Source organism: Saccharopolyspora soli (genome assembly GCF_022678645.1).
Taxonomy (GTDB): domain Bacteria; phylum Actinomycetota; class Actinomycetes; order Mycobacteriales; family Pseudonocardiaceae; genus Saccharopolyspora; species Saccharopolyspora soli.
On record NZ_JALBWV010000054.1, the window covers coordinates 1 to 55,904 of the forward strand.

Genomic DNA, 55,904 nt, shown 5'->3' on the forward strand with positions numbered 1-55,904 from the left:
CACCCCGCGACATCTCCGACCACGCCTACGTGTACGGCACCTACACCATCACCCCCGCCCACCAACCACATCACTGACCGAAAAGAGCCACAGCGTGGACCCCATCGACTCTCACCCGGCCACCTACCCAGAGAACCGGGCCAGAAACGGATCCGCCTCGACGTCACCAGGACGCACGATCCGTCTGATCTCCTTCGGCTACCGGCACGGCCCACCACCACGAGCAGACCGCACCGAAGACCTCCGAGAGCAGCTACGCGACCCCGCCGCAGCCGACGACATCCTCCACCTCACCGGCCGCGAACCCCGCGTCCAACACATCGTGCTCAACACGCCCGGAGCAGTCGAACTGCTGGACAACCTCGTGGCCTACGCCAGACTGCCCGCGCCACACCCCCGCGTCATCGCACTCGGCTGCGCCGGCGGCAAGCACCGCGCCCCCAGCCTCACCGAGGAACTGGCCCGCAGACTCCGGAAACACGGCCACGTCGTGGAAATCGAACACCTCCATATCGACGAACCGATCGCTGACAACCTGGCAGGAACACCATGAACCCGCGTCCCCACACCGTGTGTGACGCGACCGGTCACCAATCGTCTCGTCCACCGCGACGTGTGGACCGCCGTCTGCCTTGGCTATTGGTGGTGTGTCTGGTCGTCGCCGTGCTGTCGACCGCTGTTATCACGGCCAGCCAGATCGCGCCCATGCTGCCGGGCAAGCCCGGCTACACGAGCGTGCCGAACGCATGCGAGTCCGTCAGCGACACGTCCCTGCAGCGGGCCTTCGGCGACCGCCTGCCAACGGTGACCGAGCGGGATCACGACGCCAGCGAGCGGCAGCAGAATTCTCAGTGCGTCTGGCGAACCGAGGGCAGCATCAGTCAGATCGGCACCGGCAGATTCGGCCGACTCGACACCCATTTAACGACGATGTTCGACGAAGACGGCTACCCCAACGTCGCTACCGTCGACGACGCGCTGCGGCGTCTGGCCCACCAGCCACACGCAACGCACCGCGCCGTGCTCGGTGCACACGCCGTGGTGGCCCACGACGACCAGAAGGTTCGGCTCACCGCCTTCCGCGCCAACCTGATCGTCGCCGTCACCTACTCCGCCGTGCACGTAGACCTGGGCAACGTTCAGGAAACCCCACTGCCCGCCACGGAACTCGACGCCGTGGCCCATCAGATCGCGGCAGACGTCCTCGCCACGGCAGGCCAGCCGCACGCGTGACCAGTCCCGCACCTGGGCATGGGCCGCAGCACCAACACGACCTCGCCGCGGTAGCGGACACCGCACCCGAACACGATCCCGACCCCGCTCCTCCCTCATCCACGTTCGTCCGCTCCCAGCCAGCCACCAACCCGAGTCCGACAGGGTCCTATGGGACGAACTCGCGGCCCTCCCTCGGCGACACTCCCGATTCCTGAGCTCCCCCTCTACGCCAAGGCGGCGCTTGTTCACCGAACGTCCGGTCCAATGAATCAGAACACGATCATCACGGTCATGAGTCACTACGTTCACTACGAGACGAAAGAACAGGGACGCTGGCCGGGCCTGGTCGACATCATCCGCGCTGTCGGCCCGGACGTGCTGCTCGTGCACGAGGTCGACTGGCTGGCCGACCCCGACGAACCTCCGCACGCCGAAACCCAACTGGACATGCACCTGGCCGTCACCCCATCGAAGCACCCCAACACCGCCGCCGCGGGGAACCCCACCATCGTGTCTCTTGTGGACGGTGACACGAAGCATTCGCTTGATCTCCACCACGGCTACTGCGCCCCACACCACGAACCGTCGCCGCCGCGCTCGCGCTCCTCAACACAACGACCTGCCAATAGTCCGGTAAAAGCACCAGCCTCATCGAACGACTGGCGCTCGAACTCCGGGAACGAGACCACACCGTCCACATCGAACACTGCCCCAGCGACAAACCGAGAGTGACAACCCCATGACCAACGACGCCGCCAGCGTCGGATCCGCAGAGCATGACCACGGCACCGCACCCGAGGCCACCCAACGACTACCACGAACTCCTGCTGGAACTCGTCGAACCGGCGGATCCCGTAAAACGCCTCACGCAGCACCAGCGGCGCCCACCAGTCCCCCAGCAGATCCATGGTCCGCGCGATCGAACACGGCCACCGCGCGAAGGATGTCCTCTTCATGGACCTATCGTAACCGAGTCTTACAACGAGACCCAGCAGGTTACAGCCTTGACTGCTCGCGTGGTCCCCGACGCTCGATCCGTGGGCAACTCAGGCGGCACTCGGCTGGTCATCCGGATGTGGTGGTCGGGGGTGTCGAACTGCCCCGACCACCACAGGTCGCAGGCCGAGCACCGATTTCATCACCGGTTCGTACGGAGGAAATCGGCCGCCCGTTCGGCGATCGAATAGACCGTCGCGTTGGTGTTGGCCGACGGGATGGAGGGCATGACGGAGGCGTCGGCCACACGCAGTCCCTCCACCCCGTGGACGCGCAGACGGGTGTCCACGACTGCGGAGTCGTCGTCGCCGATCCGGCACGTGCCCACCGGGTGGAAGTAGGTCAGCAGACTGCGCCGGATGTAGTCGCGCGCTTCGTCCTCGGTGCTCACATCGGGTCCAGGCAGCACTTCTTCGCCTCGCCATTCCTTGAAGGCGTTGGCCTGTCCCATTTCACGGGCAAACCGCAGCCCGGCGGCCATGACATCCACGTCGTGCGAGTCCTCGTAGTACCGGGGATCGATCCGCGGGCGCGTAGCGGGATCACTCGACCGCAGCCGGAGTGTGCCTCGGCTACGTGGGCGCATCGCGGAGAACACGACGGCGTAGAGCCCGTCCGGTCCGGGCAGGGCCGGCCCGTACAGCGGGATGTCGGAGAACAGGAACTGGAGGTCGGGTCCGTCGAGTCCGGGCTCGCTGCGGAGCAGGCCGATCACGCCGCTGTGATTGTGCTCCATCGGCGGCATCGGTCGCGTCGGACGATAAGCGATCTGCGACAAGGAATGGTCCTGCAGATTCAACCCGACCCCGGGCAGATCGCGGACCGGGTCGATGCCCATTTCCCTCAGGTGTTCCTGTGGTCCCACACCTGACAGCAGGAGAAGCTGCGCGGATCCGACCGTGCCTGAACTCAGCACCACTTCATGTCGACACGAGGCAGTGAACGCATCACCGCCGATGCTGTACTCGACCCCGGTGGCGCGGCCGTTCCGGATGACGATCCGGTGCGCGAGCGCGCCGGTGATCACGGTGAGGTTGGGGCGGTCCATGGCGGGCAGGAGGTACGCGTCCGCCGCGCTCTGCCTCTTCCCGTCGACGATGTTGAGGTCGGAGCGTCCGAAGCCTTCTTCTGCCCCGCCGCTGATGTCGGTCGCCGCCCGGTGCCCAACCTCGACCGCGGCGGCCAGGCCGGCTTCCATGATCGGGTGCAGCGGATCGGCGGGCCCGGGAGTCAGCGGTCCGCCGATGCCCCGAAGGGAAGGGTTCCGGTCCGGCAGGTTTTCACTACGCTGGAAATACGGGAGCAGGTCGTCGAATCCCCATCCCTTCACTCCGGCCGAAGCCCAGGCGTCGTAGCTGGAGCGATGTCCTCGCAGGAAGAACATCGCGTTGATCGAGGAGGAACCGCCCAGGGTACGTCCGTGCGGGAAGGGCAGCGACATCCCGTTGGCGTGCTGGACCTCTGTGGTGTCGGCCCAGTCCGCTTCGGTGCCGAACAGCATCGGCCATGCAGGCGGGACCGCCGAGATTTCCGGAGTCTTCTGCTGACCCGCTTCCAGGAGAAGCACGTGCAGGCTCGGATCTTCCGACAGCCGCGCGACCAGGACGCAGCCGGCCGTTCCCGCGCCCACAACAATGAAATCATATTCACTCATACTGGTTTGTCCTTATCGGATGCTGGACGAGTCGTGGGCCGCGCTCAACGGGAGGTTCCCCTGTGGACGGCATCCAGGATGACTCGCGTGATGGTGTCGGGATGCGTGACGAGTGAGAGGTGTCCGGAGTTCACTTCCGTCGTTCGGGCCTTCATTCTGGCGGCGACGAAGCGTTGCAGCTCCGGTGACGTTGTGCGGTCGTCGGTGGTGATGACGTAGCTGCTTGGTTTGGTCTGCCAGGCGGCGACGGTGGTCCTGGTGGTGAAGAGGTCTTGTGCGACCCTCCCCTGGACGGCGTAGAGGACCCGAGCTCTGGCGGTGGACACACCGTTGGCGAAGTCGTTGAGGAACGCGGCTTCGGTCAGGCGACCGTAGCCCTCGTCATAGACCAGTCCCGCATTTGCGGGGGCGCTGGGGAACCGCGACGCGAGCGCCGGGTAGTCCTCGCCTGCCATCGGCGCTCGCGCGGAGAGGTAGACCAGCGAGTCGACGTTCGGGTGGTCGCCCGCCTGGCTGATCACTGACCCGCCATAGGAGTGTGCCACCAGGACGGTCGGCCCGGGTTGCCGGTCGAGCACGCGTCGAGTTGCGGCGACGTCGTCATCCAGCGAGGTCAACGGATTCTGCACCGAAGTGACGGCCACGCCGAGCGCCTGTAGCCGCAGGATGACATCCGACCAGCACGAGCCGTCGGCATAGGCGCCGTGCACAAGAACGACGGAACGGCCTGACGCCTTGCTTGCTGGAGCGGCCGTGGCAGGGTCGGTGGTAGCCAAGGTGAGTCCTGCCGCGCTCAGGACCGCGATGCCCGCGAAGGACCGGCGGCTCACCGTGCACGGTGGTGTCGCCGTATGCGGGTGTGTCATTGCCCAAGCTCCTTTGTCATGCGCCCATACCCGAGGTTCGCTCCGTCAAGTCCCACAGTGAGCGGCGGGCATGCGCATCCGTCGGATGTCCACTGCTGCGCGGGGCGGCATGCTCGAACGGACAGTCATTCGACAGTCCGGGAACTCGGCCTCGACTCACGTCTCGATCGGCCGAGTGGTGACCGGTAGCACTGCCAGTGCGTTGATGAGCAAGCCCGGCTCCGCCGCCGACTGCCAATCGGAGTTCCGGGAGCTGGGTGAGCAGGCTGGTCAGGGCGATGCGCGCCTCCAGCCGAGCCAGCGGCGCGCCGACACACAGATGGATGCCGTGGCCGAAGGCGAGATGCTTGTTGGGTGAGCGTGTGAGGTCGAGCGTGCCGGGCTCGGACCAGGACGTGGCGTCCCGGTTGGCGGCCAGCAGGCCAACCACCACCGTGTCGCCCGATTCGATGGTCACATCGCCGATGTCGAACGTCTCCACGGCGACGCGGAGCGTGGTGGTCTGTAGTGGACCGTTGATGCGCAACAGTTCCTCGACCGCGGTGGGCACCAGACCGGGGCCGGAACGCTGTTCCTGCCAGCGTTCGCGTTGGGTCAGCAGCTGGTGGATGCCGTTGCCGATGAGGTTCACCGTGGTCTCGTGACCGGCCACCAGGAGCAGGTAGACCATCGAGGTGAGTTCGTCCTCGGTGAGCTGATCGTGGCCGTCGCGCGCCACGACGAGTGCCGAGATCAGGTCATCGCCCGGTTGTTCGCGCTTGACCGCGATCAGTTCGCGAAGGTATTGGACGAACGCGGTGACGGCCTCGGCATAAGCCTTGGCTCCGATCAGGGAGGCATTGACGTCGGCCCAGGACCACTCGCGGAATTTTGCCCGCCCGCCGCGGGGGACACCGAGCAGCTCGCAGATGACCGCGATCGGCAGCGGACAGGCGAACTCCGCGATGAGATCGAATCCCGGACCCTGCACGCGCTGCACGAGTGGGGCGAGCAGTTCGTCGGTCAACTGCTGGATTCGTGGTGCGAGCGCCTCGACCCGTCTGCGGGTGAACGCGGCGGCCACCAGCCTGCGCAGCCGGCGGTGCTCGGGCCCGTCGACGTTGAGCAGGTGGTTGTTGACAGCGGAGTTCAGCACCGGGTCCAGTTGGTCGGCGAATGGCGGCCCGATCTCGGCCAGTCGCGGGTCGAGAAGAGCCGCGCGTGCTTCCTGGTAGCGGGTGACCAGCCATGCGGTTTCGCCGTGTGGCAGAACCACTCGGTGTACCGGCCCGGTCCGGCTCAGCTCGTCGTAACGGCGATGCCGCTCGGACACGTCGTTCGCCAGAAAGAATGGCGCCGGCACGCCACTACCAAACACGTGGTCAACCTCCAGAAACACCTGGGCTCTCTGCGCCGAGGTGCCCACTATCCACATCGGACCCGGCCAGCGTGCCGCAGTCCGGCACCCGACGGCGTGGGCTTTCATCCATTGAAAGAAATCCGGCACGGTACCGGCCGCGGAGATAGCGTGACGGCCCTGGTGATTGAGGGTTCAATGAATGTGGGCGGAGCGTGAGCCGGTGGGCTACGGCGACCCTTTCGCATCCGGCACTGCCGGTGCTCTGGTGGGACGCGCCGCGCAGGTAACACGGATCTGCGACTTTCTGACCGCGACCGACCGGGGCGGGGCACTCCTGCTCTCGGGGCAGGCCGGAGTGGGCAAGACGGTCCTGCTCGACGCCGTGGCGCAGGCCCTGTCCTCGACCGGAACACGAGTCCTGCGTGCGGCCGGCGTCGAGTTCGAAGCCGACGTGAGTTACTCCGGGCTGAACCAGTTGCTCTTCCCCCTCTCCGACGCGTTCGATGAACTGGACGGCGCGCACCGCGATGCCCTGCGGACCGCGCTCGGTTTCGACGGCGGACCACCGCCTGACCGGCTCGTGGTGTCCAGCGCGACGTTGACGCTGCTGCGCCGGGTCGCCACCGACGCCCCGCTGCTCCTCGTCATCGACGACCTGCCCTGGGTGGATCGGGCCAGTGCCACGGTGCTGGGCTTCGTGGCACGCAGGCTGGGCGGCGGTCGTGTCGGTTTCCTCGGTGCCCTGCGCTCGGGCAGCAACACCTTCTTCAACCACGGCGGGCTGCCCGAATACGAGGTGCCGTCGCTGGACAGTGAGTCGTCGCGGACACTGCTCGACGGGCGCTTTCCCAACCTCGCCGAGCGGGTGCGTCAGCGGCTTCTCGCCGTGGCCGAGGGGAACCCGCTCGCGCTGCTCGAACTGCCGACGGCACTGAGTCGGCAGCAGCGGGTGGCGCTGGAGAACCTTCCGGTGGTGCTGCCGCTCAGCCAGCGACTGCAAGCCCTGTTCGTCTCCCGGGTCGCCAGTCTGCCCGCCGCCACGCGCCGCCTGCTGCTGCTCGCGACGATGGACGGAACCGGTGACCTCTGCGTGCTGCAGGCGTCGGCGCGGCAAGCAGGCTACGACGCCGATCTCGACGATCTCGCCCCTGCCGAGCAGGACCGGTTGGTCAGTGTCGACGAAGGTACCCGGCGGCTCGTCTTCCGCCATCCGCTGATCCGTTCGGCCGTTGTGGAGGCCTGCACCAGCGCCGAACGGCGCGCGGCCCATCGCGCGCTGGCTCAGGTCCTGGCGGACGAGCCCGAGCGCCGGGCCTGGCACCTGGGTGAAGCTTCCGTTGAGCCGGACGAGCAGGTGGCCGATCTGCTGGAGCAGGTCGCGCACCGTATCGCCGCGCGCGGAGACGCCATCGGAGCAGTGGCATCGCTGGTCCGAGCCGCCGATCTGAGCCCCCTCGGCACGGACCGGGCGCGGCGGCTGGCCGAGGCCGCGTACATCGGCGCCGACGCGACCGGCGAACTACGCGGGGCCTCCGCCCTACTGGACAGTGCTCGCCGGGCCGACCCCGAGCTGACCGGCTCCCTGCACTCGGCGGCGACCGCCGTCTACCTGATCATCAACGGTGACGGCGACATCGACACCGCCCACCGGCTGCTGGTGGACGCCATCGAGTCCGGCAACCACGGTTATGACGCCAGCGACAACAGCCTCATCGACGCGGTCCACCTGCTGCTGCTCCTGTGCTTCTTCGGCGGCAGGGCGGAGCTGTGGGCGCCGTTCTACACGACTGTTGGCCGCTTGCGACCGGAGCCGCCCACCCTGCTGGCCGTCGCCGGCAAAACCTTCTCCGATCCGGCCCGTACCGGAGTCTCCGCGCTGGAACAGTTGCAGTCCATCCTCGGCGAACTTCCCGACGAGACCGACCCCGGGCGGATCGTGCGGATCGGCACCGCGTCGCTCTACCCCGACCGGCTGGCTGACGTCCGGGGTCCCTCCTGGAAAGTGGTTCTCCAGGGACGGGACGGCGGCCCCGCCCGCAGACACATCGGCGCGCTCATGCACCTGTGCCTGGACGACTATCTGACCGGCAGGTGGGACGAGTGCGTCGAGCTGGCCGACGAAGGGCTCCAGCTGTGCGATGACTCCGGCTACGAGTTCTTCACCTGGTATTTCTGGTACTGCCGAGCTGTCGTCGCCGCGGCCCGTGGGGACGACGACACGGTCGAGCGCCGCACCGATCAGATCATCCGCTGGGCGACGCCCCGGGGAGTCGAGACAGCTCTGCACTACGCCCGGCAGGCACGCACCATCGCCGATCTCGGGCGGGGCGAATTCGACAGCGCCTACCAGCACGCGACGGCGATCAGCCCCGCCGGCGCGCTCGCCTCACACGTGCCGCATGCCCTGTGGGTGATGCTGGACCTCGTCGAAGCCGCGATCCGCACCAATCGCCACGCTGAGGCAGCCGCTCATGTGCGCGCCATCCAGGAGGCCGGCATCGCGGCGCTTTCCCCACGGCTCGCCCTGCTCGCCGGCGGCGCGGAGGCGCTGTGCGTCACCGACGACGAGGATGCGATACGACTGTTCGACACGACACTGGCGAAGCCGGGCCTTGAGCGGTGGCCCTTCGACCTGGCCAGGGTGCGGCTGCTCCACGGCGAAAGGCTGCGCCGGGCAGGGGCGAATGCGGATTCCAGAGGGCCGCTGAGTCTGGCCTACGATGCGTTCACCGTGCTCGACGCCCTTCCGTGGACGGAGCGCGCGTCCCGGGAGCTACGAGCCACCGGATGGACCCCGCCGAAGACCGCCGCTGCGGACGGCACGGTACTCACAGCGCAGGAGCGGGAGATCGCGGAACTGGCCGGATCCGGCCTGACCAACAAACAGATCGCCGCGCGCCTCTATCTCTCGCACCGGACCGTCGGCGCGCACCTGTACCAGATCTTTCCCAAGCTCGGAATCACCTCCCGGGCCGCGCTCCGCGACGCACTCGTGGCCTTGGACCAATCGCCGGTCACCCGTCCGCCGGCAAGCGGCCGAGGTTGACCCGCGGTGGGCGGCTACCTTTCGGGCTGTCCACCAGTTCCGCGATGACCCTGGCTGCCCTGGCGATCTCCGTGTCGGCGACGGCGCCCGCCGCGAGGGCCACGTCCACCCGGTCCGCCAGGCCGGGGTACCGCTTCTCGTAGGCGTGGGCAGTCTCCACGTCGTCGGGGCGAATCAACTGGGGGTGCTGACCGGAATCGTCCAGGAGCGAGCCGGAAACCACGATCGAGGTCTCGATTCCGAAGCCGGTCAACTCTTTCGCGTAGCTCGCCGCGAGATGGTCGATCACCGTGACCGCTTCGGAGTGCAGGGCGAGATAGGGGCTCACCTCACCGTGCCGCCCCAAGGGCACGACCCAGACCAGGAGCCCGTCCTGGCGTGCGCGCATCAGCGGTAACACAGCTCGGTTCACCCGCTGGGCAGACAGCACGTGGGCGTCGTAGATCCGCGCCAACTGGTAGGGCGTGAAGGACTCGACAGGCCCCCTCGGCACCGATCCCACGGTGTGGATCACTACGTCGATCTGGCCCGCTTCCCTTGTGGCATCGCTTATCGCGGCGGAGACCGAGCGTTGATCGGCAACGTCGAGCGCGAGTGGACGCAGCCGTGCGTCCTCGCGTGCACGCCCATCCAGGATGCCGGAGGGCGGACCTGATGTTGACCCGAAGCCTGCGTAGGCGGTGTGCCCGGCGAGCGCCAGCGCCTGCGCGACGGCTGCCCCGAGGCGGCCAGCCGCGCTGGTGACGAGAACGGTCTTCGGCATCATGCTCCTCGGTGGATCTCCGACAGGCACGACCCGCGCCTGACCCAGTGCAGTGTCGGCGTTGAGCGGTCCTCTTGCCTGAGTCAAACGACTGGTTGTACGACTGCGGCGCACACTGTGGTGATGGACTGTCAAACGACTGTCCTGTGTGGTCAGCCGACGCGGGTTTCCGATGGCCAATCGACCGATGCGGACGTGGCCGGTTCGAGGAGACGCTGGCGAAGCGCCGCGGGATGCGGCGAGATGTTCCTCCGCACGATCGCGAATCGCGCGTGCCCTACCCGAGTGGACATCCTGTCCGCCCGCGACAGCCAGTCTCCAGGGAGCAAACCATGTTTCACCGCAGAACCTTACCGATAGCCATCACCGCGACCGCGGTCGTCCTCGCCGCCAGTGTGACCACACTCGCGTCGGCGACGCCCGCCCACCACACCACCCCGGCAACCACGGCCCCGACGACCTCAGCTCCCAAGCCGACGATCGTCCTCGTCAACGGAGCCTGGTCCGACTCGGCCAGTTGGAGCGGCGTCGTCAAACGCCTGCAGGACGCGGGGTATCCGGTCGCCGCCCCACCCACCGAACTGCGCAGCCTCTCCGGTGATTCGGCGTACCTCGCCTCCTACCTCAGGACCATCCAGGGCCCCATCGTCCTGGTCGGCCAGTCATACGGCGGATCCGTCATCACCAACGCCGCCACGGGCAACGGCAGTGTCCGGGCCCTGGTCTACATTTCGGCCTTCGCACCGGACGTAGGGGAGAGTGCCGCCGCCCTCACCGCGAAGTTCCCCGGTACCCACATCACCGACGACCCCAACGCACCCGTCCCCACCGCGCTTTCCCCAGTGCCCTTCACCCAAGCCGACGGCAGCACCGGAATCGACCTGTACGCCAACGCAGACCAGTACCGGGACGTGTTCCTGAGCAATCGTCTGGACAACGCGGACTCCTCGGAACTCGCCGCCACCCAGAGCCCCGTCACAGCGGCTGCCCTCGGCGATCCATCCGGCCAGCCTGCCTGGAAAACCATCCCGTCGTGGTATCTCGTCTCCGACGACGACCACCTGATTCCGCCTGCGGCAGAGCGTTTCATGGCCACGCGCGCCCACGCCCGCACCATCGACGCCGACACACCCCACGCCGCACAGGTGACCAATCCCGGGATCGTCACCAGTCTGATCGAACAAGCCGCCACAACGACCCGCTGACAACGAATATCAAATCCCGCGCCGCCGGGCGTCCCGAGAACTCGGGACGCCCGGCGGCGTCATCGGGCAGTGTAGAATTCAACTGTCGAATTCGTTGGGGCCCGAGGAGAAGGGGAAAAGGATATGCCTAACACGCCTGGCATGTCCGTTACCGGCAAGGTCCTTGCGTTGCTCGGTGCGTTCTCTCACGAAACCCGGGCACTGACGCTCACCGAACTGTCGAGGCGGACGGGGCTGTCGTTGCCCACTGTTCACCGTCGTGCTGCCGAACTGGTTCAGTGGGGAGCACTGGAACGCGGACTCGACGGCCGCTACCGGATTGGCCTGCGGCTGTGGGAGGTTGCCTCTCTCGCGCCGCGCGGATCCACCCTGCGCGATGCCGCGCTGCCGGTGCTACAGGACCTCTATGACAGCAAGAAAGAACAACACATCCATCTCTCGGTGCGGGACCACCTGGAAATTGTCTTCCTGGAGCGGCTGAGCACACCCAACGCCCCGCAGGCCGAAACCCGGGCCGGTGGCCGGTTCGGCGCCTTCGCCACCGGAGCCGGATTGGTGCTGCTCGCTCATGCACCTGTTGAAGTGCAAGAGGAATATCTGAGTACGCGGCTATACCGGTATACCGCGAATACCGTCACCGACCCTGCCCGGATCCGCTCCGTTCTGACCGGGATCCGCAGGAACGGGTATTCCACCAGCGACAGAATGCTGAGGTCGGATATCCAGTGCGTCGGTGCGCCGGTCTACGGAGTGGACGGTTCGGTGGTGGCCGCTGTGTCCGTGTGTTTCCAGGCAGGCAGCCAGCCCTTCCGGGCGGCCGCTCGTTCTGTTCAAGCAGCCGCCCGGCGCGTTTCCCACGCGCTCCGCTGACGAAACCTTCGCGCCCGCTGGATCAGGCGTTGAGGAATTCCAGCGCCTGCCGCACGAACAGTTCATGGTGGTGGAAGATGCCACCGTGGCCGGAGTCCGGGTAGATGCTCAGTCCGGCGTTGGGCAGCAGTCGTGCGAGGTGGAACGAGCTGATCGTCGGCACCATGATGTCGTTGTCGCCGTTGACGACGAGAACGGGCTTGTCCACGTTTCCCAGACCGGCCGGCGAAGTACCCTGCTCCCATTTCGCGGCTGCGGCCAACTGGGCGCCGATAGTCTCGTTCGACACGGGCGTGTCCCGGTCCTGCGTGCGCTCGTCCAGGCGGGCGAGGAAGGCGGCCGCGGCGGCCTGGCCGGCAGGCGACGGTGAGAAGAACAGCGAATGCTTGGGATGCTTGCCTTCGGCTTCCGCCTTCGCGAAGGCGTCTTGCAGGACTGCGCCCCACGCGGCGGCACCTTCGTCGCCTGCGGGAGCGGTGCCAGCCAGAATGCACCGGCGAACCACGTCGGGCCGCCGCTGCGCGATCACCTGGGCGACCATACCGCCCAGCGAGAAGCCCATCAGGTCGACCGTGCTCAGGCCCCGAGCGGCCAGGAAGGCGATCGCGTCGTCGGCCATGGCCTCGATACTGTCCGGGGTCGTGCCGCCGGAACTGCCGACCCCACGAAGATCCACCATGATGACCCGCCGCTCCGTCGCGAAGCCGTCGATCACGGCCGGGTCCCAGTCATCGAGCACCGCGGTGATGTGGTTCAGCAACAGTATTGGAAGGCCGGTGGCCGGGCCCACTTCGCGGTAGGCGAAGGGAATCCCGTCCACCTGAACGGTCTTGGTGGTGGCTTCCTTGTTGGTAGCAGACATTTTCTGCCCTTCTGTGACGGCGTCTGGTTTCAGCCAGTGTCGGGCGCATCGGGATCGGCCCGCATCAGTCAAATGCCTGTGCGGGCGACTGGTCGATTCCCGAAACTGGGCTGCCTGGATCGTCTGCGCGATCAGGGTGGCGACGGTCATCGGGCCGACGCCACCAGGGACCGGTCATCCAGCCCTCTAGCCTCGTCTCGAATACTGCGGTGGCCTTGTCCAGACGCCGCACCTCGGACGCCCGCACCAGATGCGCGGCCCCCAGACCAACCCGTCAGCCGATCCGAACCTCGGGTTACGCCGGATACAACCTCGTTGCATGGTGGACTATTCGGACGGCTGGCTCCAGCGTAGTCGTCACCCTTCCACCGATAATCGTCCACTTTGACTGGTCGGCCGAAGTCCGGGGAACTGATCGTTTTTCCCGCACTGATACAGATCCCGACGTGGTGGATGTTGCCGGGTGTGCCGTAGAAAACGAGATCACCGGGTGCCAACGGCCCGTCCTTCGGCACCCGCGGGCCGGCGTTGCACTGCTCTTGCACAGTTCTGGGGAGGTTCATCCCGGCTGCCTGGCAGGCGGCCATCGTCAGGCCTGAGGAGTCGAAGCCGCCGTGACCGTGGAGTGTTCCCGAGGGACGTGTCATGGATGCTGTCGAGATGGTGGGTCAGGTGAGAATCGGGACCTGCCAGGCGTCGTAGCCGTAGACGTCCTCGCTACTCAGACCGGAGCTCGTGCCGCGGAGGAAGTCGTTGGCGCGGGAGCCGCCCTGCACCGCGCTCGTACGAGGACGGCGCACCTCGCAGGAGACCCAGTAGTGCACAAGGTGCCGGTCGCCGCCCCACCACTTCGCCGACACCAGCGGGGTGTCGGCAACGCGGTCGCCTGGGACGATCCCGCGGTAGGCGACCAGACCGGAAAACACCGCCTCCCGTCGCCCGAAGAGGGTTTCCCGGACTGTCGAATGAATGCCGTCCGCACCAACCACAACGTCTGCCGTGGCACTGCTGCCATCACCAAAGTGGACCTTCAGTCGGTCCCCGACCTGATCGAAGCCCACTGCGCGGTGCCCAAGATGGATGTCCCCGACAGCGCTGAGCAGCACATCGTGCAGGTCCCCACGATGTACATGCAGGTATGGCGCTCCGAACCTGTCCTCCACCTCGTCATCCAGCGGCAGACGGAGCGACATTTCGCCGTCCGTGGCGTCGAAGCTGCATCAGGACTCGGGACGACAAGCGATCGTCGAAATCTTCTCCAGCAGACCCAGCCCGCGCAGTGCCGCGGTCGCATTGGGCGCTAGTTGTAAGCCCGCGCCCACCCTGGCGAGTGCTGGAACCTCCTCGTGCACCTCGACCTGCGCACCGATCCCCCGGAACGCAACAGCGGTGGCTAACCCCCCGATGCCGGCGCCTACCACCACGACGCGCATGGGAGCGTCCCTTCTGATCATGCGAACCTCCCAACCAGCGAGGCATGAGGAAACTCGGTCAGGGCTCGTTCTGCCTGTCGGCGACCAGCACGTGCAGCAGGCTCGATGAGATCCGCGTCGACAAGGGCGACTCCGCCGTTCTCGAAGACGCCACCCAGGTCGCCACGATCCGGCGTAATGACCCGGACCACGCAGCCCAGCCCCCTGAGGAGTTCGACCTCCCTGGTCAGGGCATCGGTGAAGAGCGGGGCGAGAACGAGAACCCCTGCCTCGTCGGTGCCGATCCGGCTGGCGGCAACATCCGCATTCGTCATTGAGCGAACGCCTCCATCGACGTAAAGCCGATGGGCTATTTTCACGGGTGGGGCCACGCCCGGGGCTGCGGTCGATGCGGCGACCGCGGCCCCCAGCGGTATGCCGTCGTTGGCCGACCAGACAGCTATCCTGTTGCTTGGCAATGCGACAGCGGTAATTCGCAGCATTTTCGGCCAGCCACCAGACGGTAGCCAACGCGACCAGAGTTGGTCGGCGGCGTCGAGGTCAACGTGGTCGAAAGTCATTTTACGGCTATTTGCATGCCAGGCTGCTCGGTCCGCTAGAGCAGCGGTCGCCTCGTCAAGGCTTGCTCCTGCGCCGAGCCAGGCGCCAACGACCGAGCCAGCTGAGGTTCCTACGATCTGTGGCACGTCCGTGAGCGAAAGGCCGTCAGCCATCAGGCCGGAAACTGCTCCGCCAAGCCACGCACCGCCAACCGGACCTCCCGCGCCCAGGACCAGTGTGTGCACTGGAAATCCCTTCACGTCGGCACCTCACCATTCAGTGCGTGGTGGTGAACGTCGAGCCGGCTGCCATCGTTTGAGGAAGTATCATCGCTAACGATTTGCGCATCCGAAACGGTCGGCAAACCCAGCGGAGCCCTCGAATAACCCCGATCCCGCCTCGCCCCGGAGGTCGTGCACGGGATCGTGGACAACCATTGGTTTTCCTTCATAGGTGATTTCTCTCTTCCGCCGGTATCTCGGCGCCCACCTGGTCAGCCCGGATTTGCGCCAGGCCCGTGACGCGGGCCGAACTCAGTCGCGCGGCCCCTCGCCGCCGCGCCCATCCGGGTCGTAGTGCAGCTGGTAGCGGCCATATCGCTCCCGACCGATCGCGGCCAGCGCCGCCGGCACCGGGTTCGGGTCCTGAAGGAAAGGCTCTTCCTCGTCGCACGGATGCTGCCAGGTGGCGAACCCGAGCGCGATCTGATTGATAGGATCGTCGAAGTGGATCGAACGGCAGAAGCCGTGGTCCAAATCGAACTTGACCTCGACACCGTTGTCCTCCAAGAGCTCCTTGGCCTTCCGCAGCTCTGCCGTGGAAGGAACGGTGATCGCGAGATGATTGCCAGCGCCCAGCAACGAGTTATCGACCGGCACCTCCGCGTCCTTGAACTCGAAGAACGCGATGGTGTCCCGCTCGCCGATCCGGAAGAAGTAGTGACGACTGCCGCCGAGGTTGCCCGGCACGGCGCCCGGGAACGGGTCCGGGTTCGGCAGCTGAAGGGTCACAACCACCGGGAACCCAAGAAGACCGTTATAAAACTTCACGGTCTCGTCCATGTTGTTCGTGACGAAAGCCATATGGTGGCAGCCGGTCGTTCGGACGCGCATGTCGTCTCCCGTTCATCATCTTCGATGACCCAGACGGTCGCCTCATGGCAACATGGTCACGCTAGTGCTATCTTATTTCTAAGTCAACAAGATTCGAGGGTCGCTCTACGTCCTGGATGCCAGCCCACTCGCGTGATCTTCTTTCGCACCACTGAGCCAAATGCGCGTGAGGTAACTGGGCCGCAGGTACTTTCGTCACGCATAGGTCCGGGGGGTTGCCGTGCAGACCTTTGCCATCGCCGGTTTGACGATCGAGTCGGGCGACACGGTGGTGGTGGGCGCACTGGCGGCCAACCGGGACGCCATGTCGTGGCCCCCAGCCAGAAACGCCCGACTTCACGCGGTCACCCAACAAACATCTCGCGTTGGGCCACGGTGTCCGTCTGTGTGTCGGTGCACCGCTAGCTCTGCGCACCCGACTCCCGGAGCCGCGGTCGGCGGTGACGCCGGCGGAAATCGCGGCAGAGCCGGGTGCTCATCAATGCGTTGGCAGCGTTACCAGTCACCACCCGGCCGATCTTGGCCTGACTCAAGACCGAGTCGGAAAAGTCCCCTGCGCACGGAATTCGGTTGGTGTCTGCTTCGTGTGTTGGCGAAAGAACTTCGTGAACACCGTGGCCCCGGGGAAACCTACCCGCTGGCCGATCGATGCCGCGGTCAGATCGGTGTGAATGAGCAGGCGCTTGGCTTCCAGCAGCACACGCTCGTCGATGAAGCGTTTGGCGCCACAACCCACTGCCGCCTGACTGGCCCTTGTCAGGGTCCGCACGCTGTACCCGAGCTGCGCGGCATAGTCCGCTACGCGGTGCGTATCGGCGAAGCCTTGCTCGACTGCGGCCTGAAAGCGCGCGAACGCATCTCCGCCGATCGGATCTTGATACATACCAGGGACGGCCGCCAGCTGCAGTACGAGAGCCGCCAGCAGGTGCCGCAGCAGCTCCACCTGCATGTCCGATGGTCTCACGGCCCACTGCACATAGGCACCTTCAAGCAGGTCCAACGTCTGCCAGAGGGTGTGCCGTTCGGCGTCGGCCAGTACCGATGGCGGCTGCCAGACGCCTCGGTCGACTCCGGCGTTCTCTGCTGTGGTGCTGTCGAGAAAGCCGGGCAGGAACAGTACGACCCGGCCCTGGGCGGCGGAGAGGTCCGAGTCGTAGCGGTGCAGTTGTCCGGGCCGGGCCCACAGCCAGCTACCGGGGCCTAGTTCGCAATCCGTGAAGTCCAGCGAGCATCGCAGTGTGCCGGACCGTACCGCGATCAGTTTGTGAAACCCAGGACGCTGGAGCTCGTACGGGTCGACGCCATGCCCGGCAGCTCTCGCCACCAGCCCAGGGAAATCGACCACCTCTACACCCGGTGGCGCTCCGACGCCGGCGCGATACGGCAGCTCGGTGATCTCACGCTGTCCGTTTTTCACCACGTTGTGTCTCCAAAAGTCGAGTAGACACCCTTGGCGCATCATAGCCTCGACTTGTTTCGACCGAAAATGTCAAGGAGCCGACAATGCGACTGATCGTGGCCATGACCGGGGCGACCGGCGCCGTGCTCGGCGTACGACTGCTGGAGCGCCTGCGTGCGATGCCGGACGTGGAGACGCATCTGCTGATTTCTCGTTGGGCGCGCTCCACGATCGAATTCGAGACCGGCCTCAGTGTGCGTGAGGTCGGCGCTCTCGCCGATTTTGTGCATCCACCTGACGACCAGGGTGCCGCGATCTCCTCCGGTTCCTTCCGGGTCGACGGCATGGTCGTTGTGCCGTGCTCGATGAAGACCCTGGCCGGTATCCGGGCCGGATACGCCGACTCCCTGATCGGCAGGGCCGCCGATGTCGTACTCAAGGAGCGTCGACAGCTGGTACTGGTGGCCAGGGAGTCACCGCTGAGCGAGATCCACCTGGAAAACATGCTCGCCCTGGCCCGAATGGGCGTGCAGATCGTGCCGCCAATGCCGGCCTTCTATCAGCGTCCCTCCTCCGTGGAGGACATCGTGGAGCACATCGCTGTCCGGGTTCTCGACCAGTTCGATCTGCCCGCGCCGGAGGCTAAGCGCTGGCAGGGCATGCACGCCGCAAGGACTTTGAGCGTCTGACCCCCCAAGGAAATCGATATGCCTTATGACGACCTGCGCAGCTTTCTGCACGCCCTGAACGAAGAGGGTCAGCTCCTGCGTGTCACCGACGAGGTACGGCCCGAACCCGACGTGGCCGCGGCGGCGAACGCCGCAGCCCGGATGGGGGATGCCGCACCTGCTCTGTACTTCGACAACATCACTGGATTCACCGATGCTCGCATCGCCATGAACGTGCACGGCTCATGGGCCAACCACGCGCTGGCCCTCGGACTATCCAAACAGACCGGTGTCGAGGACCAGATCCGGGAATTCGTCCAGCGCTGGGATCAGTTTCCCGTGGCCCCGGAGTGGCGGGCCGATCCGCCGTGGGCGCACAACACCATGACCGGCGCCGATGTCAACCTCTTCGAGGTGCTGCCGTTGGTCCGTCTCAACGACGGCGACGCCGGTTTCTACATCGACAAAGCAGCCGTCGTTTCCAAAGACCCCGACGACCCGGACAACAGCGGCAAGCAAAACGTCGGCATTTACCGGATCCAGGTCAAGGGGCGCGCGAGATTGGCACTGCAACCAGTACCAGTGCACGACATTGCGCTGCACCTGGGCAAGGCCGAGGAACGAGGGGAAGACCTCCCGGTTGCCATCGCCATCGGCAACGAACCGGTGATCTCCATCGTGGCAGCCACGCCGATGCGTTACGACGAGAACGAATACGAACTGGCCGGCGCCCTGCGCGGCGGGCCGGCACCAATCGCCACCGCGCCATTAACCGGGCTTCCGGTCCCGTGGGGCAGCGAGGTCGTGATCGAAGGCGTGGTCGAAGGGCGCCAGCGCGAAATCGAGGGACCGTTCGGTGAATTCACCGGCCACTACTCGGGCGGCAGGCGGATGCCGATGATCCGGGTCGACCGGATCTCCTACCGCACCAAACCGGTGTTCGAGCATCTCTACCTGGGCACGCCCCCGACCGAGATCGATTACCTCATCGCGGCCAACACCTGCGCTCCGCTCTATCGTCAACTCAAGGCCGATTTCCCGGAAGTGCGCGCGGTCAACGCGATGTACACCCACGGGTTGGTGGTGATCGTGTCGACGGCCAAGCGATACGGCGGCTTCGCCCGGTCGGTAGGCCTGCGGGTACTGACCACCCCGCACGGGCTTGGCTACGCGGCCACCGTGATCGTGGTGGACGAGGATGTGGATCCGTTCAATCTGCCGCAGGTGATGTGGGCGCTGTCGACGAAAATGAATCCCGCACACGACCTCGTCGTCGTCCCGCACTCGCCGGTGATGGAACTCGCGCCGCAGGCAGACATACCCGGTGTGGTGGACAAGTTGATCATCGATGCGACCACGCCGGTGTCTCCCGACAACCGGGGCAATTACGGCAACCAGGTGCACGACCTGCCCGAAGCGGCGGAGTGGCTGGCCAGGCTGCGGCAACTCGCCGCGCAATCGTGAGGAGATCATTCCATGCAACGGAAGTGTCCGCGCTGCGCACACGATGTCATCGACCTGCTGTACACCTCACCGGTCGCCGGATCCTGGGAAGTGCTGCAATGCCAACGATGTCTGTACGGCTGGCGCACCAGCGAGCCCGCACGCCGCACCGAGCCCGGCGCCTATCCGGACAGCTTCAAGATGTCGCCGGAGGCGATCCTCAGCGCACCCGAGATTCCGTCGATACCCGCGCTGTGATCGAGGCCATGAATCAACGCCCTTGTCCGAAGGAAGGACCAAGTCGATGAACGCACTGGTATTGGGCGGCGGCGGTCCCGTCGGCGCCTCGTGGACGGCAGCCCTGCTGGATGGGCTGGGAGCCGCCGGACTGCCACTGGGCGAGTCCGATGCAGTGGTGGGCACATCGGCCGGCGCGGTGGTGGGCGCCTGGCTGACGATCCAGCCGGACGGTCTGCCTGAACTACCCAAGCGGATGCGTGCGCGGGCAACCTGGCATGCCGACAACGCCCGATCCGGCCGGGGCGACAAGAGTCTTCTGCAACGGATGGCGGCAGGATCCGGGCGGGACAGCGATTCCGCACGGAGCATCGCTCAGTCCGCGATAGCGGCGATACCGCCGGTGTCGGCGGATGAGGCGGAGGCGTTGTGGAAGGCGGCTCTGCCCGATGGAGCCTGGCCGCGCCAGCTGCGGGCGGTGGCGGTGAACGCCGACACCGGGCTCGCGCACGCGTGGTCGGCGCAGGACGGCATTTCGCTGGCTGTCGCCGTGTCGTGTTCGACAGCGGCGCCGGGTGCCGCGCCACCGGTCGCGGTAGCCGACTCGGTCTGGGTCGACGGCGGCGTGCGCTCCGGCACGAACGCCGATCTGCTCATCGACTTCGACGGCCACGAGTCCGGGCCGGACAAGGTACTCATCGTGGCGCCCATGCCCTCCGACGATCTCGCGCGCGAGCAGGCGATCCTCCACGAACGCGGATACCGCGTCCGCGTCGTCACCGCGGCCCCCTTCTACACGGCGCCTACCGACCTGCTCGATCCGCATTTCGTCGACGTGGCGGCAACGGCCGGAGCAAGCCAGGCACGCGACATCGCCGCCGACCTTCGGACGTGGTGGAGCGACTGACAGGCCGGTTGTCCCGACACACGTGATCTGGTGGCGGCACGCCGAGTGTGCTGCGCCCGGGGCCGAACGGGCCGCACCGGACGTCGACCTGATCGGCGTCGGTGGCAACGCGGCGCACGGGCACCGGTTACATGTTCACGGTTGAGCCTGCTGCTGTCGAAACGAGCCAAGGCCGAGGAACGCGACGCCGCACACCGCAGGTGAGTAGCGCCGAGGCCCGGCGAGCTGGTCCAGAAAGCTCGCCGGGAAGGCCAGCGCGGACAACGCAATCCAGGCCGTCGCCCCAAGGGAACCAGCGGTGATCGCGGACGGTTTCGCGGCGATGTCCTGGCGGGTAACGGCCGGCCCATTGTTGTCAGGGCCATGACGTGAGAACGCCCTCAGCTCTGGCACCCAGGACATCGGGCAGGCAAATCACGGAAATGCGGGCTCGCCGCGGTAATTGACTCCATAGCGGTGGAATTGCCCGGTCGGTGTCCCGGTGCTATCGCCCAGCCGCCTCACGTCCGGTGCTGAAGGATACTTCGCCGCTCTCACCGGGGGCGAGGACGAAGTCGTGCCGGAGGTCCCAATAGGGTTCAGCACGGTCGGCGGCCGCCAGCCGGCGGGGATCGTCGATCCGCTCGTAATGCACCACGAGCGACGATTTCACACCGAATACCGCGTCTGTCCACAGGTATTCGTCATCATCCGTGTAAAGCTCGGTAACGATCGTCCGGTATCCGTCGGCGGTGGCAATGACATGGAAATGCGCCGGCCGCATGTTGTGGCGGTTCGTAACCCTCAACAGGTCACCGACCGGCCCATCCGCAGGAATGGGATAGCTGACCGGCTTGACAGTCCAGAGGTCGTACGCTCCGGTTTCGTCCGTGCGGAACCGGCCTCGGAGGTTGTAGTCCGGCTGCAGGGGATCGACGTTCTCGTACAAGCCATTGGCGTTGGTGCCCCACACATCGAGCTCGGCGCCCGCAATCGGCTCGCCGCGCAAGTTGAGCACCTGGCCGTGGATGTGCGCGGGTTCACCGTCCTCAGAGCCGCCACGGGAAATGTTCGCCCCGTTGGGCTCCAACGGGGATCCGGCGCGGTAGAACGGGCCCAACACGCTGGTCTCGAGTGCACCATCAGGCACCTCGGCGGCGATCGTGTCGACGACCATGGTCATACCCAACACGTCGGACAGCAGGATCAGCTCGTGCCGAGCCTCGTCGCTGATCTCGCCGCATCGTCGCAGGAAGTCGGCTGCCCCGAGCAGTTCGTCCGGTTGCAGGCGGACTTCTCGAGCGAAATCGTGCGCGTGCCGGATGAGCGAGGTGAGCACGACCCTTGCACGGTCGGCGCCGGTGCCCTGGATCGCTGCGAGCACCTCCGCGGTGATCTGCTCGCTCGTCGTCGAGGTCCCGTGTTCATGGTCCGCCATCGTCGTACTCCTTGTCTTTTCCAGCCAATTGGTTCAGCACCGTGGGTGTAATCCACGACGACAAAGCGAATCGCACAACGCCGTAGCGATCCACGGGTTCAGCAGGCGTCCGACCGGAGGGAACCCCATCTCCGCGAAGCCTCCGTGCGATACAGGGAGATCTTGCCCGGATCCCGGCTGCGGGGCGACAGCCGCAACCCCAACAAGTCGGACATACGGACATTGCCCAACGTCCCGCCACGGATATCTGTGAAATGGTTCCGCGACCGGAATTTCGGTTTACGCCCCCGAGAGACGTGCTCACCACCGAGCCGGATCCGCTCGCCGGCCCCGCTCGATATCCGGCCTCGCCGGCCAGGCCGACGCCGCGGTCAAACAACCATCGCCCACAGTCCCTCAACGCACACCGGTTGGCACGCCCACCCGGGGCGTCAACCACTGACCAACCTGGCCTACTAGAGATTCGGCGTCCTCCAGTCGGGTGTGGCCACCGACGTACATGTCCGGCCGCACGAGGATCGCCCGGTTTTCACCACGACCGATCGCATACCGCTTCACGAGCTCCCCGAGCTGGTCCGGGATGGTGTGATCCTCATCGAAGGCCGCCGTCGTCGGCTCGTCAATGACCAGAATGGACGACACGCGGTCCCCAAAGGCGGCGCGCATGTGTTCGGCGACCCGCTCAGCGCGTTCGACGTCCTCAGCGACGCCCTTTCGCGGCACCAGCACCAACGTGAACCCGCAGTGGCGGAACAGGTCGAAAAGTCGCTTCCGCGGCTCGATGACCAGCTGCGCATCCGGAGCGCGGTCACCGGCCTGTGGCCCCGCGACCGCGGGAACGTCCGGGGCGGGGACGACATCGCGGTAGTGGTGCGAAAGCCCCGAGATCAGCTCGACGGTCCGCTGCTGCCAGCCAGGTTCGCGAGTGAGCGCGATGCGGTCTTCAAGCCCTTGACCGAAGGCCATCACGATGTCGTGGGTGGACTTGGCACCCGCGGTGATTTGCTCGCCGATCGGCCGGCGCTCCGCCTCGTAGGAATCCAGCAGCGTCTCGGGCGCGGCCCCGTCAACGACGGCGGCCAGCTTCCAGCCGAGATTGAAAGCGTCCTGCATGCACCCGTTCATGCCCTGACCGCCCGCCGGGGAGTGCACGTGCGAGGAGTCGCCGCAGAGCAGGACCCGACCGGCGCGGTAGCTGCCGGCCACGCTGTTGAGGATCTCCCATTGGGTCGCCCACCGCGGTTCGCCGATCCGCATGCCGATCCCGATCTTGTCGGCCACCGCCTGGAACGACGCACGAGGGTCGTCCGCCCGGGTCATCGCGCCCGCGTCGCTGAGGTAAACCCGCCAGAGCTTGCCGGGCAGCTTGGTCACCAACATGAACAGTGATTCGCCGATGAAGTAGTTCACCCACGAATCGTCATGGGGGAAATCTTCCACCTCGACGTCCATCATCGCCATGACACCCACTTTGTCTCCGACGAAGTCGATGCCGGCCCGGTCCCGGACCCGGCTGTGCGCACCATCGCTGCCGATCACCCACGCGGACCGGTGCGGGGAGACCTCCCCTGATGCCTTGTCGAGTACCGAGAGCGTGACGCCGTCGGCATCCTGCTCCAGGTCGGTGAACTCCTGGCCGTATTCCGGGCGAATCCCGTAATGGGCACACAAATGCTCGCGCAGGACCTGTTCGAAGTCGTTCTGGTTGATCTTGTAGTAGAAGGGGTAACGTGTCGGGAGCCCGCGAAAATCCGTGCGGGGCTTCTCTTCGTCACTCATCCCGGGAAAGTGGTACACGTTGCCAGGGCACGGTAACGCGACTTCCTCGATGCGGTGCGCAACGCCGATGTGCTCGAACATCTCCATAGTCCGGGCGTGCAATGTGAAAGCCCGGGTCGTATGCGAGGGACCAGGCCGTTTGTCGATTAGCCGCAGGGGTACGCTGCGCCTGGCCAGCTCGTGCGCGGCGATGAGCCCCACCGGGCCCGCTCCGACGATGGCCACACCATTGTGGTCCAGCATGGGATTCCTTTCCGAGTAGGAGATAACGACACTCAGCCCGGTTCGGCCGCGAAGCCGGGCCGGGAGGCGATAAGACAACTGTTCGCGCGATTCCTGCCGAGCTGTGCGGCCATCTCGACCGCGCCGGGCGTGACGGTCGGGTCACGATCGACCTCGATCAGCTCGCCGAGCTCACCCGGGTCAGTTGTGACGACCTCGACCACGCAGCCGAGCTGGCGCAGTATCGCCATCTCGCGGCCGAGCGTCGACGGTACGGTGACCCAGTTGGAGCCGTGCCCGAACGCTGCGATGCGCACGGCCGGCGGCCAGACTCCTGCCGGAAACCAGGCGAACCGGGATCTCACCCGCACACCGCAGCAACGAGCAGCGTATTCAGCCATCAGGGCGGCAAAACCGTCGAGCCCGACCTCCGTGCCCAGGCACGCGGCCAGGGCAGCACCGGCACCCGTCCCGACGGTCTGCCGAACTCCGGCCGGCCGAAATCCGCCGTCGAGAAGACCGCGCACCAGACCGCCGAGCCAGACTCCGGCCACTGGCCCACCCCACCGAGGACCCGCGAGTGCACGTTCACTGGCCCACCGAGGGTGGAAGGTCGTCGAGAGAACGCCCGAGCAACGCCTCGACCGCAGCCGCCTCGACCGGGACCGGGTTGGGCGAGCCCGCGACCTGGCCGGCCACCTCATGCGCGTCTTCCTCTGTCGCTCCAAGTCTGGACAAGCTCGTGGACAGACCGGACCGCCTCGCCAGTTCCCACAGGCCCAGCGCCGGGTCGGAGCCCAGGAACGGCTCCAGGCGGGCGACCCATTCGGGACCCGCCGGGGCATTCAACGCCACCACGTGCGGGAGGATCACCGCGTGGGTTTCGGCGTGCGGCAAGTTCAGCTTCCCGCCGAGAAGGTGGCAGATCCTGTGCTGCAGACCGGTACCGGTTCGTCCTAATGCCGTCCCGGCCAGGAACGCCGCGTACTGAAGCCCGGATCGCGCTTCGAGGTCGGCCGGGTCGCTCGCCAACTCCGGCAGACTGGTCGTGACAATGCGGACCGCGTCCGCCGCCAGCGCCGAGGTCAGCGGGTCGCCGTCGGGAGACCAGAGGGCGGCCAAGCAGTGCGCCAAGGCGTTGAACGCGCTCGGCCCGGTGAGCGCCGGTGGAAGCCCGACAGTCAGTTCGGGGTCGTAGATCACGACGCGCGGGCGTACCCGCTCGTCGACCCCCGTGCGTTTGTGGTGGGCGCTCGTCGTGCCGAACACCGGCGTCAGCTCCGACCCGGCGTAAGTCGTGGGAACAGCGACGATCGGCAGGCCGGTGTCCAGGGCGATCGCCTTGGCCAGGCCAGTAGCCGATCCTCCGCCCAAGCTCACCAGGCCGTCCACGCCATCGGCGGCTGCTCTCTTGCCGGCACGCTCGGCCAGCTCGAGCGGCACGTGCTGGGCCACCTCGTCCCAGCAGCTCGTCAGCCGGTCACCGAGCACGTCGACGAGTGTTCGCGCGCCCGGGGTGTTGCCGTCGGCGATCAGCATGACCTTCGAGAGACCGAGGCGATCGACCTCGTTACCCACTTCAGCCCGGCGCCCGGGGCCAAACACGACCCTGACCGGGCGCGCCTCATACTCGAACGGGTGGCTGTGAGTCGATGAAGTCATTGCATGGCCTCCTTCAGCAACAAGCGCAAAGAGTCGACGGCCACGTGACCATCCAGGTCAGGCCTGCCGGCCAACCGCGCGACGAGGGCCTCAGCATCGAAGGGCGGACACACGGAGCCGAGGTCGACCGGCAGGCCGAGGGAGGCGGCGAACTCCCGGGTTGTTTCCGCCGCCGGGACCCGGCCCGCGAGATCGGTTCCGGCAGCCACATGTGGTGCCAGACAAGCGATCAGCGATCCATGGTCGATGCGGTGGGTCGCGCCGAGATCCTCGGCGACGAGCTGCGCCGGGCCGGGCCCGGCAGCCTCCAGCGCCGCCCCGGCGAGCGCGGCGCCTTCGAGCGCACGTTCACGCAACTCGCGATCGACGGGGTTACGCACCAACAGCGGCAGTGTTTCCCACAGCACGCGCAGTGCTGTGCTCGCTGCCTCCGCCGGAACCGACACTGTGCCGGCCAGGATCTCCAGGCATGCTCCCACGGCAGCCATGCCGCTGGACACGAGCACGCGCACGGGCGTCGCATCGAGCAGTTCCGGATCGCGGACCACCGCGCGCGCGGCACATCGCTGCGACTGCCCGCTCTCCTTGCCCCTTCCCGTCGTGACGAAGTAGCGCGAGGTCATCTCCGCGCCGGATAACGTCACCGGTAAGGCGATCCACGGCAGTCCCAGTGCCAGCGCGACGATCTTGGCGTACCCGGCGGCTGATCCACCGCCGATGGCGATCACCGAGTCGGCGTGCACTTCCTGAGCAGACGCGACCGCGAGGTTCACTTCCCACGACGGCACGTGGGCCACCGTGTCGGTGAAGCTGCCCGTCGATCGCCCGCCGAGCAGATTCCTCACTCGCTCGGCGGGCGCAGCGCATCCTGGACCGACCACCAGCAGTGCCTTCTGCGCACCGAGGCGATCGACGATCTCCGGAAGCTGCTCCAGCGAATTGCCACCTGTCAAAAGGTGTGCGGACGGGAGAGCTTGGTTCTCCTCCGTGGTTCCGCTCATGCGGAGTTCCTCGCTTCCCCGGCACCGCGAGGCGCCGTGGTCGGTCCGGGCACGCCGGCGGGCTCGGTCAGTCCGGCGAGTCAGTCGCGCGGGCCTTCGCCGCCGTGACCGTCCGGGTTGTAGTGCAGCTGGTAACGGTCATAGCGCTCCTGACCGATGGCGGCCAGCGCCGCCGGGACCGGCTCCGGATCCTGCAGGAACGGCTCCTCCTCATCGCACGCGTGCTGCCACGTCGCGAACTCGAGCGCGATCTGGTTCACGGGGTCCTCGAAGTAGATCGAGTGACAGAACCCGTGGTCCAGCTCGCTCTTGATCTTCACGCCGTTGTCCTCGAGGTGCTGCTTCGCCTTTTGCAGCTCAGCCTCGGAGGGAACCGTGATCGCCAGGTGGTTGCCCGCACCCAGCAACGAGTTGTCCGCCGGCACCTCCACATCCTTGAACTCGAAGAACGCGATCGTGTCCTGCTCACTGATCCGGAAGAAATAGTGACGGCTCCCGCCGAGGTTGCCGGGCACCGCACCCGGGAACGGATCCGGGTCCGGCAGCGAGAGAGTTACCACCACCGGAAACCCGAGGAGGCCGTTATAAAACTTGACCGTTTCCTCCATGTTGTTCGTGACGAAAGCCATGTGATGACAGCCGGACGTCCGAATTCCCATGTCATACCTCCTGATCAAGGGTGTCGGGCCAGCTCCAACGCTGACCTATGACGGGCTTCACACTACGGAGAAGATATTTCTGCGTCAATAAATCTGGATCAGGAGTCCCTGATGTTTCGATTCAGGCCTGCCGCACGGCCTGACACCTGAGTTCCGCCCGCGGTACGCCGCCTGCTGCGATGTGACGTAACCTCAAAATGACCGAGTTTCGTCACAAGGAGGTTCCCGTGCCGACGACGACCTGCCGCGTCTGCGACAAACCCATCGTCGCGCCCAACACGGGACGGCCGCCCCGATACTGCTCCGCCGCTTGCCGACAACACGCCTACCGGGTCCGGAAGCGTGCCCCCAGGCTTCAGCCCGAGCGTCAGCGGCCGGCGCCATGCGCGGCCGCCACCCCCCCGGACATCGAGGAGAAGGACGTGCCGCATCTGACCCGGCGGGAACTGCTGGCGTGGCGCGGAGTGCTGGAAGTCCAGACGACGATCCTGCCGACACTGGAGCGAGAGCTGCGCGAGAACACGGGCCTTACCTTGAGCGAGTTCGATGTGCTCTACCAGCTTTGGCGGACGCCAGAGCGGCAGTGCCGCATGGTCGATCTGGCCCGCGCGGTCCTGGTCACGCCCGGCGGCGTCACCCGCATAGTCACCCGCCTCGAGGAGCGAGGGCTGGTCCGGCGACTCACGACCGCCGGCCGCCAAGCCGTGACGACTCAGCTCACCGCACAGGGTCAACGAGAGCTCGACGCGGCGATGGACGTTCATTTCCAAGGCGTGCGCCGCATGTTCGTGCAGCACCTCCAAAGAGAAGACATAGACCGGATGTTGCCGCTCTGGGCGCACATCCGCCAATCCACTCCGCCCTCGACGTGCGATGGCCCCGGGGGTCCGGATACGGCTACTGAAGCGGGCGCCTGACGGTTTCACGGCGACGGATTCGGCGCCCATGGCGACCCCGCCGGCTCCCCCACCGCCGCGAAGGTTCTGCCCGCTCATCCGGAGGGTTCACTCGCCCGCCAGAACGTGGCTCCGCCGGATCGGGCGAGCGACACCGATCCGGCGAGTGGATCTCTCGTCAGGATCGGAGGAACTCCAGCGCCTGCACCACAAAGAGGCCTCGGTGCTGGAAGCTCGGTCCGTGGCCGGAATCGGAATGGATGATCAACTGGCGAGCCGGAAGGAGTAGATCGTAGGTATTGTCGGGTCATTGTCGCCGTCGACGCGCCGGACCTCTGCGGAGTTCACCGCCGCTCCCCAGCCCGTGCCCACCGCGCAACCAAGTAGGCAGACGCTTTGCAGCGGGACGTCGTCGGGCACTTTCACCGCGGAGTCCGCCGACACCGTCGTGGTCTCCACGAAGGTCGAGATCCCACACATTTGCCCGACCGGGCCGCCGCCATCAGACAGTGCGAGCCGGAAATCGGTTGGGTCGCCCCATCGGGACCCGGCGAGCAGGCCTGCGCCGAGATCGCAGAGGTTTTGCATCCCGGAGGCGCACCACCGGCAGTACCCACACGAGGGCAGGAAGGAGAACACGACGTGGTCGCCCTCGTTGATGCCCTTGTGGTTGCGCCCGGCCTTCGTGACGATGCCCGCGCCCTCGTGCCCGCCGGCGAACGGATACATCCCCACCGGCACGTCCCCGGTGGCCACATGATCATCCGAGTGGCAGAGACCCGACGCGACCATCCGGACCTGAATCTCACCCTCGCGCGGGTCGTCGACCTCCAAGTCGACTGTCTCGTACTTGCCCGGCGACTTCATCAGAATGGAACCACGAGTATGCACGATGTCCTCCTCGACGCTCAGCAGTAGATGGACTTGAGCTGCTGATACGGGGCCAGGCCCTCGGGTCCGAGCTCCCGCCCGATGCCGCTGGCCTTCACCCCGCCGAAGGGTGCAACCGGGTCCGGCAGGTACCGATTGACGCCGACGCTGCCTGTCTGCAGCCGGTCCGCCACCGCGATCCCGCGCTCGGGGTCGCTGGTCCAGACGGTGCCGGCGAGGCCGTAGTCGGACTCGTTGGCGATCCGGACGGCCTCGTCATCGTCCGAGTAAGGGATGACGGTGAGGACCGGCCCGAAGATTTCTTCCTGGCAGACCGTGGCGTTGTTGTCGAGGCCGGCGAACACCGTGGGCGCCACGAAGTAGCCCGGTCGGTCGAGCTGCTCGCCGCCGACGGTGACCCGGCCACCCTCTGCTTTGCCCTTGGCGATGTAGTCGGTGACTCGGTCGAACTGGGCCTGGTTGGACAGCGGGCCGATCTGGGTTTCCGGGGAGAGCGAGTCGCCAACGTTCATCGACCCGGCGAAGGTCGACATGAGGCCGACGATCTCGTCGTACCGGCTGCGGGGGGCGAGGATGCGGGTGGCGAGGAAACAGGTCTGGCCGTTGTTGGCCAAAGTGGACACGAACAGGTCCGCGCCGATCTTTGCGAGGTCGAGCTCCGCGTCGTCGAGGATGATCGTGGCGGACTTGCCACCCAGTTCCAGAGTGACCGGGCGCAGTAGCCGCCCGCAGGTCTCGGCGATCTGCCGGCCCGCTGCGGTGGAGCCGGTGAAGCTCACCTTGTCGACCCCGGGGTGCGCCACGAGGTGGGCACCCACTTCGCGACCGCCCGGGATGATGTTGAGGACGCCGGTGGGCAGCCCGGCTTCCATCGCTGCCTCCGCGACCAGGGCGCTGTCGAGGACGGTCTGCGGCGATGGCTTCGTCACCACCGTGCATCCCGCGGCCAACGCCGGCGCGATCTTGAACATGGACAGCGTCTGCGGGAAGTTCCAGGGCGCGATGGCCGCAACGACCCCGACCGGTGCTCGGCGGACGTCGATTTGTCCGCCCAGCATCCCCTGTCGCACGTCCGGACCGGCGTTCTCGACCAGGTCCGCGTAGTAGCGCAGCAGCAGCCCGGGGAACACAGCCTCGAGTTGCCCGGCGACGGCGATGGGCATGCCGTTCTGGGCGGACACGGTCTGCGCGATGGTGTCCTTGCGTGCCTCGATGGCGTCTGCGAACCGGCGGAGGACCTTCGCGCGCTCCGCCGCCGGTACCCGGCTCCAGCCTGCCGGACCGTCGAAGGCCTCGCGGGCGGCGGCGACGGCCTCGTCGATGTCAGCTTCCGTGCCGTCGGGCGTGGAGCCGACCGGCTCGCCGGTATTCGGTGAGATGACGGTGATGGTGCCGGTACCGGCCGGTGCGACCCACCGACCGCCGATGAACAGCTGATCCTGCGTTTGGTTCACGTGAGCGACCCCTTCGTCGAACGTGTCGACTACCGTCGCAGACGGGGCCGAACGCAACTGTGCGCGTCACGCACAGTCCGGGAGGGACTCAGCGGGTGGGTTCGATCCGCAAAACGCGAAGTCGGCGGTAGAGCGCGGTGCGGCTGATGCCCAGCCGTTCGGCGGCATGCACCTTGTTGCCCGCGCAGTCCCGCAGCGCACGGACGATCGCGTCTCGTTCCGCCTGCCAGAGTGTCCCCTCGACCGGTCCGGACTCCGGGCGGCGCCGGCCCGGGGGCAGGTCGGCTTCCGTCACGTCACCGCTCCCGCGTCGGGCGGCGACGTAGTCGATCACTCCGTCCAGCTCGGCGAGGTTTCCGGGCCATTCCGCCGCGGCGAGCACCCGCAGCGCGCCGAGGGTGAACCGCGCGCGCCCGCCGGTGGCCTCCCGGAGCCGCGCCTCCGCCAGCGCCGGGATGCGATAGCGCTCGGCGCGCAGTGGTGTCAGTGTGAGCCGGACCGGGCACAGCGCCCACAACGAAGCCCGTTCGAGATCCGCCGCGGGCCCGCAGGTCATGATCACCCGCGAGGTGCCCCGCAGCCGGGCTAGCCGCGGGACCAGCCGAACGGGCAGCATGTCCGCGTGCTCCAACAGCACAGTGCCGGGCGCTTCTGCGAACGCGGTGTCGAGCTCTGCCGGGGTGGCCTCGGCCCCGTCGATGAGGACGGCCCCACCGTTCCCCGCGAGCGCGGCGGCCACCGTGCTGCGTCCGGTACCCGCCTCGCCCGCGACCAGCACGGACGAGTCCCGGTACCGTTCCAGCTCGGGGCGCAGCGGCCGGTGCCAGTCCGCGGAGTCGGCCGGCACCGGTCGACGCGCTCGTGGGATCGGGGCAGGTCGCTCCGCTGGCTGCACAGCCAACAAGACGCCACCGTCGAGCCGGTCCATCCGCACGACGATCGAGCCGCCGGTCACCAGCTCCACCGAGCGCTGTTCCGCGCGTCCAACCATGTCCTCGGACAATGCCCGCAGGGCCGCCTGGTCTGCCGGTCGGAGCAGGTCTGCAGCGGCACGGTTGGCCAGCGTGACCTCCGCACCGAAGGCGACCAGCGGCCCGGCGGAGCGACGATTCGTCGCCTCGAAGGCACGCAGCAGGCGGTGATTGGGGCCGTTCGCGTCGTCTCGCAGGCGCTCGTCGATGTCCCTGGCGAGTCGATCGACGTACGGTCGTAACAGGGAGCCCGCGTCCAGGATCGAGCAAGTCAGGTCCAAGACGCCGACGATGCGGCCAGTGGTCGGGCTACGCAGCGGGGCGCCATAACAGGCGAAGTCACGAAAGGACGCCAGGTAGTGCTCTGCGCCTGCCACGGCGACCGGCCTGCCCTCTTCGAGTGTGGTGGCGATCGAGTTGGTTCCGGTGGTGTCCTCGCTGAAGGTCGCGCCCAGTACGGCCCCAAGGCGCTCCATGCGCCCGGCCAACGACGGAATGCCGAAACGCAGGTCGGTCAGCCGACCGCGGTGGTCGGCGAGGACGAGCGCGAAGGCGGTGTCGCGGAGCTTGTCGGCGGCGTCATCGAGTACCGGGGTGGCAGCCCGCAGCAGGGCGCCATCGGAATCGACGTCTACAGGCACGGGTTCCGCCGGCGCTGCCGGCGAGAGACCGACGGCCTGGACACGCTGCCACGACCGGGCGATCTCAGGTCGCAGCGGTGCGACTCGCTCGATATTCATAACGACCTCGCTCGTTACCTGTACAACGACTATCTAGTGACGATAGTGCTTCCGGCCGATTCGATCCCGACGAACACGAAAGCGTCCATCGCGACAAGAGCCTGAGGGGAAGGACGCGGACGAGGTCCAGGCGGCCGATACCCGGACGGACCGTCGTTCGCACCATCGAGGGCAACTGCCAGGTCGCGGGCCATCAGGTCGCTCACCCACACGGACCCGGTTTCGCACCCCGGGAAAGGTCGTTGCGCAGCAGGTCGACGATCATCAGGTTCACAGAAAGGGCCGTCTGGTCCAGCGCCCGCGCAAGAATGTGATCGACAATGCCCGCCACCGAATCCGGTGATCATGCAAGACGAGCGGCGACGGAACCACCACTGCGTCCACGGCTTCAGCGCCTCGGATGCCGGCGAGGGTCTTCTTCGCACCGCACGGCACCACAACCATCCCGTTGACGGAAACTAGCCGGACGAAATGGCCGCACCCTGCTCGTGGCTTCGGTTGTCACTTGCATGTGCCGCAAGGTAGCGCGCAGCGCACACCGCTCGCCGACACAGCACGATCGATCGGGCCGAGTCAGGCACTGTCGGCACCGTCCACCGGAGTGTCGGCAAGCGGGCATCGGGGGCGCGGCGGGGGCGGCTCGTAATCTCCCAGCGCCAGTAGCACCTCGCGCAGCGCCGATGACGCCGATCGCGCCTGCGCCTCGGTGACGTCCCGGTAAAGCAGTTCCTGCTCGGCCACCCAGGCCCGCATGGTGGCCTCAGCGGTTTCGATGCCGCTGGCTGTGAGCCGGACCCACAGACCGCGCCCGTCGCTCTCATCCCGACGGCGTTCCACCAGTCCGGCACGCAGTAACCGGCCCAGGACGTTGCTCACCCCTCCAGCGGTCAGCATCAGGCGTGCGTGCATATCGGAAGGCCGCAGTTCGTAGGGGCTGCCCGAGCCGCGCAGCACGTTGAGCACGTTGAAGTCCGCCTGAGTGAGGTTCCAGGGTTCCAGGCAGCCGGCCAGGCGATCCTGCAGGATCACTCCGAGCCGCGCGGCTCGCCGAGTCAACTCCACGACTGCCAGGTCGACTTCCGGCATCTCCCGACGCCACCCGGTCGTCATCCCGTCGACGAGGTCCCGTCCCCTGTCGCGCCCTGCCGACTTCCGGCCTGTCCCTGCCATGGCTCTCAGCCTAGCGCCATACATCGTCATCACCGTTCCAAGATAGTTGTCAGAAAAACTTTTCTGTGAAACAGTATGAGGTAGCGACGGCACTCTCGCTAATGACCACTGCGCTCACGTGAGGCTCAAGTACGACGAGACGCCGCCGGCCACTCGAACCGCATGGAGGGGTCGATGAGCCCACGCGAAACAGTTGGCACCACAGCCGAGATCCGCACACTCGTCCGGGACGCCAAGATCGAGATCATCCCGATCAAGGGCTACGAAGCGAAATTCGCCGAGGTCCCGAAGGGCACCACCGTCACGATCACCTGCTCACCGAAGTTCGGCCTGGACCGGACGCTGGCGGCCACCGAGTACGCCGCGGCGGCGGGCTACACCGTGATCCCCCACCTCGCCGCGCGGCAGGTCACCGACGAGGCCGAACTCAAAGAGTTCGTCCGCCGGCTGGAGGCGGCCGCCGTAACCGACCTCTACGTCATCGCTGGAGATGCGGCCGAGACCGCAGGGATCTTCACCTCCTCGGCGGAACTCCTGGACTCGCTCGCCGGGTTCGACCACGGGCTGACCTCCATCGGCGTCGCCTGCTACCCCGAGGGCCACCCCGCAATCCCGGACGACGTGCTCGCAGACGCCTTACGCACCAAGCAGCCGACGGCGCACTACATGGTCAGCCAGCTCTGCTTCGACCCGAAGACCCTCACGCGCTGGCTGCGCGCCACTCGCGAAGGCGGGATCACGCTGCCCCTGCACATCGGCCTGGCCGCTCCCATGCAAGCCCGCAAACTCGCCGAGGTCTCGCTCAAGATCGGCGTCGGCTCCTCGCTGCGCTACCTGTCCAAGCAACACGGTCTCGTCGGAAACCTGTTGCGCGGCAAGGCCTACCGCCCCGAACAGCTGCTGGCCGACATGGGGCCGGCTCTCACCGCGCCGGAAATGAACGTCGAGCGCTTGCACATGTTCTCGTTCAACCAGGTCGGCGCCACCGCGCAATGGCAGCAGCGCCTCGCCGGCCGCCAAGCCTGATACAGGCACCCAACCCCCCAGGCAACGTCGCCGCTGAAAGGACCAACCATGCCCGAGAGTCTCGAGCAGAAGATCCAGCGCATCGGAAACCCGGTCGCGATGATGCGCAACTCTCCCGCAGGACATTACGAATTCCCCATCCCCAACGAGTTCTCCAACTGGGGAGACGAGCAGCGCGCGTGGAACAACACCGCAGTCCTGTTCGACCAGTCGTTCCACATGACAGACGTGTACTTCCGCGGCTCGCGGTTGAAGGAATTCTTCGCCTCGATCGCGGTCAACAGCTTCGCCACATTCGGACCCAACAAGGCCAAGCAACTCGTCACGGTCAGCCCCGACGGATTCGTGATCGGCGACGGCATCCTGTTCGGTCTGGGCGAGGAGGAGTTCAGCCTGGTCGGGCGGCCGTCGGCCCCGAACTACGCCGCATACCGCGCCGAGACCGGGGACTTCGACATCGAGGTCACGCGGGACGTACGCAGCCTTGAGCGCAACGGTCAGCGGCTGATCTTTCGCTACCAGCTGCAGGGCCCGACCGCACTGGACGTGCTGGCCAAGGCGTACGGAAAGGCACTACCGAAAGTCAAGTTTTTCAACATCGGGCATTTCGAGATCGCCGGCGTACGGGTTCGTGCACTCAATCACACGATGTCCCGGCACACCGGCCTGGAGATCACCGGTCCGTCCGAGTTCTCCGCGCAGGTCAAGGAGGCGTTACTCATTGCCGGAGAGGAGTTCGGGCTTCGCGAGGGGGGTGCACTCTCGTACGCCACCACACCGACCGAGAGCGGCTGGATCCCCTCGCCCACCCCTGCGATCTACTCCGGGGACGCTCTGCGGCCGTACCGCGAGTACCTGCTCGGGACAAGCTGGGAAGGCATGGCCTCGCTCGGCGGCAGCTACGTCGCGGACTCCATCGAGGCCTATTACCAGACGCCGTGGGACCTGGGGTACGGCCGGCACGTCAAGTTCGACCACGACTTCACCGGCCGCGAAGCCCTCGAGAAACTGGCCGACCAGCCGCACCGGCAGAAGGTCTGGCTGCGCTGGAACGACGACGACGTAGCCACTGCCATCGCCCGAAGCTACTTCGGCGGCGCAGACCGAACCAAGCGCTTGGGTGTGCCCTCCTCGGTGTACTCGACCTGCCCATTCGACGTCGTACACGTCGACGGACGACAGGTCGGGCTGTCGACCTACAGCGGCTACACCACCAACGTGGGCAGCTGGTCCTCGCTGGCCATGATCGACGAGGCCGACGTACAGGACGGGCGTGAGGTCACCGTCGTCTGGGGTGAACCGGATGACACCGCCAAGCCGATCGTCGAGGCGCACCGGCAGATCGAGATCCGCGCGACGGTCAGCACGACCTCGCTCGCCGAGTAGGAACGGAGTACGCGGTGACCGCTACCAGCGCCGACACCGAGCTCGCAAGCGAAACATTCCACGTAATCGCCGAGGCCGTGGCTTCGGATGCCCCGACCCCCGGCGGCGGCGCCGTCGCCGGGCTAGCGGCGGCACTGGCTGCGGGCCTCGCAGCGATGGTTGCTCGATATTCCGCTGCGGGCGGCCCTTTCGATCCGACCGCAGCAGCCGCCAGGGCGGACGACCTGCGCCGTGCCGCGCAGCGGCTCGCCGACGACGACGCCCACGCTTACCAGCGCTACCTGGACGCCGCTGCGCTGCCCAAGCAGCCTGATACCGCAGGACGAAGGACGGCTATTAACGCCGCGCTCGATACCGCAGCCGACGTCCCCCTCGCCCTCGCCGAGATCGCCGCAGAGATTGCCGGCCTCGGCGAACAGCTCGCCGAGGCCGGCAATCTTCGGCTCCACTCTGACGCCCTCATCGCGGCACAGCTCGGTGGCGCCGTCGCGACCTCCGCGGCCGCGCTGGTCGCGGAGAACCTCCGCTCTCGCCCCGACGACTCGCGAACGGCGCGGGGCGCCGAGCTGGCCGCCACCGCCCGCGCCGCCGCGGCGCGCGTAGCCGGCCTCCCAGAAATCACCAGCCCGGAATCCACACCATCTCGGAACGTGCACCTATGACCGCTCAGATCATCGACGGGCGCAAGATCGCGCATGCCCTCAAAACCGACGTGGCATCCGAAGTCGCCGCCCTGGCGGACTCCGGCGCCCAGTGCGGGCTCGCCACGGTCCTGGTCGGCGACGACTACGGCTCCGTCGCCTACGTGCGGCGGATCAGCCGGATCGCCAAGGAGCTCGGTGTGGCCTACAAGGAGGTGCTCCTGCCCAGTACCACGCCCAAGGGCGAGTTGCTGGCCAGGATCGAGCAGCTTAACCGGGACCCCGCCGTCAGCGGTGTTCTTTTGCTGCGGCCGCTGCCCCCGCAGATCTCCGAGGTGGAGGTCTTCCGTGCGCTCGACCCGGAGAAGGACATCGAGTCGGTCCACCCGGAGAACGCCGGGCTGCTGGCGCTGGGCACACCCCGGTTCGTCCCATCTACCGCGGCGTCGGTGTTCCATCTGCTCGACACCTGGCTGGACGAGGTCGGCGAGGACCGGGCCAGCTTCTACCACCGCTCGTTGATCGTGGTCGTGGGCCGCTCGAACAACGTCGGCAAGCCCGCGATCTCGCTGGCCTACGACCGTGAAGCCGCCGTGATGTCGGTCGACGAATGGGCCAGCCGGGAGGGGCGGCTGGGTTGGCACACCCGGCAGGCGGATGTGCTCGTCGTCGCCGCCGGAGTGGCCGGGCTGATCCGCGCGGAACACGTCCGGCCTGGGTCGGTCGTGATCGACGTCGGTATCAATCCGCGCGAAGACCCGGATACCGGACAGGTCCGGATGGTGGGCGACGTCGAGTTCGAGGAAGCCCGCGCCCGCGCTCGGGCGATCGCTCCAGTCCCGGGCGGAGTCGGACCCGTCACCGACGTCTGGCTCATCCGCAACACCGTCCTCGCAGCCACCCATCACGCTCGAAAGGCTTTCCTGACATGAACGCCCCCACCGCGACGGCTCCCGAGCGGCCTGACCACTTCGCCTTGACCCTGTCCTGCCCCGACCGCGCCGGCATCGTGTACGCGGTGTCACGCTTCTTGGTCGAGCACGACTGCAGCATCGCTGAGAGTCAGCAGTTCACCGACCGGGACGTGAACCGCTTCTTCATGCGAGTGGAGTTCGCGCCGGTCGGCGGCGGCGAGCTCGACCTGCAGGCGATGCGCACCGCGTTCGCGGAAACCGCCGCCGATTTGTCGCTGACCTGGCGAATGCACGCCACCAGCGAGCGGCCGCGCGTACTGATCATGGTCAGCAAGTACGGGCACTGCCTCAACGACCTGCTGTTCCGCGCGAATTCTGGCGCCCTGGACATCGACATCCCCGCCATCGTGTCCAACCATCCGGACCTGGCCGTCATGGCCGACCACTACCGGATCCCCTTCCATCACGTACCGGTCACCAAGGACACCAAACCGGAGGCCGAGCAAAAACTCCTGCAGCTGGTTGACGAGCTGGACATCGACCTTGTCGTGCTCGCGCGTTACATGCAGATCCTTTCGCCCGAGCTGTGCAAGGCGCTCGAGGGCCGGGCGATCAACATCCACCACTCGATGTTGCCCAGTTTCAAGGGCGCCCGGCCGTACATCCAGGCCTACGAGCGCGGCGTGAAGTTCATCGGCGCCACGGCGCATTACGTCACCTCGGACCTGGACGAGGGCCCGATCATCGAGCAGGCCGTGGCCCGCGTCGACCACACGATGGACGCGACCGCCGTGACCAAGCTGGGCCGCGACACCGAATGCCTGGCACTGTCGCGTGCAGTGCTGTGGCACACGCAGAACCGGGTGCTGCTCGACGGGCACAAGACGGTCGTATTTTCGTGACCGCCCTGGACGGTCCGTGCCTGTGTGCTCGACAGCCTCATCGGCTTCGAACACACAGGCCGGGCACCGTCCGTTTCACACTGGCGGGTCGCACCTGGTGCACGACCGCGGAGCCCCGCCACCGCGTGCCGCACCTCACGGGACCAAAGGCAAAGGCACCGCCTCCACAATGTCGGAGTTTGCTGCGTCGCGCCGGCTGTCCACGCACTCAGATCTTCTGTTGCCTCGACACTTCTGTTGTGGCAGATGCAACTTTGCAGCTTTTCCTCCTCAGCTGTAGGGCAGTCCGAGTTGTCCTTGGGCGTAGTTCACGGCTTGCTGCGCCTGCGACGAGGGCCGCGTGTCGCCTCCGGAGTTGGCTGCCGCCTGCTTGTATTGGGCTGCCTGGTTGAGTACTTGGCTGACGTACCAGTCGGCATGGTTGTAAGTGAGGATGGCGCCGTAGATGTCTCGACCATCGCGAGCGCCGGACTCGCACAGGTAGCCGGCGGCGGCATAGATGGCGTCGTGGGGGTTATACCGCGACGGCGGCGTGCTTCCCCCTGGCGGGATCGGGTGCTGGGCGATCACTGAGTCGAATGTGGACTGAAGGAATTGCATCGGCCCGCCAGTTATCTCTAGGTGCACGCGAGAACGCCCGGTAGCGGGCTTGTCTCGGATTCAGGCACGTGAGCTACGGGGATGGGCTACTCCGCGATGGGGGCCGCGTGTCCGCTCGGGCAGGGGCTGGCGAACGGATCAGGGGCCTGAGCGTGGTCCGGGGTGTCACGGTTAGCCACCCTTCACTGAGAATCTTTCCGTACGACCTATGTGAGACATTGCGGGTCTTGGTCGTGGCGCACTGAGTCCCGTGGCAAGGCGTGTCCGTAAGGATTCCCCTATCGAGCCCGCGCTTGGTGGTCAGCCGTCGGGGCCGGGCAGGAGCTAATCGAGTCGGTGTTGATGCGCTCGAGGGGCATGCGCTGTTGGTGTGTTGGTGGCGGTGGTAGGTGAAAGGCTGGCGGCCAGGGGTGCGAGTAGGGGTCCGCCCAGCTGCTCGGCAACCTCGACCGGGCGGCCGTTTCCGCCAGCTCCCGCGAGGATGTGAAGGGACCCGTTAGGGAAGCACTAGTCTGGGCACCTCTGAGCAGAGAAGACTGGTGAGTGCTGACGCGACCGATCCCCGAGCGTTGAACGCCGCTGCGACGTCCGAGTGGCAGGCCACGATCGAGGCGTCCACGTCGAGCACAGGTCGGTTCCGGGGAGGACAGATGAACGGAGAATTGGTCACCCGAGGGTCCGACCTCTGGAGGCAGCTCGTCGAGCGAGGAGATCTCCGAGAGGAGGGCCAGGACCAAGAGCTCGTAACGGAGCTGGTGCAGCGGCTAAGGCTTCGCACAGACATCCCCATTCGCGAGGCCCTGGTGGACGTCTCAGCCGAACGCCTGGTCCGCGAGTTCTTCGCCGTCGCAGAGCCGTTCGCCGCCATGTGGGCAGATCTCCTGGCGCTGTTCGAGCGAGCTGCGGCGACCACCGGTGCGGAACAGCTCGACATCAGCTTCGACTTTTCCGGCGAGAACTCGAAGCTGACCTTCGACCTGCAACACTTCCGGCGCACAGTTGAGATCGTCCGTGAACTGATGTCGCCATTCGATCTCCGCCAGACGGGTGGGGTCGAGCTTTGGAACGTGCTGCACGCGTTCGGACGGTACCGCCCCGAGAACGACCGTTCGTCTCGGTGGCCGCAGGTCGCCGCCGCCGCGGAGGTAATGCGCGAGGAGCCGTTCCCGGACGAACTCCCGGAGCGCCCCAGTTCCGACGAGCCTCGGCTGGACGCACTTCTCGAGGAGACGTGGCAGCTCACGACCACGGTGCTGCACGACGCCCGCACGGTCTTCGGCCGACGTGCGGCCATCTACGGGGATCGTGACCAGCTGCCTGCGGTGCCGAGCGGGTTTCCCTTGGACGATCTCCGCGTGGTCATCAGCGACAACTGGTTCTCCTCCCTGCTGCAGGCGATGGCCCGCGCCATGGACGCCGACGTCGGACCGGAACTGGCGGATGTCCTCGAGGAAGCGCTGGCACCGCTGCGCAACGCCGACCCTGATCGCCGCAGCGCCCAGCGTCGTCTGGAGGAACTGCTATCCCTGCCTCTGTGGAAACACCGATATGACCTTTACTCAAACTGGGTGACCACCCGGCTGGTCGCGGCGCTCGAGGACGCAGGACCGGTGATCCACTCGGCCCAGGGTCGGATCGAGTTCCTGTTCAGCGGCACCCACCTGGCTACCTTCGACGAGCTCCGTCCGCGCGCTCACCTCTGGTGCGAGTACCGGACCCCGCTCGCCGATCCCGTCGGAGAGCGCAAAGGGAACATCCAGCCCGACATCGCGCTGCGGCAGGACCCGATCACGGCGGACCTGGTTCCTCTAGTCGTCGAGTGCAAGCAATACGCCAAAGCCGACAGCAGGTCCTTCGCCGCTGCGTTGACCGACTACGCGCACGGGCATCCCGCGGCGCGCGTCGTCCTCGTGAACTATGGGCCCGGAAGGGAGAAGACGATCGTCGACAAGGTGGCCGACGACGTCCAGGATCGGACGGCTTTCATCCCCTTCTTCCGGCCGGGGAGCTCCGACGCGCTGCACCTCTTCTGCAGAGAGGTACGCACTGCCGTCGCTCTGCCCACGTTGACGGATGACCTGGCCGAAACCGAGCGCGATGGCGCGGGCACCGTCACCCTCACGTGGAGTTCCGCGCCGAGCGACCTCGACCTCCATTTGCTGATCGGCAACCCGCCGCGCTGGACCATCGACTACCAAGACTTCGGCAGCCTGGACGCCGAGCCTTTCGCACAACTGGAGGGCGACATCCAATCGCCGGGCAGTGGTGAGGTGATCCGCATCGGCAAGTGGTTGGAGACCGAGTACCTAGTGGAGGTCGTCAACTACTCCCGCGAGGACGTACTGGCCAATGCCATGCCCAATGTGGGGGTCACCGTGGATGGGCGACTGCACAGGTTCACCTGCCCACAGGACGTGCCGCCCGACCGATGGCAGGTCTGTCGGATCGACGGCCGCACCGGTGAGGTCACTGGCCCCTGACGTCCAACGGAATGGGGAACGCTCGTGGGCAAGAACGTCGTGATGTGCCTGGATGGGACGAACAACAAGATCCGGGCAGCGGGAAACACGAATGTCGTACGGCTCTTCGACCTCCTCGACCCGACCCGGCAGGTGGCCTATTACAACTCCGGTGTCGGGACGTTCAGCTCGCCTGCTGCCTGGACTCCGGTCGCACGCAGCGTGTTCCGGCTGGCCGGCCTGGCCTTCGGCGCGGGCCTCCGGCAAAGCCTCGCGGGGGCACGGCCTCATGGCGGACCGTGCCCTCGCCGGCCTGGGCCTGGGTGCGCTCATGCTGGGCTGGGCGGCCAAGACCGGCCGCAACCAGGGGTCCAAGGTCTGCCGGCTCGACGGTGCCGAGACCAACAGCGCACTGCGGTCCTTCTACCGGCAGCAGAGGTTTCGTGAGGTGGGTAGGCACTACTTCCAGGTGCTACTTCCAGGACTTGTTCAGCGTGACCCCGTTCGAGAACACGATCTGACGCGCTGGGATAGGGACTGACGAGGTTCTGGTGGTTGTGGCTGTACACGGTGGGTACGTCACCGGGGCGCTGGTTACGGATCGAGAGTCTGTGGCCACCGGCAGGCCCGGAATCCAGGATGTTCATTGACATAGCGCGAGTCCCTGCTGCTGATAGAAGCTGGCAGGGTCGAGGGCTTGGCCTCCTCCTTCGACCTGGAAGTGCAGGTGCGAGCCTGTGGTTTCGCCGCGGTTGCCGACTTCCGCAATCGCCTGCCCTGGCTGCACGCGCTGTCCTGTGTGGACATTGTTGTGGTTGTTGTGGCCGTAGATGGGATAGGACGGGTCGGGGCGGTAAAACCCGCACCCTGCGCACTGGAACCGGATCGGGCACGCCTGCCCGCCGGCCTTGACGTTGGACGGTTCGATGCAGTTGCCGAATGGCACCGCCACCGTCTTCACCTCGTACGCCGATGCCGAATCCGCCGCCGGGGTGCGGGTGCCGGTGCGGTCGTGCACATAGCGGATCATGATCTTGATGGCGTCGCGTTTCCGTTCCGGGCTAACGGTGTAGTAGCCCTGCGTGACTTTCAGGTCTCTGTGATCCATAAGCTCTTTGAGGACCTCGACGGCCACTCCGGCATCGACGTGCCGTTGCGCGTAGGAATGCCGCAGCGAGTACGGGATGATCAGCGACCGGTCGAACGGCAGCGGGGTGCCGTCCGGGCCGGGCAGGTCACTGTGCAGCACCGGAATCGCCTCGGCCCAGCCCTTGAACGCGCGCACCAGCCGGTTGGTGCTCAGATGCCCCGGCCCTGCGGTCTCACCCCAGGCGGGAAACAGCCACGGCTGAGTGGAGGCGGGGAGGTCCAGGCGTGCGCGGTAGTCCTGCCACCGCTGGATGACCCCGGCGGTGGGCGTGGTGATCGGCAGGCGTCGGCGGTGGCGTTTCTTCTTGTGGTTGTCGTAGATCAGGAAGTACTCGCCATCGAGGACTTCCAGGCAGTCCACGATCAGAGAAACAACCTCGCCTGGGCGGCGTCCGGTGTCGCGCAGGATCTCGTAGGCGGCACGGAACATGGTCTGCGTGGCCGCGGTGGACCAGGCACGGCCGTAGGTTCGGTCAGTGCCCAGAAGGTGCAGGTTCTGATCAAGTTGGGCGATCACCGTTTCCGGCAACGCCCTACCGATTTCGTCCTCGTTGGCCTCCTCCCGTCCGATCGTCTGCGAGGAATGCCTGCTGAACGCACTCGGCAGCTCGGCCAGCAGCGCGGTCTTGCGGCCGAGTTCGAGTACGGCGTGAAACCGCGCCCACAACCCGCGCCGGTAGCGGGCCTCATAAACCCGCCCGGTCCGCCGACGTGCGTTTTTGATCGCCTGGAACACCGTTTCCATGTCGGCGTACCGCAGCTCGCGTGGCTCGTGACCGCCGCCTGGTCGGTCGGCGGGCCAACGCCTGCGAGGCCACCGTGCAGGATTGCATCGTGCGAGAGAGCTCTCCCGGGTCAGTGGGGCGGAAGGTCCGTACCCACTCCTTGGCGGCTTCCCGCAGCCAGCGTTGGCTGATCGGGGTGAAATCAAGCGTGGCTGCGCTTGACGTAGGCGTCGTGCGCGTTCGCGGTCACGCGACCCGAGAAGAACGGCTGGCTGTCGAGGATCTTCTCTCGGAAAAGATGAGCAGGAACCTTGGTCCCGACTATGAGCCGACCGAGCGGGGGGCGGGCGATCACGACGCTATTGGTGCGTTTCTGCTGCGCTGGCCGATCGAGCACGCGTAAGACCGGCGGGGTCGGTCACGCCGTTGGTGGCAGCGTGCGTTCTGTTCCTCGTGACCAGGTAAACCGTGTCGTCGTGGCGTGGATGATCTGTGTGGAGGCTGTGCCGTCGCCGTAGGGCGATGGCAGCTCAGCGAGCCGGGCGTGGACCACGGCGAGGTCGGTGAGCCACTTGTTGGTAATGGTGCTGATTTCCGGGCCTGGTTGCAGGCGTGTGCCGAAGGTGCCTTCGATTTCGGGGCGTTCGTTGCTGCGGCGGATGACCATGATGGGACGTTTGAGGACGGTTGCTTCTTCTTGGATGCCACCGGAGTCGGAGATGACCACGGCCGCGTGTTGGATCAGGGTCAGCAGCGCGGTGTAGTCGAGGGGCCCGGTGAGCCGAAGGTCCCGAGCTAGATCACCGAGCCTGGCCTGCATGATCTGGCGCTGGGTTCGAGGATGCAGTGGGAGAACCACCGGCACAGGTAATGCGGCGAGTTCGCTCAGGATGGCTGCCAGTGCTGCCGGGTCGTCGGCGTTTTCGGGTCTGTGGACGGTTGCGAGCACGAACGGCTCGGCGCCGAGACCAAGTTGCTGGAGGAAGTCGACTTGGTTTTCGGTGCTGGGAAGGGCGCTGTGGACGGCTTCGACGATGGTGTTGCCGGTGACCGCGATACGATCGGGTGGGATTCGTTCGGCGTGAAGGTTGTTGTGTGCCAAGGGTGTGGGTGCGCAGCAGAGGTCGGCGAGGTGGTCGATGAGGACTCGGTTGTGTTCCTCGGGCATGGTGCGGTCGAAGCTGCGTAGTCCGGCTTCGACATGGACCAGCGGTGTGCCGGTGGCGTTGGCGGCGAGGGCTCCGGCAAGGGCCGAGGTGGTGTCGCCTTGCACGATAACCGCGTCGGGCTGGTGTTCGCGAAGTAACTGGTCCAGTGCACTGGTCATGGACCCGAGTTGATGGCCTCGTGCCGCATCGCGCTGGGTGTCGAGCACGAGGTGCGGGGCGAGGTGGCCGATCATGCCAGCGGTGTGGTGCTGTCCGGTGTGGATGACGAACGCGTCCGGGCCAAGCAGTTCGGCAACGGGCGCGAGCTTGATGGCTTCAGGGCGGGTGCCCACCACGATCGCAATACGCATGACATCTTCCCAGATGGGCTACCAGAACAGATGAGCGCGTTCGCCCGCGCAGTAGCGGCGGGCGGCGACGAACAGGCGTAGGTAGAGCTGGTCGAGGCCGAGGTAGTTGGGCACGAGCTCGCCACGGGACAGGGTGCCTTCGGTGTAGGTCAGGCCGTGGTCGCTGCGGGTGGCGAAGCGACTCGGGACAGATTCCACGCTGCCGTCGGCGAGAGCGATGGCGTCGTCGAGGTCGAGCTCGACAAGTCCGGAGACTTCGGCGTCCGAGAGCGGGATGGCGTCCAGGTCGACGTCGAGGGGCAGCAGGTGCCAGTGCTGGAATTCGCGTTCGATGTAATCCGGGGCGAGGGTGACGGCGGTCTGGCGCAGGCCGATGGGGTGTAGCTCGCTGTAGGCGACCGGAAGACCGAGTTCTTCGTGGACTTCACGGATCCCGTCGGGGACGGTTTCGCCTGCGTGATAGTGGCCACCGACGGTGATGTCGGCGTAGTCGGGACGATCGAAGGAATAGCGGCCCGGGGCCTTCTTCTGCAGCAGCACTCGACGGGCACTGGGATTGATGGCGAGCGCGGAGAAGGCGCGGTGCCAGAGCCCTCGGCGGTGGGCTTGTTTCTTGCTCTCGGTGCCGACGTGTTCATAGCGGTCGTTGAAGATGTCGATCAGTGTCACTAGTGCAGGTCTCCTGTTGCGGCGGGTTCGGGGGTATTGAGATTCCAGTAGGCGTGCAGGGCGTCGAGGTAGCGGCGTGGGTCGCCGACGGTGACCCAGTGTGCCGCGATCCGGTGCACGGCGACGCGGGCCTCGGCGGCGAGCTGGCCCACGGCGATGCCGAGGTCGACTTCCCCTCGGGCCAGCTCGGTAGGCCGGAGCAGATCGAGGATGGAGGGGCGCAGGATCAGACGAGAGACCACCCCGAGGGGTTCGTCCACCGTCTCAGGATCGGGCCGTTGGCGAATCGCGGTCACCCGCTGGCCCTGTTCGGGGTCGGTGTCGATGATGCCGAACGAACGGGTGTCGTTCGGATCGATGCGCTGAGCGGCGACGATCGCCTCCGTCTCGGGCCGCATCTGCTCGCGCATGGCCGCGAGGTTGCCACCGCGCGGCTGTTCACCGAGCAGAATGTCGTCGCCGAACGCGACGGCGAACGCCTCGCAGGTTGCGAGGCGATCTCGCAGCGTGAGCAGCGGCGTGGCATTGCCGTAGCCGTGGCTGAGATCTTCCTCGACAGTGTCGACCGGTAGCCCGTCGGCACGCAGGCCGCGAACGTGTGCCGGGATGATGCGGTCCCCAGGGCGGGTCACGACGATGACCTCCGAGGCGCCAGCGGCCAGGCACTCGACGATCACGTACTCGACCGCGGGTATATGGCCCAGCGGCAGCATTTCCTTCGGCACGGTACTGGAGAACGGTTGGAAGCGGGTCGCCGCTCCAGCTGCGGTGACGATGGCCGGAAACGCCGTTGTGGTCATCGAGGATGCCTCTCGATGTCGAGGACGGTCTTGTCGAGTTCATCCAGCGGGTTGCGGATACCGAATCTGATTTCGAAGCACGGGATGTGGGCCGCGAGATGGTGCGTGAGCTGGTGTGCTCGGCGGTGGAGCTCGGGCTCGGGTCTGCCGCGTGGGACCAGCCAGGGTTGCTGCCAGAACTCGTCGTGCGGGGTGAAGCAGCTGGCGCGCAGCACCTGCTGGGTTTCACCTGGTGGCAGTGCGCGGATTCGCGGAGGCTCGGCGCTGTCGGACAGGCGAGGCACGAGGATGGTCCGCAACCACGAACCGGGCGCCAGGGAAGCGCCGAGGGCGGTGGCGTACTCGCGGGCACTGAACTCCGCCTTCTCCGTCGCACCAAATGTTCTGGGCAACTCGCTGATGGTCCGTTGTGGACGAGACAACCCGGGTACCGCATTGGCGAGCTCGGGCACGGCATCGAGGGTGCCTCGGGCGATGGGCACAGGCAGCGGAACCGCAACGAGGCGCCCGTGTCGGTCGAGGATGAGCCGATCATTGGACAGCAAGGCACCGCGGGTAGAGCGAAGCAGGCAGGTCAGCACAGTGGTCTTGCCCGCGGAGCGAGGGCCGCAGATCATCACGCCATGCCCGCCGAGGTCGGCCCCGGCCGCGTGGAAGACGATGCCGCCGTGGTCTTCGTAGGTGCGCAGCATGGCTTCGCGCATCAAGCGCAGCGGGTACCCATGCGGTTTGCGGACGCCGTGGTGCAGGTACAACTCGATGTGCCTCTCGTGCACGCGGACCGCGAATGCGCGGGCTTGATGTTCCACACCATCCGCGGCCACGGCGTAGCAGCGCATCCCGGAAGGCATGCGGGTCTCAAGTAGGACCACGCCGGGAATGGGCTCGATGCGCCTGGCGATCGGTGGATTGGTGACCTGCCAGACGACCTCGTGACACTGCGCGTCGTCGGGATACACGGCCAGGTGGAAGGTGCCTAAATCCCGGTCGCCGACGCGACCAGGCAAGTACTGGGCCAAGTAGTCGCGCTGGTCCTCTGCCCATGCCGCGGGCGCGGTGATCGTGAACGCCAGGTCTCCGGCGTGGGAGGTCCATATCTCGTAGGGCTGTGGCGTCATCACCACTCCCGGATGCGTCGTGCGACTTGGTCGATACGCAGTCGCCGCCCAGCCTCGTCAAGTTGCCGGAAGCCCAAGACCGAAGTGAGCGCGAAGAAGTCCTGCACCTCCTCGACAGCTGCCTCACCCATGGCTGCGCGCACCGCGAGGCCGCGTCGGGCACGGAACCACGCCGCGGGGAAGCCCTCGTCGGCGATGTTGGTCGGGAATTCGTACGAGAAGGGGAGAAGTTCTTGTGCGGCAGATGGATCCGCCGTGCGCAAGAGCGTCCGCAGGGCGTAGCCGACGAGGGCATCGAGAATGACCGGCGTGTCGAAGCACAGCGCGCCGAACAATTCGTCGAACAAGCTCTCCGGTGCGGGGCGCAGACTCGGGATCAGCGGCGGTAACACGTCGACCAGGACCAGCTGGTCATCTTCCAGGCAGAAGTTCGCGAGGTTGGTGTCGATCCGAGCGTCGGTACCGTCGAGGTCACGGACCCAGCGGCCGATCTGCGCGATGGCGGCAGCGAACGTGGCGGGATCGGTCTCGTTGGGGGCATCCAGCAGAGTCGGACCCGCCACCCAGCGGTGCCGGACGGTCAGCGGCTCGGCGGCGACCAGCCGCAGGCAGCTGGGCAGCCGCACGTGGGCGGACCGCAGGACATGGAGGTAGCACTGCATTCCTGCGGCGCCGGTTGTGGTCATGGCCGTGACGAATCTGTTCCCGGCGGGATGGCGTCCGTTCAGGCGCTTGGTGACGTGATCGCCGTCGCGGCGATGGGTGCTGAACTCGCCCAGGTGGTGGCTCACGAGGCGCCCCCTCGCTGGTCGAGGAAGGAGTCGGCGTCGGCGACCATCGACCGGAACTCACCGATGAGATCGAGCCCGAGTTGGTCCGCGAGCACGTCGCACGCGGCGATGACCGCAGCCGACGCCTCCGGCAGAGACGGTGGCCTGCCCTCGGGCCGATGCCGGTAGTGATGTTCCACCAACGCGGCCTCCGACAGGCTGCCCGCGGCCACCAGCAGCCGCAGAAACGCCTCCACCTCGTTACGCGCCTGCGGGTGCCCGGTTGCTTCTGCGGGCTCCGAATGTGCCAGGACATTGATACTCAAGGCAGCGAGGACGACGTCGGCCAGCTCGTCACCGACGTTGGTAATCGACCGTTGCGGATCTTCCCAGGCGGAGACGTCGGCCCCGTGCTGCCGGAGCAGACACAACGCCAAGTGTCCGACTTGGACAGACAGTTCGGCTGCCGCCGTGCTGGGGTCCCATTCTTGGAATGCGGTTGTGGCGAACCGCTGACGCAGGCGGCGGACGTCGGCAAGCACTTCGTGCAGGCGGTCGCTGAGCAGGGTGCGATTCATCCCACGATCACGGGCGTGGCCCCAGCGGTACCGCTGCTCCAATACGCGTCAGCGTCATCCCGCACCACACGCACCCGAACACCCAAGTCCTGCGTCAACGCAGCAGCGAGGTTCGTGTCGACCACTGCGTCAATGACCAGTTCGCGACCATCCTCGGCCAGCGTGAACGGCGCCTCGCCGAGAGCCCGCCGGGCCAAGGCCGCACGTACATCAGCCGCGGTGGGTGGAATGCGTTCGGCGTCGGCGACGGTGCATCGCTCACGTTGGGCAATCGGACAGTAATTCCGCATCCGGCACACCTGGCTGCCGAACACGCCGAAGAAATCGGGTCGTCCGAGGACATAGGCCAGGGCACAGGAGTTCGTATGAAACAGCGGATAGCCGGGATGCCGCTGCCACGTGCGGTGAATGAACTCCCAGAACCCACGCGGATACACACCTTCCGCCTCGATCACCCCTGCCGTGGTTGCCAACTCGGGCCACACCTGCGCCAGGCGAGCGAGCGCGCCCTTCTCCACCTTCAAACCGGCTGCGACGGTGCAGCGGGCGTAGCGCGCCGCATGGCCGAGCACGATCCGCATCCTCTCCAGGTCAGCGGATTCCGGGAATGCGGGACGCCAGTAGTGCACGATCGGAATCCCCGCCTCAGCCAACCGTGGGAAGTTCTCCGCGATTGCGTCGTGACGGATGCCCCGCTCGATATCCCGCCCTAGCCCCGAGTAGCTCAGGTACACCAACACAGTCACACCTCGATGCCGAGCGGCGTTAATGACCTCGATCGTCTCGTCCGGAACATGGCACTTCGTGATCAAGACAACCGGGTTGCGCACCTGCTGTCGAACCAGTTCCTCCAGCAGGTCGGCCAGGTGAGCACGTGAGGCGGGCAAGGCCATCACGTCCGTCCACGTGTACAAGGCCACCGGACGCAGCGGCCCGTAGAACGAGGAGTTCACCAGCAACTCCACCGACTCTTCGGCCGACACCAAATGCTTCGGCGGCACAGCGGCTTGGCCGCGCTCATTGAGAAAGCAATACGTGCACTTCTTCGGGCAACCCTGCACCGGATTGACCGCGATCCACGTCGCGTGCTGATCGACAACCGGAGTCCACATTCTTGGCTCAACAGCACCAGAATCGGATGCTCGACGTCCGGACGATGCGTGGTCAGCCATCGCTTGTCCCCTCCCACGTTGGCCGTGCGGAGGAAAGCTACGAGCCCTACTAGCGAGTAACTCGAGCTGTCAGTCCGGGTGGCCCAGCAGGCAGGAATCAGCTCACAGGTACCGACAGCTTCTCGGCTAAGCGAGCTGCTTCCTTGGCGGTGGTGCGACCGGCTCGCTGGACAACCTCGCGCAGGATGCTGTGCGCCAGGGGCCGGTAGGCGACGTCCTCGGGTGCCTCACGCTCGGCGCTGTTCAGGAGAACCAACGCACTGCCATAATCCTTGCGCTGCTGATAGGACCGCGCCTGTTCAAGCAGGAACGCGACGCGGCGCTCGATCGACGGAGATCGCTCATGCTCGATCTCTTCCGCCAGGTGGCACGCTTGGCTGGTCTCGCCCGCTTCGACCTCGATGCTCACCGCGTGCATCGCGACGTTGGTCGGGCCGAACGCGGTCCACAAGGTGTTGCACTCACCGGTCTTCCACGCCACCGGCATCACCGAGCGGACGCGATCCCGAGCTGTCCACATGTCCCGCCGACGCGCGGCAGCGACGCCTGCGACAAGAATCAGCGAGCCGTACACGGCGGCAGCATCTGGGCCGGAATGATCCCGTAGCTCGTGCGCCGCGTTCATCGCGATATCTTCGGCCACCTCATGGTGGCGCTCCGCCAACGCAACGTGGGCCAGGTTCCACCGCGCCGCACCAACCCGCAAGGAATCATCGCTTACCTCGGCCGCCCGCAACCCCCGGTCCGCGGCGAGAAGCGCCAGGTCCACGCGGCCCGTGCGCTTCGCGACAGTGCGCGTGAGCCCGTAGAGATCGGCCGCCGCCCGGTGTGCCTCGCATCCGGTGCCAGTGGCGTCCGCGGTGTGCAGGGAACGCTCGACTTCCACGATGAGATTCCCGAGGAGGCCGCTGACCTGGCTATATCGGGTCGGAGAAGACTGCCACAACCGCCACGCTTCGTTGATTTGATTGCGAAGATCGGCCAACGGCAGCGGTTCTCCCTCAGCCGCTGGCCGTAGCGTCATCGCCCGGTGCAACTCCTCGCCCGCAGCACGACTCTGTCGCGGCACAACCTCCTGCGATTGCGTATTGATCAGGGATGCGGGCGGGACATCGAGTGCATCAGCGATGGCGACCAGGACCGGCACGGTGGGCAGCTTCTTGCCGCGCTCGATCTGGTACAGGTAATCGGTGGTGATTCCAGCGAGGCCAGCGACCACGTTCTGGGTTTTCTTCGCCGCGAGCCGGTGAAACCGGACCCGCTCACCCACGTCCAGCGCCAGTTGATCAACCATCGCTCGCCGCCCCAGCCAGAATGGGTCTGCGGGGTTGATGCTACGGCATCGATCACCTGCGACACTGGCATTTATGGCAGCCGACCGCCAGACGCGCTTGGTGCTCTGGGACATCGACCACACCCTGATCGAAACACGCGGAGTGGGACGCGAGATCTACGAACGCGTGTTTCCCAAGGTGACCGGCCAACCCCTGCGCGAACTCGCCGCCGTGCACGGCCGCACCGAGCTCGACATCATCCACAACACGCTGCAACTACACGACCTCGAACCCACCGAGCGGACCGTCAACCAGCTCGCCGCCGCGCTCGCCGACGGCTACCGCGACGCGCTCAACGAACTCACGACACGAGGCCAAGTGTTGCCGGGCGTGTGGGAAGCACTCGATGCCCTCGCAGGCGAGTCTGGGATTCACCAGAGCGTGCTGACCGGCAACACGAGGGACGTTGCCCGCATCAAAGTCGAAGCCTTCGGACTCGACCGCTACCTCGACCTGTCCATCGGCGCGTACGGCGACGACCACCGCGACCGGTCCGAACTCGTCGGTATCGCCCGCAAACGCGCAGCACAGCAACTCGGCAGAACGATCCCGGCAGCACAAGTGGTCCTCATCGGAGACACGCCCAGCGACGTAGAGGCCGCACTCATCGCGGGCAGCCAGATCATCGCCGTCGCCACCGGCAAGTACACCGTCGACGACCTACGCGCCGCCGGCGCGGCAACGACCTTCGACCGCCCCACCGACGTTCAGCAACTGTGGCGAGCCATAACACGCTGACAACCGTCCGACTGAGTCGAGGAGGTAGGCAGGCGCCGTAGCGCGACGGGCGCAGCAGGTCCTCAACCCGTTCGGCGCGGGCGTAGCGCTTGACGTGTTCAGCGCCCAGCCCAGCCACCGCGCGCTGCAGCAGCCCTACCCTTGGTCGAGGAGCTCGTGGACAGCGGCGAACTGCTCGGCCGAACTGCTCGAGCGCGCGGCCAGCGCCGAGTCTGTCGGGCGAGGCATGGTGTTCCAGCAGGCAGCGTGGGCGACGACGCACTTCTCCGCTGCTGCGGCCAGGTTGTGCCAACACTACACACCCGACCAGGTCCTGCTGGCCTACCGTGATCCTCACAGCCGCTACGTGCTGGTCGTGCACATGAGTTTCGACGACGAGTGGAGCGTGGCGGAATGGCCCGCTTCCCTGCAGGTCACCGACACCTGGACCGACAAAACCGTCATCGCCGGCGACCACGACGGCGGCACCACCACAACCCTGCTCGCCCTCACCCCCACCGACGACGGCCGGATGCAGGTCGACCCCGTCCCGCTCCCGGCCCGCAGCGACGCCCGCGACGCCTTCGCCTACGGCTACGGCGGCGGCACCCCCGGCACCACCTACCAGGCGCTGTTGCGAACCACCCCCGGCAACGACAGCAACCCCGCCCGCGTCGCCAGCCTGGCCCGCGAACGCGACACCGACGGCAACCCCGTCAGCCAACTCTGGGCCGCCCTGTCCACCACCAAGGGACCGCTGCGCTTGTCCTGGCCCCAACTACAGCTGTGGGCCAAGTCCGGCAGAATACACATGGCGGCAAACGCGCACCCCGCTGAGACCCCGAACAGGCCCTGACTTCACGACGCGCAGGCCCGCGCCTCGGCGACGCGCGGGCCTGCGCGTCGTTGATCGAGTGTGTGCCCGTCGCACGGGAAGGGCGATGCTGCGGTGTATCTCGCTGTGCTCTACCAGCGCCAGCACCGCGACGACCTCGCAGCGGCTGGTGGACGATCGCCAAGGACGAGGGGGTCAGCGAGCGACCTGTTCGAGGTGGACCGGCTCGGACGACGGAACAGTCCCCTCGCTGACCTGCGGATCTTGGCTTGGCGCCAACGGCTGTACCGCTGCTCACCCCGGAACCATCCCCGCATGCGCGGGGCCGACCCCTCCTGCTCCTCGGTCGCCGCCAGCAGGGCGGAAACATCCCCGCATGCGCGGGGCCGACCTGATGATCGGACGGCAGCCTCGGCTTGCCTCGGAAACATCCCCGCATGCGCGGGGCCGACCGTACCGCCGTCCTGGCCGGGAGCCTTCTTCAGGAAACATCCCCGCATGCGCGGGGCCGACGCTTGTTGACCTGGGGTGTTATTGGCGTGGGCGGGCTGAGAGGATTAGTCCGTCGTAGTCGACTGGGCGCCATCGGTCGCGTCCTGCGGTGCGGACTGCCCAGCCTTGTTCGTTGTTGGCGGGTTCGACGAGTACTGCTTGGCCGTCGCCGATCCGGCTGGACAGGAGCTCCCAGAGGCGGTCTCGTACGCGTCGGTTGGGGTTGCCGACGAATACTCCGGCGTTGACTTCGACCATCCAGCGGGTGAGGTGGCCGCGGAGTCCTTCGGGTGCGGCGATGAGGACGATGACGGTCATTCCGGCTCCGAAATTGGGTTGTCGAATTCCGGGCCGATGATTGAGATGTGTTGTTCTCCCGTGTCTGGTTGTGTGGCTGGGTATTGGGGTTCGTCGGTGGGGTCGGCGTAGACGGCGTAGTTCACGCCGCCCGGTACCGCATCGTGCCGTTCGTCCCAGAGATCGTTGGCTTCTGTCTCACCGTCACCGCCGGATTCGCCGGCCTCGAGGAGTGCTTTGACATCGCGGACAATCCGGGCGAGTAGGCGGTCCTCGGTGATGCGTTCGCGCAGGCCTATTCGCGCGTCTCGTTCGTCGTTGAGTCCTGCTGCGGCGAGGTCGAAGGCGAGCGGGATGGTGTACTCGGCTTTGTACAGGTCGGCGATGTCCATGACGAACGACGTGGCTGCGCCGGTGTGGACGAAGCCGAGCCCTGGGCTGGCTCCGAGCCCGGCGATAACGGCATGGCAGATTCCGTAGAGGGCGGCGTTTGCGGCCGAGAGCAGTCGGTTGAGGTCGTCGCCGGCGGCGAAGGCGTCGCCGGGGCGATATTCGCGGCCGTTCCATGTGATGCCGGTGCGGCGGGAGTGCTCGTGGTAGAGCTGGCGGATGCGGGCGCCTTCACGGCCGCGGAGTTGTTGCATGGTCAGGCCCGAGACGTCTTCGCCGGGAAAACGCATGCCATACATGGCTCGTGCCACGGCCAGGCGTTCCTTGGTGCGGCTGACCAGCCAGGCTTGTCGTTGCAGGAGCGCTGTTCCGCGACTGGGGCCGACGCCGGCGGCGTACATGCGGACGCCGTGATCACCGACCCAGCAGACCGCGGTGCCGGAGTCGGCGAGCAGGCGAATCGCTGCGTGCGTCACGCGGGTGCCGGGGCCGAGCAGCATGACCGTGATCATTGCTGCGGGGACCCGGACCGTCTCGCGCTTGTTGATGACGACGACGGCGTTGTCGTTGCGGTCGAGGTGGCTGCGTTCGACGTAGATGCTGGAGACGCGGTCCACCAGCCGGTGCAGGTCGTGCGGGTCGGCTTTCCACCAGGGCGTGGTCATGGTCATCGACCGCCCGGATCGGGGTGTTCTCCGGGCAGTGGTGCCAGGGTGAGCAGGCCGCAGCCATATGCCTTGGAAGGGCCGATTCCGGCGGTGAGTTGGTGAGTCAGCTGCTGGGGGTCTGTGACACGGAGTCGGCCTTCGAAGGTGGCGGTGTGCAGCACCACGGGTGGTTTGTTGCGGTTCTTGCTGAAGGAGTGTCGGTTTCGGGCTGTGATCCGGACTTCGTGCGCGGGCCCCGGTTCCTGCCGTTCGCCTATCGCATTGATGGTTACTGGGGTGATCCCCGGGGCGGCGGTGTCGGTGCGAGATTCAGGGATGTCGAAGCCCCAGCGGGCGGTTCGTTCGAGGAACCACTTGAGTTGCGCGGCGGCGGTGCGGTGCCCGATGCGGTGGGAACGGGTGTCACCGCGGGCGGTGCGCGCGGCCTGGTTCGGGGTGGGTTTGTCGGGTGTGGAGGTGTTCTGGACCGGGCTGGCGGTGAGCCGGAATGCGAATTCCCGGCCGTGGGCGATCTGGGCGAGCAGTGGGGTGTAGTCGCGGACGGCGGCGTGTTCGCCGTCGGCGTCGGGCCAGCCCGCTTGCTCGATGATGTGCGTCCAGTCGGGTTTGGAACGGGTGAGGACGAACAGCACGGGCCGTCGGGGATTGTCGGAATCCAGGCGCCACAGAATGCGTTCGTCGGTGGGCTTCTCGGCGATTCCGCCGAGGACGGCACCGTGCAGTTTCCGCGGGTTGGCCAGCAGCGATCGGCTGGCGGCACGCAGCGGATTAATGCGGATGCGGGACAAATACGTCACGGGAAATCACCAGCCCAGTAGGGCGAAGGGGTCGTGGCCGCTGTCGTCGGCGTCGTGTCGGTTGCGGTCAGCGGTGTCGGGGTCAGGGGCGGGAAGTCCGGTGGGCACGGTCACCCAGGTGTGGCGGATCCGGCGGCCGATGAAAGTGCGCCGGTGTGGGTCGAAGGATTGTGGGACGTCGTTGAGGATGTCGTCTCCGTGGTCGGGGTCTTCCAGCGTGGCCGACAGGTCGATCCGGTGACTGGTGCTGCAGCGGCGGTCGTAGGCGCGCCGCGTGGTGTCGGTTGCCCGCCAGGGTTCGGCGGCGAGGACGTCGTGGAGTGTGCCCTCGCGCAGGCCCAGACAAATCGGCTGTGTGGGCACGCAGGAGCGTCGGCCCAGCGCTAGGGGGAAGGCGGGGTGGCGTACCGCGTCGTCGAGGGTTTCCAGCAGGGCCTGGGGGCCGGCGGCGGCGGCGAGGAACACGGCGTCCTGCAGGTAGAAGCGGGTGGTGACGTGGGTGTGTTTGGGTGGGGAGGTCAGCTTCTGC

54 protein-coding genes and 5 pseudogenes (1 of these 59 running past the window's edge) are annotated in these 55,904 nt (G+C 66.6%); 24 read left to right on the plus strand and 35 right to left on the minus strand.

All coding sequences use genetic code 11. The features are described 5' to 3' along the window. The first annotated feature begins 94 nt into the window (after positions 1–94). From MOQ72_RS32180 to MOQ72_RS32190, 3 genes are all read left to right on the plus strand, one after another. The gene (locus MOQ72_RS32180; RefSeq protein ID WP_242189524.1) at positions 95–553 is read left to right on the plus strand and encodes a RapZ C-terminal domain-containing protein; all 459 of its coding nucleotides are present in this window, start codon (positions 95–97) and stop codon (positions 551–553) included. A gap of 92 nt (positions 554–645) precedes the next feature. Then, positions 646–1,233: a hypothetical protein gene (locus tag MOQ72_RS32185; protein ID WP_242189525.1), complete on the plus strand. Its 588-nt coding sequence runs from the start codon at positions 646–648 to the stop codon at positions 1,231–1,233. A gap of 273 nt (positions 1,234–1,506) precedes the next feature. Beyond that, positions 1,507–1,947, plus strand: coding sequence for a hypothetical protein (locus tag MOQ72_RS32190; protein ID WP_242189582.1), 441 nt, complete (start codon positions 1,507–1,509; stop codon positions 1,945–1,947). 92 nt (positions 1,948–2,039) lie between these two features. Here MOQ72_RS32190 and MOQ72_RS32195 read toward each other — a convergent pair. The 4 genes and pseudogenes from MOQ72_RS32195 to MOQ72_RS45350 form a co-directional block, all read right to left on the minus strand. After that, positions 2,040–2,171: pseudogene (locus MOQ72_RS32195) on the minus strand (winged helix-turn-helix transcriptional regulator); the annotation flags it as partial. Between the two features lie 182 nt (positions 2,172–2,353). Beyond that, on the minus strand, positions 2,354–3,865 hold the full coding sequence (locus MOQ72_RS32200; protein ID WP_242189526.1) for a GMC family oxidoreductase: 1,512 nt from the start codon (positions 3,863–3,865) through the stop codon (positions 2,354–2,356). Positions 3,866–3,909: 44 nt separating this feature from the next. Further along, positions 3,910–4,731, minus strand: a complete 822-nt coding sequence (locus MOQ72_RS32205; protein ID WP_242189527.1) for an alpha/beta fold hydrolase — start codon at positions 4,729–4,731, stop codon at positions 3,910–3,912. Between the two features lie 16 nt (positions 4,732–4,747). Next, complete coding sequence (locus MOQ72_RS45350) at positions 4,748–6,043, minus strand: cytochrome P450 family protein (RefSeq protein ID WP_242189528.1); 1,296 nt, start codon at positions 6,041–6,043, stop codon at positions 4,748–4,750. Positions 6,044–6,290: 247 nt separating this feature from the next. Here MOQ72_RS45350 and MOQ72_RS32215 point away from each other — a divergent pair, with 247 nt between their 5' ends. Then, positions 6,291–9,116: an ATP-binding protein gene (locus MOQ72_RS32215; protein ID WP_242189529.1), complete on the plus strand. Its 2,826-nt coding sequence runs from the start codon at positions 6,291–6,293 to the stop codon at positions 9,114–9,116. Here the strand turns inward: MOQ72_RS32215 and MOQ72_RS32220 are convergent. Further along, complete coding sequence (locus tag MOQ72_RS32220) at positions 9,085–9,879, minus strand: SDR family NAD(P)-dependent oxidoreductase (protein ID WP_242189530.1); 795 nt, start codon at positions 9,877–9,879, stop codon at positions 9,085–9,087. The two genes, MOQ72_RS32215 and MOQ72_RS32220, sit on opposite strands and share 32 nt — an antisense overlap. A gap of 332 nt (positions 9,880–10,211) precedes the next feature. On the opposite strand from MOQ72_RS32220, the gene MOQ72_RS32225 reads away from it, so the two are divergent. Together MOQ72_RS32225 and MOQ72_RS32230 are read left to right on the plus strand one after the other, a co-directional pair. Further along, positions 10,212–11,084, plus strand: coding sequence for an alpha/beta fold hydrolase (locus tag MOQ72_RS32225; protein WP_242189531.1), 873 nt, complete (start codon positions 10,212–10,214; stop codon positions 11,082–11,084). A 141-nt stretch (positions 11,085–11,225) separates the two neighbouring features. Next, positions 11,226–11,954 (plus strand): IclR family transcriptional regulator, encoded by a 729-nt coding sequence (locus MOQ72_RS32230; protein ID WP_242189532.1) that lies wholly within the window; start codon positions 11,226–11,228, stop codon positions 11,952–11,954. Positions 11,955–11,976: 22 nt separating this feature from the next. Here MOQ72_RS32230 and MOQ72_RS32235 read toward each other — a convergent pair whose 3' ends face one another. The 3 genes and pseudogenes from MOQ72_RS32235 to MOQ72_RS32245 all read right to left on the minus strand — a co-directional run bounded on the left by MOQ72_RS32235 (position 11,977) and on the right by MOQ72_RS32245 (position 13,742). Continuing rightward, a complete protein-coding gene (locus MOQ72_RS32235; RefSeq protein WP_242189533.1) occupies positions 11,977–12,966 on the minus strand; it encodes an alpha/beta fold hydrolase in 990 nt (329 codons plus the stop codon). A gap of 182 nt (positions 12,967–13,148) precedes the next feature. Beyond that, positions 13,149–13,436, minus strand: a pseudogene (locus tag MOQ72_RS46010) (C40 family peptidase); the annotation flags it as partial. A 48-nt stretch (positions 13,437–13,484) separates the two neighbouring features. Beyond that, on the minus strand, positions 13,485–13,742 hold the full coding sequence (locus MOQ72_RS32245) for a hypothetical protein (protein WP_242189534.1): 258 nt from the start codon (positions 13,740–13,742) through the stop codon (positions 13,485–13,487). Between the two features lie 39 nt (positions 13,743–13,781). Between MOQ72_RS32245 and MOQ72_RS32250 the strand changes: the two genes are divergently transcribed. Continuing rightward, positions 13,782–14,120, plus strand: a complete 339-nt coding sequence (locus tag MOQ72_RS32250; protein WP_242189535.1) for a hypothetical protein — start codon at positions 13,782–13,784, stop codon at positions 14,118–14,120. A 173-nt stretch (positions 14,121–14,293) separates the two neighbouring features. After that, positions 14,294–14,566 carry a hypothetical protein gene (locus tag MOQ72_RS32255; RefSeq protein ID WP_242189536.1) on the plus strand — a complete coding sequence of 91 codons (273 nt, stop codon included), beginning with the start codon at positions 14,294–14,296 and terminating at the stop codon, positions 14,564–14,566. Positions 14,567–14,602: 36 nt separating this feature from the next. Here the strand turns inward: MOQ72_RS32255 and MOQ72_RS45775 are convergent. The 3 genes and pseudogenes from MOQ72_RS45775 to MOQ72_RS32265 all read right to left on the minus strand — a co-directional run. Further along, positions 14,603–15,049 (minus strand): annotated as a pseudogene (locus tag MOQ72_RS45775) (patatin-like phospholipase family protein); the annotation flags it as partial. A gap of 273 nt (positions 15,050–15,322) precedes the next feature. Beyond that, positions 15,323–15,901, minus strand: a complete 579-nt coding sequence (locus MOQ72_RS32260) for a VOC family protein (protein ID WP_242189537.1) — start codon at positions 15,899–15,901, stop codon at positions 15,323–15,325. 529 nt (positions 15,902–16,430) lie between these two features. Continuing rightward, on the minus strand, positions 16,431–17,321 hold the full coding sequence (locus MOQ72_RS32265) for an AraC family transcriptional regulator (protein ID WP_242189538.1): 891 nt from the start codon (positions 17,319–17,321) through the stop codon (positions 16,431–16,433). A gap of 71 nt (positions 17,322–17,392) precedes the next feature. Here MOQ72_RS32265 and MOQ72_RS32270 point away from each other — a divergent pair. The 4 genes and pseudogenes from MOQ72_RS32270 to MOQ72_RS32285 all read left to right on the plus strand — a co-directional run. Continuing rightward, positions 17,393–17,989: pseudogene (locus tag MOQ72_RS32270) on the plus strand (non-oxidative hydroxyarylic acid decarboxylases subunit B); the annotation flags it as partial. 18 nt (positions 17,990–18,007) lie between these two features. After that, on the plus strand, positions 18,008–19,432 hold the full coding sequence (locus MOQ72_RS32275) for a non-oxidative hydroxyarylic acid decarboxylases subunit C (RefSeq protein WP_242189540.1): 1,425 nt from the start codon (positions 18,008–18,010) through the stop codon (positions 19,430–19,432). 12 nt (positions 19,433–19,444) lie between these two features. Then, positions 19,445–19,669 carry a non-oxidative hydroxyarylic acid decarboxylases subunit D gene (locus MOQ72_RS32280; protein ID WP_242189541.1) on the plus strand — a complete coding sequence of 75 codons (225 nt, stop codon included), beginning with the start codon at positions 19,445–19,447 and terminating at the stop codon, positions 19,667–19,669. 46 nt (positions 19,670–19,715) lie between these two features. Then, positions 19,716–20,555 (plus strand): patatin-like phospholipase family protein, encoded by an 840-nt coding sequence (locus MOQ72_RS32285; protein ID WP_242189542.1) that lies wholly within the window; start codon positions 19,716–19,718, stop codon positions 20,553–20,555. Positions 20,556–21,039: 484 nt separating this feature from the next. On the opposite strand, the gene MOQ72_RS32290 is transcribed toward MOQ72_RS32285, so the two are convergent. The 6 genes from MOQ72_RS32290 to MOQ72_RS32315 form a co-directional block, all read right to left on the minus strand. Then, positions 21,040–21,972, minus strand: a complete 933-nt coding sequence (locus MOQ72_RS32290) for a dioxygenase family protein (RefSeq protein ID WP_242189543.1) — start codon at positions 21,970–21,972, stop codon at positions 21,040–21,042. A 396-nt stretch (positions 21,973–22,368) separates the two neighbouring features. Next, entirely contained in the window at positions 22,369–23,994 is a 1,626-nt protein-coding gene (locus tag MOQ72_RS32295; protein WP_242189544.1) for an FAD-dependent monooxygenase, read from the minus strand. Positions 23,995–24,026: 32 nt separating this feature from the next. Next, on the minus strand, positions 24,027–24,527 hold the full coding sequence (locus MOQ72_RS32300) for a hypothetical protein (RefSeq protein ID WP_242189545.1): 501 nt from the start codon (positions 24,525–24,527) through the stop codon (positions 24,027–24,029). A 34-nt stretch (positions 24,528–24,561) separates the two neighbouring features. Beyond that, positions 24,562–25,635: a maleylacetate reductase gene (locus MOQ72_RS32305; RefSeq protein ID WP_277955003.1), complete on the minus strand. Its 1,074-nt coding sequence runs from the start codon at positions 25,633–25,635 to the stop codon at positions 24,562–24,564. After that, positions 25,632–26,636, minus strand: a complete 1,005-nt coding sequence (locus MOQ72_RS32310; protein ID WP_242189547.1) for an iron-containing alcohol dehydrogenase — start codon at positions 26,634–26,636, stop codon at positions 25,632–25,634. The genes MOQ72_RS32305 and MOQ72_RS32310 overlap by 4 nt, the downstream gene beginning before the upstream one ends. Before the next feature lie 80 nt (positions 26,637–26,716). Further along, positions 26,717–27,295, minus strand: a complete 579-nt coding sequence (locus MOQ72_RS32315) for a VOC family protein (protein WP_242189548.1) — start codon at positions 27,293–27,295, stop codon at positions 26,717–26,719. Positions 27,296–27,717: 422 nt separating this feature from the next. Between MOQ72_RS32315 and MOQ72_RS32320 the strand changes: the two genes are divergently transcribed. After that, complete coding sequence (locus MOQ72_RS32320; RefSeq protein WP_242189549.1) at positions 27,718–28,212, plus strand: MarR family winged helix-turn-helix transcriptional regulator; 495 nt, start codon at positions 27,718–27,720, stop codon at positions 28,210–28,212. Between the two features lie 243 nt (positions 28,213–28,455). Here MOQ72_RS32320 and MOQ72_RS32325 read toward each other — a convergent pair whose 3' ends face one another. The 4 genes from MOQ72_RS32325 to MOQ72_RS32340 all read right to left on the minus strand — a co-directional run bounded on the left by MOQ72_RS32325 (position 28,456) and on the right by MOQ72_RS32340 (position 33,417). After that, positions 28,456–29,082, minus strand: a complete 627-nt coding sequence (locus MOQ72_RS32325) for an alcohol dehydrogenase catalytic domain-containing protein (protein ID WP_242189550.1) — start codon at positions 29,080–29,082, stop codon at positions 28,456–28,458. A gap of 17 nt (positions 29,083–29,099) precedes the next feature. Beyond that, a complete protein-coding gene (locus MOQ72_RS32330) occupies positions 29,100–30,536 on the minus strand; it encodes an aldehyde dehydrogenase (RefSeq protein WP_242189551.1) in 1,437 nt (478 codons plus the stop codon). Between the two features lie 88 nt (positions 30,537–30,624). Further along, the gene (locus MOQ72_RS45360; protein WP_504981324.1) at positions 30,625–32,247 is read right to left on the minus strand and encodes a sigma-54-dependent Fis family transcriptional regulator; all 1,623 of its coding nucleotides are present in this window, start codon (positions 32,245–32,247) and stop codon (positions 30,625–30,627) included. Positions 32,248–32,820: 573 nt separating this feature from the next. Next, a complete protein-coding gene (locus tag MOQ72_RS32340; RefSeq protein ID WP_242189553.1) occupies positions 32,821–33,417 on the minus strand; it encodes a MarR family winged helix-turn-helix transcriptional regulator in 597 nt (198 codons plus the stop codon). A gap of 174 nt (positions 33,418–33,591) precedes the next feature. Between MOQ72_RS32340 and MOQ72_RS32345 the strand changes: the two genes are divergently transcribed. From MOQ72_RS32345 to purU, 5 genes are read left to right on the plus strand one after another with little or no spacing between them, the layout of a single operon-like run. Further along, positions 33,592–34,443: a methylenetetrahydrofolate reductase gene (locus MOQ72_RS32345; RefSeq protein WP_242189554.1), complete on the plus strand. Its 852-nt coding sequence runs from the start codon at positions 33,592–33,594 to the stop codon at positions 34,441–34,443. A 48-nt stretch (positions 34,444–34,491) separates the two neighbouring features. Continuing rightward, a complete protein-coding gene (locus MOQ72_RS32350; RefSeq protein ID WP_242189555.1) occupies positions 34,492–35,829 on the plus strand; it encodes an aminomethyl transferase family protein in 1,338 nt (445 codons plus the stop codon). Between the two features lie 14 nt (positions 35,830–35,843). Beyond that, positions 35,844–36,491, plus strand: a complete 648-nt coding sequence (locus MOQ72_RS32355) for a cyclodeaminase/cyclohydrolase family protein (RefSeq protein WP_242189556.1) — start codon at positions 35,844–35,846, stop codon at positions 36,489–36,491. Next, a complete protein-coding gene (locus tag MOQ72_RS32360) occupies positions 36,488–37,402 on the plus strand; it encodes a bifunctional 5,10-methylenetetrahydrofolate dehydrogenase/5,10-methenyltetrahydrofolate cyclohydrolase (RefSeq protein ID WP_242189557.1) in 915 nt (304 codons plus the stop codon). Before MOQ72_RS32355 ends, MOQ72_RS32360 begins: the two co-directional genes overlap by 4 nt. Then, the gene (purU, locus tag MOQ72_RS32365) at positions 37,399–38,286 is read left to right on the plus strand and encodes a formyltetrahydrofolate deformylase (RefSeq protein ID WP_242189558.1); all 888 of its coding nucleotides are present in this window, start codon (positions 37,399–37,401) and stop codon (positions 38,284–38,286) included. The genes MOQ72_RS32360 and purU overlap by 4 nt, the downstream gene beginning before the upstream one ends. A 270-nt stretch (positions 38,287–38,556) precedes the next feature. Here purU and MOQ72_RS32370 read toward each other — a convergent pair whose 3' ends face one another. Continuing rightward, entirely contained in the window at positions 38,557–38,886 is a 330-nt protein-coding gene (locus MOQ72_RS32370; protein ID WP_308198010.1) for a transglycosylase SLT domain-containing protein, read from the minus strand. A gap of 650 nt (positions 38,887–39,536) precedes the next feature. On the opposite strand from MOQ72_RS32370, the pseudogene MOQ72_RS46085 reads away from it, so the two are divergent. From MOQ72_RS46085 to MOQ72_RS45780, 3 genes and pseudogenes are all read left to right on the plus strand, one after another. Beyond that, positions 39,537–39,836, plus strand: a pseudogene (locus MOQ72_RS46085) (DUF8600 domain-containing protein); the annotation flags it as partial. 117 nt (positions 39,837–39,953) lie between these two features. Beyond that, the gene (locus MOQ72_RS32380; protein WP_242189560.1) at positions 39,954–41,366 is read left to right on the plus strand and encodes a hypothetical protein; all 1,413 of its coding nucleotides are present in this window, start codon (positions 39,954–39,956) and stop codon (positions 41,364–41,366) included. A 42-nt stretch (positions 41,367–41,408) separates the two neighbouring features. Further along, entirely contained in the window at positions 41,409–41,792 is a 384-nt protein-coding gene (locus MOQ72_RS45780; RefSeq protein ID WP_372495599.1) for a phospholipase effector Tle1 domain-containing protein, read from the plus strand. A 196-nt stretch (positions 41,793–41,988) separates the two neighbouring features. Here MOQ72_RS45780 and MOQ72_RS32385 read toward each other — a convergent pair whose 3' ends face one another. After that, positions 41,989–43,239, minus strand: a complete 1,251-nt coding sequence (locus tag MOQ72_RS32385; RefSeq protein ID WP_242189561.1) for a tyrosine-type recombinase/integrase — start codon at positions 43,237–43,239, stop codon at positions 41,989–41,991. Between the two features lie 188 nt (positions 43,240–43,427). Here MOQ72_RS32385 and MOQ72_RS32390 point away from each other — a divergent pair, with 188 nt between their 5' ends. Further along, a complete protein-coding gene (locus tag MOQ72_RS32390) occupies positions 43,428–43,622 on the plus strand; it encodes a hypothetical protein (protein WP_242189562.1) in 195 nt (64 codons plus the stop codon). Positions 43,623–43,637: 15 nt separating this feature from the next. On the opposite strand, the gene wecB is transcribed toward MOQ72_RS32390, so the two are convergent. From wecB to MOQ72_RS32430, 8 genes are all read right to left on the minus strand, one after another. Beyond that, positions 43,638–44,738 carry a non-hydrolyzing UDP-N-acetylglucosamine 2-epimerase gene (wecB, locus tag MOQ72_RS32395; protein ID WP_242189563.1) on the minus strand — a complete coding sequence of 367 codons (1,101 nt, stop codon included), beginning with the start codon at positions 44,736–44,738 and terminating at the stop codon, positions 43,638–43,640. Positions 44,739–44,756: 18 nt separating this feature from the next. Next, positions 44,757–45,407, minus strand: coding sequence for an NUDIX hydrolase (locus MOQ72_RS32400; RefSeq protein ID WP_242189564.1), 651 nt, complete (start codon positions 45,405–45,407; stop codon positions 44,757–44,759). Continuing rightward, positions 45,407–46,207 carry a sugar phosphate nucleotidyltransferase gene (locus MOQ72_RS32405; protein ID WP_242189565.1) on the minus strand — a complete coding sequence of 267 codons (801 nt, stop codon included), beginning with the start codon at positions 46,205–46,207 and terminating at the stop codon, positions 45,407–45,409. The genes MOQ72_RS32400 and MOQ72_RS32405 overlap by 1 nt, the downstream gene beginning before the upstream one ends. Next, positions 46,204–47,325, minus strand: a complete 1,122-nt coding sequence (locus MOQ72_RS32410; RefSeq protein ID WP_242189566.1) for a phosphoenolpyruvate carboxykinase (ATP) — start codon at positions 47,323–47,325, stop codon at positions 46,204–46,206. Before MOQ72_RS32410 ends, MOQ72_RS32405 begins: the two co-directional genes overlap by 4 nt. Next, positions 47,325–48,116, minus strand: coding sequence for a hypothetical protein (locus MOQ72_RS32415; RefSeq protein WP_242189567.1), 792 nt, complete (start codon positions 48,114–48,116; stop codon positions 47,325–47,327). The genes MOQ72_RS32410 and MOQ72_RS32415 overlap by 1 nt, the downstream gene beginning before the upstream one ends. Continuing rightward, positions 48,113–48,673 (minus strand): hypothetical protein, encoded by a 561-nt coding sequence (locus tag MOQ72_RS32420; protein ID WP_242189568.1) that lies wholly within the window; start codon positions 48,671–48,673, stop codon positions 48,113–48,115. The genes MOQ72_RS32415 and MOQ72_RS32420 overlap by 4 nt, the downstream gene beginning before the upstream one ends. Further along, on the minus strand, positions 48,670–49,845 hold the full coding sequence (locus tag MOQ72_RS32425) for a radical SAM family protein (protein ID WP_242189569.1): 1,176 nt from the start codon (positions 49,843–49,845) through the stop codon (positions 48,670–48,672). The genes MOQ72_RS32420 and MOQ72_RS32425 overlap by 4 nt, the downstream gene beginning before the upstream one ends. 97 nt (positions 49,846–49,942) lie before the next feature. Further along, positions 49,943–51,139 (minus strand): helix-turn-helix domain-containing protein, encoded by a 1,197-nt coding sequence (locus MOQ72_RS32430; RefSeq protein ID WP_242189570.1) that lies wholly within the window; start codon positions 51,137–51,139, stop codon positions 49,943–49,945. A gap of 73 nt (positions 51,140–51,212) precedes the next feature. Between MOQ72_RS32430 and MOQ72_RS32435 the strand changes: the two genes are divergently transcribed. Together MOQ72_RS32435 and MOQ72_RS32440 are read left to right on the plus strand one after the other, a co-directional pair. Beyond that, a complete protein-coding gene (locus tag MOQ72_RS32435; protein ID WP_242189571.1) occupies positions 51,213–51,917 on the plus strand; it encodes an HAD family hydrolase in 705 nt (234 codons plus the stop codon). 94 nt (positions 51,918–52,011) lie between these two features. Continuing rightward, positions 52,012–52,752, plus strand: coding sequence for a hypothetical protein (locus MOQ72_RS32440; RefSeq protein WP_242189572.1), 741 nt, complete (start codon positions 52,012–52,014; stop codon positions 52,750–52,752). 510 nt (positions 52,753–53,262) lie between these two features. On the opposite strand, the gene cas2e is transcribed toward MOQ72_RS32440, so the two are convergent. The 4 genes in view from cas2e to cas5e are tightly spaced (at most 6 nt apart) and all read right to left on the minus strand, a layout consistent with a single transcriptional unit that may run on beyond the window. Continuing rightward, entirely contained in the window at positions 53,263–53,541 is a 279-nt protein-coding gene (gene cas2e, locus MOQ72_RS32445) for a type I-E CRISPR-associated endoribonuclease Cas2e (RefSeq protein WP_242189573.1), read from the minus strand. Beyond that, positions 53,538–54,581 carry a type I-E CRISPR-associated endonuclease Cas1e gene (gene cas1e / locus MOQ72_RS32450; protein ID WP_242189574.1) on the minus strand — a complete coding sequence of 348 codons (1,044 nt, stop codon included), beginning with the start codon at positions 54,579–54,581 and terminating at the stop codon, positions 53,538–53,540. Before cas1e ends, cas2e begins: the two co-directional genes overlap by 4 nt. Beyond that, a complete protein-coding gene (gene cas6e / locus MOQ72_RS32455) occupies positions 54,578–55,375 on the minus strand; it encodes a type I-E CRISPR-associated protein Cas6/Cse3/CasE (protein WP_242189575.1) in 798 nt (265 codons plus the stop codon). Before cas6e ends, cas1e begins: the two co-directional genes overlap by 4 nt. A 6-nt stretch (positions 55,376–55,381) precedes the next feature. Further along, positions 55,382–55,904 carry the 3' portion of a type I-E CRISPR-associated protein Cas5/CasD gene (gene cas5e, locus MOQ72_RS32460; RefSeq protein ID WP_242189576.1) on the minus strand. 296 nt of this gene lie beyond the right edge of the window, so the window shows 523 of its 819 coding nt (coding positions 297–819); its start codon lies beyond the right edge, outside the window; its stop codon occupies positions 55,382–55,384.

Excerpts from the sequence above, each read along its gene's own strand:
- MOQ72_RS32190 (WP_242189582.1), top strand. The coding sequence starts at position 1,507 with ATGAGTCACTACGTTCACTACGAGACGAAAGAACAGGGACGCTGGCCG.
- MOQ72_RS32200 (WP_242189526.1), bottom strand. The coding sequence starts at position 3,865 with ATGAGTGAATATGATTTCATTGTTGTGGGCGCGGGAACGGCCGGCTGC.
- MOQ72_RS32205 (WP_242189527.1), bottom strand. The coding sequence starts at position 4,731 with ATGACACACCCGCATACGGCGACACCACCGTGCACGGTGAGCCGCCGG.
- MOQ72_RS32220 (WP_242189530.1), bottom strand. The coding sequence starts at position 9,879 with ATGCCGAAGACCGTTCTCGTCACCAGCGCGGCTGGCCGCCTCGGGGCA.
- MOQ72_RS32225 (WP_242189531.1), top strand. The coding sequence starts at position 10,212 with ATGTTTCACCGCAGAACCTTACCGATAGCCATCACCGCGACCGCGGTC.
- MOQ72_RS32230 (WP_242189532.1), top strand. The coding sequence starts at position 11,226 with ATGTCCGTTACCGGCAAGGTCCTTGCGTTGCTCGGTGCGTTCTCTCAC.
- MOQ72_RS32235 (WP_242189533.1), bottom strand. The coding sequence starts at position 12,966 with ATGACCGTCGCCACCCTGATCGCGCAGACGATCCAGGCAGCCCAGTTT.
- MOQ72_RS32250 (WP_242189535.1), top strand. The coding sequence starts at position 13,782 with ATGAATGCCGTCCGCACCAACCACAACGTCTGCCGTGGCACTGCTGCC.
- MOQ72_RS32255 (WP_242189536.1), top strand. The coding sequence starts at position 14,294 with ATGAGGAAACTCGGTCAGGGCTCGTTCTGCCTGTCGGCGACCAGCACG.
- MOQ72_RS32260 (WP_242189537.1), bottom strand. The coding sequence starts at position 15,901 with ATGCGCGTCCGAACGACCGGCTGCCACCATATGGCTTTCGTCACGAAC.
- MOQ72_RS32275 (WP_242189540.1), top strand. The coding sequence starts at position 18,008 with ATGCCTTATGACGACCTGCGCAGCTTTCTGCACGCCCTGAACGAAGAG.
- MOQ72_RS32280 (WP_242189541.1), top strand. The coding sequence starts at position 19,445 with ATGCAACGGAAGTGTCCGCGCTGCGCACACGATGTCATCGACCTGCTG.
- MOQ72_RS32285 (WP_242189542.1), top strand. The coding sequence starts at position 19,716 with ATGAACGCACTGGTATTGGGCGGCGGCGGTCCCGTCGGCGCCTCGTGG.
- MOQ72_RS32290 (WP_242189543.1), bottom strand. The coding sequence starts at position 21,972 with ATGGCGGACCATGAACACGGGACCTCGACGACGAGCGAGCAGATCACC.
- MOQ72_RS32295 (WP_242189544.1), bottom strand. The coding sequence starts at position 23,994 with ATGCTGGACCACAATGGTGTGGCCATCGTCGGAGCGGGCCCGGTGGGG.
- MOQ72_RS32305 (WP_277955003.1), bottom strand. The coding sequence starts at position 25,635 with ATGACTTCATCGACTCACAGCCACCCGTTCGAGTATGAGGCGCGCCCG.
- MOQ72_RS32310 (WP_242189547.1), bottom strand. The coding sequence starts at position 26,636 with ATGAGCGGAACCACGGAGGAGAACCAAGCTCTCCCGTCCGCACACCTT.
- MOQ72_RS32315 (WP_242189548.1), bottom strand. The coding sequence starts at position 27,295 with ATGGGAATTCGGACGTCCGGCTGTCATCACATGGCTTTCGTCACGAAC.
- MOQ72_RS45360 (WP_504981324.1), bottom strand. The coding sequence starts at position 32,247 with ATGAATATCGAGCGAGTCGCACCGCTGCGACCTGAGATCGCCCGGTCG.
- MOQ72_RS32340 (WP_242189553.1), bottom strand. The coding sequence starts at position 33,417 with ATGGCAGGGACAGGCCGGAAGTCGGCAGGGCGCGACAGGGGACGGGAC.
- MOQ72_RS32345 (WP_242189554.1), top strand. The coding sequence starts at position 33,592 with ATGAGCCCACGCGAAACAGTTGGCACCACAGCCGAGATCCGCACACTC.
- MOQ72_RS32350 (WP_242189555.1), top strand. The coding sequence starts at position 34,492 with ATGCCCGAGAGTCTCGAGCAGAAGATCCAGCGCATCGGAAACCCGGTC.
- MOQ72_RS32360 (WP_242189557.1), top strand. The coding sequence starts at position 36,488 with ATGACCGCTCAGATCATCGACGGGCGCAAGATCGCGCATGCCCTCAAA.
- purU (WP_242189558.1), top strand. The coding sequence starts at position 37,399 with ATGAACGCCCCCACCGCGACGGCTCCCGAGCGGCCTGACCACTTCGCC.
- MOQ72_RS32370 (WP_308198010.1), bottom strand. The coding sequence starts at position 38,886 with ATGCAATTCCTTCAGTCCACATTCGACTCAGTGATCGCCCAGCACCCG.
- MOQ72_RS45780 (WP_372495599.1), top strand. The coding sequence starts at position 41,409 with ATGTGCCTGGATGGGACGAACAACAAGATCCGGGCAGCGGGAAACACG.
- MOQ72_RS32385 (WP_242189561.1), bottom strand. The coding sequence starts at position 43,239 with ATGGAAACGGTGTTCCAGGCGATCAAAAACGCACGTCGGCGGACCGGG.
- wecB (WP_242189563.1), bottom strand. The coding sequence starts at position 44,738 with ATGCGTATTGCGATCGTGGTGGGCACCCGCCCTGAAGCCATCAAGCTC.
- MOQ72_RS32405 (WP_242189565.1), bottom strand. The coding sequence starts at position 46,207 with ATGACCACAACGGCGTTTCCGGCCATCGTCACCGCAGCTGGAGCGGCG.
- MOQ72_RS32410 (WP_242189566.1), bottom strand. The coding sequence starts at position 47,325 with ATGACGCCACAGCCCTACGAGATATGGACCTCCCACGCCGGAGACCTG.
- MOQ72_RS32420 (WP_242189568.1), bottom strand. The coding sequence starts at position 48,673 with ATGAATCGCACCCTGCTCAGCGACCGCCTGCACGAAGTGCTTGCCGAC.
- MOQ72_RS32425 (WP_242189569.1), bottom strand. The coding sequence starts at position 49,845 with ATGGCTGACCACGCATCGTCCGGACGTCGAGCATCCGATTCTGGTGCT.
- MOQ72_RS32430 (WP_242189570.1), bottom strand. The coding sequence starts at position 51,139 with ATGGTTGATCAACTGGCGCTGGACGTGGGTGAGCGGGTCCGGTTTCAC.
- MOQ72_RS32435 (WP_242189571.1), top strand. The coding sequence starts at position 51,213 with ATGGCAGCCGACCGCCAGACGCGCTTGGTGCTCTGGGACATCGACCAC.
- cas2e (WP_242189573.1), bottom strand. The coding sequence starts at position 53,541 with ATGACCGTCATCGTCCTCATCGCCGCACCCGAAGGACTCCGCGGCCAC.
- cas1e (WP_242189574.1), bottom strand. The coding sequence starts at position 54,581 with ATGACCATGACCACGCCCTGGTGGAAAGCCGACCCGCACGACCTGCAC.